The 56,486-nt window shown below is 70.5% G+C and carries 50 protein-coding genes and 1 pseudogene (1 of these 51 running past the window's edge); 29 read left to right on the top strand and 22 right to left on the bottom strand.

Annotated elements, in window-relative coordinates; all coding sequences use genetic code 11:
* Positions 1-171, top strand: the 3' portion of a protein-coding gene (locus ABZ208_RS05225; RefSeq protein WP_356908222.1) for a hypothetical protein. Its footprint begins 1,227 nt before the window's first position; 171 of the gene's 1,398 nt are visible here — the last part of the coding sequence; the start codon falls outside the window, past its left edge; it ends in the stop codon at positions 169-171.
* Positions 172-185: 14 nt separating this feature from the next.
* Here the strand turns inward: ABZ208_RS05225 and ABZ208_RS05220 are convergent, their stop codons facing one another.
* The 6 genes from ABZ208_RS05220 to ABZ208_RS05195 all read right to left on the bottom strand — a co-directional run bounded on the left by ABZ208_RS05220 (position 186) and on the right by ABZ208_RS05195 (position 6,190).
* A complete protein-coding gene (locus ABZ208_RS05220; RefSeq protein WP_356908221.1) occupies positions 186-1,214 on the bottom strand; it encodes an RNA ligase family protein in 1,029 nt (342 codons plus the stop codon).
* A complete protein-coding gene (locus ABZ208_RS05215; RefSeq protein ID WP_356908220.1) occupies positions 1,207-2,178 on the bottom strand; it encodes an MBL fold metallo-hydrolase in 972 nt (323 codons plus the stop codon). The genes ABZ208_RS05220 and ABZ208_RS05215 overlap by 8 nt, the downstream gene beginning before the upstream one ends.
* 277 nt (positions 2,179-2,455) lie before the next feature.
* A complete protein-coding gene (locus ABZ208_RS05210) occupies positions 2,456-3,007 on the bottom strand; it encodes a hypothetical protein (RefSeq protein WP_356908219.1) in 552 nt (183 codons plus the stop codon).
* Positions 3,008-3,205: 198 nt separating this feature from the next.
* On the bottom strand, positions 3,206-5,275 hold the full coding sequence (locus tag ABZ208_RS05205) for a SpoIIE family protein phosphatase (protein WP_356908218.1): 2,070 nt from the start codon (positions 5,273-5,275) through the stop codon (positions 3,206-3,208).
* 226 nt (positions 5,276-5,501) lie between these two features.
* Entirely contained in the window at positions 5,502-5,942 is a 441-nt protein-coding gene (locus tag ABZ208_RS05200; protein ID WP_356908217.1) for a CBS domain-containing protein, read from the bottom strand.
* A gap of 56 nt (positions 5,943-5,998) precedes the next feature.
* Complete coding sequence (locus tag ABZ208_RS05195; RefSeq protein WP_356908216.1) at positions 5,999-6,190, bottom strand: hypothetical protein; 192 nt, start codon at positions 6,188-6,190, stop codon at positions 5,999-6,001.
* Between the two features lie 321 nt (positions 6,191-6,511).
* Between ABZ208_RS05195 and ABZ208_RS05190 the strand changes: the two genes are divergently transcribed.
* From ABZ208_RS05190 to ABZ208_RS05175, 4 genes are read left to right on the top strand one after another with little or no spacing between them, the layout of a single operon-like run.
* Positions 6,512-6,850, top strand: coding sequence for an antibiotic biosynthesis monooxygenase family protein (locus ABZ208_RS05190; protein WP_328393040.1), 339 nt, complete (start codon positions 6,512-6,514; stop codon positions 6,848-6,850).
* Positions 6,847-7,731 carry an NAD(P)-dependent oxidoreductase gene (locus ABZ208_RS05185; RefSeq protein WP_356908215.1) on the top strand — a complete coding sequence of 295 codons (885 nt, stop codon included), beginning with the start codon at positions 6,847-6,849 and terminating at the stop codon, positions 7,729-7,731. Before ABZ208_RS05190 ends, ABZ208_RS05185 begins: the two co-directional genes overlap by 4 nt.
* On the top strand, positions 7,728-8,711 hold the full coding sequence (locus ABZ208_RS05180) for an amidohydrolase family protein (RefSeq protein ID WP_356908214.1): 984 nt from the start codon (positions 7,728-7,730) through the stop codon (positions 8,709-8,711). The genes ABZ208_RS05185 and ABZ208_RS05180 overlap by 4 nt, the downstream gene beginning before the upstream one ends.
* Complete coding sequence (locus ABZ208_RS05175) at positions 8,708-9,952, top strand: cytochrome P450 (RefSeq protein WP_356908213.1); 1,245 nt, start codon at positions 8,708-8,710, stop codon at positions 9,950-9,952. The genes ABZ208_RS05180 and ABZ208_RS05175 overlap by 4 nt, the downstream gene beginning before the upstream one ends.
* A gap of 113 nt (positions 9,953-10,065) precedes the next feature.
* On the opposite strand, the gene ABZ208_RS05170 is transcribed toward ABZ208_RS05175, so the two are convergent.
* Complete coding sequence (locus ABZ208_RS05170) at positions 10,066-10,644, bottom strand: ATP-binding protein (RefSeq protein ID WP_356908212.1); 579 nt, start codon at positions 10,642-10,644, stop codon at positions 10,066-10,068.
* A 471-nt stretch (positions 10,645-11,115) separates the two neighbouring features.
* Between ABZ208_RS05170 and ABZ208_RS05165 the strand changes: the two are divergent.
* Positions 11,116-12,111: pseudogene (locus ABZ208_RS05165) on the top strand (mechanosensitive ion channel family protein); the annotation flags it as partial.
* A gap of 42 nt (positions 12,112-12,153) precedes the next feature.
* Here ABZ208_RS05165 and ABZ208_RS05160 read toward each other — a convergent pair.
* Positions 12,154-13,653, bottom strand: coding sequence for an oligopeptide:H+ symporter (locus tag ABZ208_RS05160; RefSeq protein WP_356908211.1), 1,500 nt, complete (start codon positions 13,651-13,653; stop codon positions 12,154-12,156).
* A 474-nt stretch (positions 13,654-14,127) separates the two neighbouring features.
* Between ABZ208_RS05160 and ABZ208_RS05155 the strand changes: the two genes are divergently transcribed.
* Both ABZ208_RS05155 and ABZ208_RS05150 read left to right on the top strand, forming a co-directional pair.
* Positions 14,128-14,805 (top strand): response regulator transcription factor, encoded by a 678-nt coding sequence (locus ABZ208_RS05155; protein WP_356908210.1) that lies wholly within the window; start codon positions 14,128-14,130, stop codon positions 14,803-14,805.
* 50 nt (positions 14,806-14,855) lie between these two features.
* Positions 14,856-16,124, top strand: a complete 1,269-nt coding sequence (locus tag ABZ208_RS05150; RefSeq protein WP_356908209.1) for an ATP-binding protein — start codon at positions 14,856-14,858, stop codon at positions 16,122-16,124.
* 21 nt (positions 16,125-16,145) lie between these two features.
* Here ABZ208_RS05150 and ABZ208_RS05145 read toward each other — a convergent pair whose 3' ends face one another.
* Positions 16,146-16,682 carry a GtrA family protein gene (locus ABZ208_RS05145; protein ID WP_356908208.1) on the bottom strand — a complete coding sequence of 179 codons (537 nt, stop codon included), beginning with the start codon at positions 16,680-16,682 and terminating at the stop codon, positions 16,146-16,148.
* 279 nt (positions 16,683-16,961) lie between these two features.
* On the opposite strand from ABZ208_RS05145, the gene ABZ208_RS05140 reads away from it, so the two are divergent.
* From ABZ208_RS05140 to ABZ208_RS05130, 3 genes are read left to right on the top strand one after another with little or no spacing between them, the layout of a single operon-like run.
* A complete protein-coding gene (locus ABZ208_RS05140; protein ID WP_356908333.1) occupies positions 16,962-18,080 on the top strand; it encodes a 5-(carboxyamino)imidazole ribonucleotide synthase in 1,119 nt (372 codons plus the stop codon).
* Positions 18,077-18,598: a 5-(carboxyamino)imidazole ribonucleotide mutase gene (gene purE / locus ABZ208_RS05135; RefSeq protein WP_328399881.1), complete on the top strand. Its 522-nt coding sequence runs from the start codon at positions 18,077-18,079 to the stop codon at positions 18,596-18,598. The genes ABZ208_RS05140 and purE overlap by 4 nt, the downstream gene beginning before the upstream one ends.
* Before the next feature lie 32 nt (positions 18,599-18,630).
* The gene (locus tag ABZ208_RS05130) at positions 18,631-19,836 is read left to right on the top strand and encodes a dipeptidase (protein ID WP_356908207.1); all 1,206 of its coding nucleotides are present in this window, start codon (positions 18,631-18,633) and stop codon (positions 19,834-19,836) included.
* Positions 19,837-19,995: 159 nt separating this feature from the next.
* On the opposite strand, the gene ABZ208_RS05125 is transcribed toward ABZ208_RS05130, so the two are convergent.
* Positions 19,996-20,358, bottom strand: coding sequence for a VOC family protein (locus tag ABZ208_RS05125; RefSeq protein WP_356908206.1), 363 nt, complete (start codon positions 20,356-20,358; stop codon positions 19,996-19,998).
* Positions 20,359-20,447: 89 nt separating this feature from the next.
* Between ABZ208_RS05125 and ABZ208_RS05120 the strand changes: the two genes are divergently transcribed.
* Positions 20,448-20,951, top strand: coding sequence for a CGNR zinc finger domain-containing protein (locus tag ABZ208_RS05120; RefSeq protein ID WP_356908205.1), 504 nt, complete (start codon positions 20,448-20,450; stop codon positions 20,949-20,951).
* Between the two features lie 69 nt (positions 20,952-21,020).
* Here ABZ208_RS05120 and ABZ208_RS05115 read toward each other — a convergent pair whose 3' ends face one another.
* Entirely contained in the window at positions 21,021-21,563 is a 543-nt protein-coding gene (locus tag ABZ208_RS05115; protein WP_356908204.1) for a hypothetical protein, read from the bottom strand.
* Positions 21,564-21,706: 143 nt separating this feature from the next.
* The gene (locus ABZ208_RS05110) at positions 21,707-23,044 is read right to left on the bottom strand and encodes a UDP-glucose/GDP-mannose dehydrogenase family protein (protein WP_356908203.1); all 1,338 of its coding nucleotides are present in this window, start codon (positions 23,042-23,044) and stop codon (positions 21,707-21,709) included.
* A 169-nt stretch (positions 23,045-23,213) separates the two neighbouring features.
* On the opposite strand from ABZ208_RS05110, the gene ABZ208_RS05105 reads away from it, so the two are divergent.
* Positions 23,214-24,371, top strand: coding sequence for an acyl-CoA dehydrogenase (locus ABZ208_RS05105; RefSeq protein WP_356908202.1), 1,158 nt, complete (start codon positions 23,214-23,216; stop codon positions 24,369-24,371).
* A 161-nt stretch (positions 24,372-24,532) separates the two neighbouring features.
* Positions 24,533-25,177 carry a hypothetical protein gene (locus ABZ208_RS05100; protein WP_356908201.1) on the top strand — a complete coding sequence of 215 codons (645 nt, stop codon included), beginning with the start codon at positions 24,533-24,535 and terminating at the stop codon, positions 25,175-25,177.
* 63 nt (positions 25,178-25,240) lie between these two features.
* Here ABZ208_RS05100 and ABZ208_RS05095 read toward each other — a convergent pair whose 3' ends face one another.
* Complete coding sequence (locus ABZ208_RS05095; RefSeq protein ID WP_356908200.1) at positions 25,241-26,524, bottom strand: LCP family protein; 1,284 nt, start codon at positions 26,522-26,524, stop codon at positions 25,241-25,243.
* Positions 26,525-26,662: 138 nt separating this feature from the next.
* On the opposite strand from ABZ208_RS05095, the gene ABZ208_RS05090 reads away from it, so the two are divergent.
* Positions 26,663-27,211, top strand: coding sequence for an acyl-CoA thioesterase (locus ABZ208_RS05090; RefSeq protein WP_328399899.1), 549 nt, complete (start codon positions 26,663-26,665; stop codon positions 27,209-27,211).
* 52 nt (positions 27,212-27,263) lie between these two features.
* Here ABZ208_RS05090 and ABZ208_RS05085 read toward each other — a convergent pair whose 3' ends face one another.
* Positions 27,264-28,637: an LCP family protein gene (locus ABZ208_RS05085; protein WP_356908199.1), complete on the bottom strand. Its 1,374-nt coding sequence runs from the start codon at positions 28,635-28,637 to the stop codon at positions 27,264-27,266.
* Positions 28,638-28,902: 265 nt separating this feature from the next.
* On the opposite strand from ABZ208_RS05085, the gene ABZ208_RS05080 reads away from it, so the two are divergent.
* Entirely contained in the window at positions 28,903-29,934 is a 1,032-nt protein-coding gene (locus ABZ208_RS05080; protein WP_356908198.1) for a glycosyltransferase family 2 protein, read from the top strand.
* A gap of 69 nt (positions 29,935-30,003) precedes the next feature.
* On the opposite strand, the gene ABZ208_RS05075 is transcribed toward ABZ208_RS05080, so the two are convergent.
* The 4 genes from ABZ208_RS05075 to ABZ208_RS05060 form a co-directional block, all read right to left on the bottom strand.
* Complete coding sequence (locus ABZ208_RS05075) at positions 30,004-31,710, bottom strand: LCP family protein (protein WP_356908197.1); 1,707 nt, start codon at positions 31,708-31,710, stop codon at positions 30,004-30,006.
* Between the two features lie 50 nt (positions 31,711-31,760).
* Positions 31,761-33,506 carry an LCP family protein gene (locus ABZ208_RS05070; protein ID WP_356908196.1) on the bottom strand — a complete coding sequence of 582 codons (1,746 nt, stop codon included), beginning with the start codon at positions 33,504-33,506 and terminating at the stop codon, positions 31,761-31,763.
* A 221-nt stretch (positions 33,507-33,727) separates the two neighbouring features.
* Positions 33,728-35,089 carry an LCP family protein gene (locus ABZ208_RS05065; RefSeq protein ID WP_356908195.1) on the bottom strand — a complete coding sequence of 454 codons (1,362 nt, stop codon included), beginning with the start codon at positions 35,087-35,089 and terminating at the stop codon, positions 33,728-33,730.
* 172 nt (positions 35,090-35,261) lie between these two features.
* Positions 35,262-36,014 carry a TIGR03089 family protein gene (locus ABZ208_RS05060; RefSeq protein WP_356908194.1) on the bottom strand — a complete coding sequence of 251 codons (753 nt, stop codon included), beginning with the start codon at positions 36,012-36,014 and terminating at the stop codon, positions 35,262-35,264.
* A 128-nt stretch (positions 36,015-36,142) separates the two neighbouring features.
* On the opposite strand from ABZ208_RS05060, the gene ABZ208_RS05055 reads away from it, so the two are divergent.
* The 3 genes from ABZ208_RS05055 to ABZ208_RS05045 all read left to right on the top strand — a co-directional run bounded on the left by ABZ208_RS05055 (position 36,143) and on the right by ABZ208_RS05045 (position 39,676).
* On the top strand, positions 36,143-37,462 hold the full coding sequence (locus tag ABZ208_RS05055; protein ID WP_356908193.1) for a peptidoglycan recognition protein: 1,320 nt from the start codon (positions 36,143-36,145) through the stop codon (positions 37,460-37,462).
* A 117-nt stretch (positions 37,463-37,579) separates the two neighbouring features.
* Complete coding sequence (locus ABZ208_RS05050; protein ID WP_356908192.1) at positions 37,580-38,671, top strand: NDP-sugar synthase; 1,092 nt, start codon at positions 37,580-37,582, stop codon at positions 38,669-38,671.
* 9 nt (positions 38,672-38,680) lie between these two features.
* Complete coding sequence (locus ABZ208_RS05045) at positions 38,681-39,676, top strand: DNA-3-methyladenine glycosylase 2 family protein (RefSeq protein WP_356908191.1); 996 nt, start codon at positions 38,681-38,683, stop codon at positions 39,674-39,676.
* 60 nt (positions 39,677-39,736) lie between these two features.
* Here ABZ208_RS05045 and ABZ208_RS05040 read toward each other — a convergent pair whose 3' ends face one another.
* The 3 genes from ABZ208_RS05040 to ABZ208_RS05030 all read right to left on the bottom strand — a co-directional run bounded on the left by ABZ208_RS05040 (position 39,737) and on the right by ABZ208_RS05030 (position 42,609).
* Positions 39,737-41,035, bottom strand: coding sequence for a coenzyme F420-0:L-glutamate ligase (locus tag ABZ208_RS05040; protein WP_356908190.1), 1,299 nt, complete (start codon positions 41,033-41,035; stop codon positions 39,737-39,739).
* Complete coding sequence (gene cofD / locus ABZ208_RS05035) at positions 41,032-41,988, bottom strand: 2-phospho-L-lactate transferase (protein ID WP_356908189.1); 957 nt, start codon at positions 41,986-41,988, stop codon at positions 41,032-41,034. The genes ABZ208_RS05040 and cofD overlap by 4 nt, the downstream gene beginning before the upstream one ends.
* Positions 41,989-42,099: 111 nt before the next feature.
* Entirely contained in the window at positions 42,100-42,609 is a 510-nt protein-coding gene (locus ABZ208_RS05030; protein WP_356908188.1) for a cysteine dioxygenase family protein, read from the bottom strand.
* 662 nt (positions 42,610-43,271) lie between these two features.
* Here ABZ208_RS05030 and ABZ208_RS05025 point away from each other — a divergent pair.
* The 3 genes from ABZ208_RS05025 (at position 43,272) to ABZ208_RS05015 (ending at position 48,986) form a co-directional block, all read left to right on the top strand.
* Positions 43,272-43,535, top strand: coding sequence for a WhiB family transcriptional regulator (locus ABZ208_RS05025; protein ID WP_256525783.1), 264 nt, complete (start codon positions 43,272-43,274; stop codon positions 43,533-43,535).
* Positions 43,536-43,743: 208 nt separating this feature from the next.
* Entirely contained in the window at positions 43,744-47,427 is a 3,684-nt protein-coding gene (locus ABZ208_RS05020) for a glycosyltransferase family 2 protein (RefSeq protein ID WP_356908187.1), read from the top strand.
* Positions 47,424-48,986, top strand: coding sequence for a DUF5719 family protein (locus ABZ208_RS05015; RefSeq protein WP_356908186.1), 1,563 nt, complete (start codon positions 47,424-47,426; stop codon positions 48,984-48,986). Before ABZ208_RS05020 ends, ABZ208_RS05015 begins: the two co-directional genes overlap by 4 nt.
* A gap of 100 nt (positions 48,987-49,086) precedes the next feature.
* Here ABZ208_RS05015 and ABZ208_RS05010 read toward each other — a convergent pair whose 3' ends face one another.
* Positions 49,087-49,515, bottom strand: coding sequence for a metallopeptidase family protein (locus tag ABZ208_RS05010; RefSeq protein WP_328405840.1), 429 nt, complete (start codon positions 49,513-49,515; stop codon positions 49,087-49,089).
* 274 nt (positions 49,516-49,789) lie between these two features.
* Between ABZ208_RS05010 and ABZ208_RS05005 the strand changes: the two genes are divergently transcribed.
* The 7 genes from ABZ208_RS05005 to ABZ208_RS04975 all read left to right on the top strand — a co-directional run.
* On the top strand, positions 49,790-50,218 hold the full coding sequence (locus ABZ208_RS05005; RefSeq protein ID WP_356908185.1) for a DUF3499 domain-containing protein: 429 nt from the start codon (positions 49,790-49,792) through the stop codon (positions 50,216-50,218).
* Positions 50,219-50,383: 165 nt separating this feature from the next.
* On the top strand, positions 50,384-51,748 hold the full coding sequence (locus tag ABZ208_RS05000) for a phosphomannomutase/phosphoglucomutase (RefSeq protein WP_356908184.1): 1,365 nt from the start codon (positions 50,384-50,386) through the stop codon (positions 51,746-51,748).
* Between the two features lie 142 nt (positions 51,749-51,890).
* Positions 51,891-52,073, top strand: a complete 183-nt coding sequence (locus ABZ208_RS04995) for a Trm112 family protein (RefSeq protein WP_328399934.1) — start codon at positions 51,891-51,893, stop codon at positions 52,071-52,073.
* Positions 52,074-52,329: 256 nt separating this feature from the next.
* The gene (locus tag ABZ208_RS04990; protein ID WP_356908183.1) at positions 52,330-53,469 is read left to right on the top strand and encodes an SIS domain-containing protein; all 1,140 of its coding nucleotides are present in this window, start codon (positions 52,330-52,332) and stop codon (positions 53,467-53,469) included.
* Positions 53,470-53,562: 93 nt separating this feature from the next.
* Complete coding sequence (manA, locus tag ABZ208_RS04985; protein ID WP_356908182.1) at positions 53,563-54,726, top strand: mannose-6-phosphate isomerase, class I; 1,164 nt, start codon at positions 53,563-53,565, stop codon at positions 54,724-54,726.
* A gap of 99 nt (positions 54,727-54,825) precedes the next feature.
* On the top strand, positions 54,826-55,809 hold the full coding sequence (locus tag ABZ208_RS04980) for a cation diffusion facilitator family transporter (RefSeq protein ID WP_356908181.1): 984 nt from the start codon (positions 54,826-54,828) through the stop codon (positions 55,807-55,809).
* A 559-nt stretch (positions 55,810-56,368) separates the two neighbouring features.
* Positions 56,369-56,486, top strand: a 118-nt coding sequence (locus ABZ208_RS04975; RefSeq protein WP_356908332.1) for an adenosylhomocysteinase, incomplete at its 3' end; no start/stop codon positions are given.

Here is a 56,486-nt window from a genome sequence, read left to right as displayed (position 1 = left end):
TGTACCCGCCCCCAACTGCACGGGGCGCTGCTCGCCATCGCCGCCGACTGTGCGCAGCAGTCGGGTGCGCGCGGTGGGCTGCCGGAGGTGACCGCACTTGCGGGGCGGCCGGGCTCGTCCCAACTGGTCAAGCAGGCCCGGCGGTTGCGGGACGTGCTGGCCGGCCGCTGATCCGGCGAGGAGGACTATGCCGTGGCCCTGCGGTCGGCGGCGTCGAAGCGCGCGAGTGCGAGGGCTCCGGGCCGCAGCGCCTCCTGCAGCGCCCGGCAGAGACCGTCCTCCAGGCCGCCGAGTGCGTCGGCGGCCTCGTCCACCACGTCTTGGGCGATCTCCCGTGCCACGGCATCCGGTGGTGTGCGCGGTCCCAGCTTGCTGACGGCGGCTGCCGCACGTGCCGGGGTGAGCAGTGCGGTGACCTGGCCGACGAGCCAGCCGGGGACACCGGCCGCGCCCTCGGCCGGTGGCCGGTACGGGCGGGAGCCGTCGAAGCGCTCGTCCTCGGCGAAAGCCGGCTGCTTGAGCTTGGCGACGGGGCGCGGCGTACTGCGGCCGCTGTCCGCGTCCGTGACCCACCATTCCCCGGCCGGCTTGACGACCAGCCCTTCGGCGAGGTTGTCGGGCAGTTCGGGCAGGCCCAGCAGACCGGGCAGCCGGGTCGGGAACACCGGGGACTGTTCCTGGACCTGGGCGAGCGTCCCCTGCGCGAGCAGCGGGGCGCAGTGCAGACCGGCGGTTCCGGCAGCCTCGCGCAGCGCCCCGTCGGAGACCCAGCACGTGCCCCGGTCGGTTTCGACGGCGGCGTCGAACGGCAGCCAGAGCAGCCCCGGCGCGTACCAGACCCCGGTCTGCACGGGTTCCGCGCCCGGTGAAGGTGCCACGTCCGGATGCGGGTATCGCCCGCCCGCCAGTTCGCCGTAGACGGTCACCGATGTCGAGGCGTCTGTGCCGTGGCGATGGCGCAGGGCCGCGGCGCAGCGACTGGCCGCCACGGCCAGCGCGGGCCAGATGCGGCCCACGCCGAAGAACTCGTCGAGGCCGCTCTCGCCGAGCAGTTCACGGCGTTTGGCGGGACGGGCGGCCTCCGCGCCGTCGCAGACGACGGCGAAGTTCGCCCCGTGGACCTTCTCCAGCGCGACCCAGTCACGGGCTCGTGCTCCGCCGAGCCGGGCCTTGGCCGGGATCTTCGGATACGGCGACCAGCGGTTCTCAGGCATCGGAGCCGCCGTGCTGGTGCTGCTCGGGCAGACGGCTCTCGGGGTGCACCCACAGCAGTACGTTGTCCAACGGCTCGTTCCTGAAGAAGGCGAGGACATCCTGGTCCGAGTGGCGCAGGCTGAAGTGCGTGAGGACGAAGAGCGTCTGCGGGTGGGCCTCGACCACTGGTCGCAGCCTGCTCCAGACCGTGTGCCCGACCCGGTCCGCCCGTTCCCGTTCGGAGTCGTCGAGATAGGTGCACTCGGTGATGACGACCGGGTACTCGAAGAGCCAGGGATTGCGCTCGAACACGCTCACATGTGTGTCGCCGAGGAAGGCGAACAGCGGTCTGCGGACCTCCTGTTCGACCTCGGCACCGTCCTTGCGCCGCTGCGCCACGATCCGCCCGAACTCCGCGCCCCGGCCCTCCGCGGCGAGGGAGCGCCGCAGCTCCTCGTACTCCGGCAACAGCGCCTTGCGGCGCTCGGAGAAGGCGTAGCCCACGCACGGCACCTTGTGCTCGCACTCGACCACCCGCACATGGTGTCCGCGGCGTCCGAAGGTGAACTCGTCGCCGTCCCGCACACCGTGCAGGCGGTAGGTCCCGGCGAGGGCCGGATCGTATGCCGCGCCGTGGTTCAGTTCGGCCGACGCCCGCAGAAAGGTCTCGACGTACGGCACAGCCGCGGCGGGCAGATGGATGTCGGCCCCGGACGCCTTCGCGGCCAGGTGGTCGAGGTCCTTGGAGTGGTCGTGGTGGGTGTGGGTGAGGAAGACGGTGTCCACCTGCCGGCCTTCGCACAGTCCGGCGTCGAGGCTGCAGCGCAGTTCGGGGATGTGGAAGAACGTCTTGTCGTTGGCTCGCGAGTAACCGGTGAGGGTCAGCTCGGTGCCGGGTATCCGCCAGGTCTTCCACTGCCGGAACGGGTGCCCCTGCTCCAGCCGCTCGGGGTGGCCGGGCAGCCGCCCGGGGGCCTGCGTCATCGGTGCCTCCGTCGACAACCGTTGGTTCAGCGGTTGTCAGACCGCCGTGATCAGATGGGGCTTGATCGTAGCGGGCACCGCCCGGCCGCGGCCTGTGGATTTCCTGGCGCCGACCGGTCCACGGCGCGCGGCCCGAGAGCCGCCGTCACCGGGCGCCGGCAGGGGTGAACCAGCCGTGCTTGGTGCACCCTCCCGAAGACGGGGCCCGCACGACGACGCAGCGAGCGGGTCGGCTCACGAGATGCGGTACCGCCGCTGTGCAGCGGACCGCCCCGGCTCAGTGACCCCCGAGAAGCTTCACGGCCACGACCCCAACACCGATCACCGTGTCGAGAAGGCCCGAGATCATCGCGCTCACCGGCCCGTTGCCCAGCCGCAGGCCGGTCCGCCAGCCCCACAGGAACAGGGTGGCCACTTCCACCCCGGCGCCGATGAGCAGTGCGGTGACCAGATCCATCGCCCCGAGCGCCGACATGCCGATCAGTACAAGGGGCCCCACCGCACCCAGCAGCAGCGGGCTGGAGACGTGCAACGCGGTTCGGATCTCGGCGCGGTTGGCGCTGCGCCGGGTCAGCGCGCGGTGCGACTGCTCGTCGGCGACCAGCGTCGCCAGCCACACCCCGAGCGCCGCCACAGCCACGGTGAGAGCGGCTTCGCCGTGATCGACCGAATCTCCCTCGGCGAGTGCCACCACGACAGCGGTCAGGGTGATGGTCGCGTAGATCCGTTCCTTGAGACGTGCGGCCGCCGTGTCGCCGGCGCGGGCGGCGGTGGCGGGCGCGCTCGCTGCGGAGGCGACCGGATGCGGCTGCGGGTCCGGCGCCGTCATGCCGACCGGGGCGCGGAGCGGCGTGCCTCGGCGGCGGCCAGGATCAAAGTCATGCGTGTGCCCTTCCCGCGAAGCCTCGCGTACCCGGTACGCGTTTCGATGGCACACCGTAACCGAACGATCATGGCAATCGGTTGCGGTGTGTTGCGTGCCGTCGGATCCGGCCCCGGGGGGCAGCCCGCAGACCGGAGGCGCCGGCTACGGTGCGCGGCGGACGCGGGCGAGGACGAGGACCGTGTCGTCCCCCGGCGGATCGGGCAGCAGGTTCGCGAGGATACGGTCGGCTGTCGCCTCCAGCGGGCCGTCGGCCGTTCTGCGGAGTTCGGCGCGCAGCGCCTCCAGCCCGTCGTCGATGTCCTGGCCCCGCGCTTCGATGAGGCCGTCGGTGTAGAGGGCGAGGGTGGCGTTCTCGGGGAGGACGATCTCGGTCGCCAGGAAGGGGGAGCCGCCGACGCCGAGCGGGATGCCCAGCACGTCATCGACGGTTTCGACCCTGCCGTCCGGGTGCAGCACCAGCGGCGGGGGGTGCCCGGCACTGGCCAGGCGGGCGTTTCCGGTCGTGGGGTCGTAGAGGACGTACAGACAGGTCGCGAGATCGATACCGGCGTCCAGGGCGCAGGCGTCGAGTTCGGTGAGCAGGTCCTGCGGTTCCTGGATGTGCCTGGCCAGCGCCTTTGCAGTGATACGCAGCCTTCCCATGGCTGCCGCGGCAGGCACCCCATGGCCCATGACGTCGCCGACGACGAGCGCCAGCCGGTCGCCGGGCAGGCTGATCACGTCGTACCAGTCGCCGCCGACCTCGGTGATGTGACTGCCGGGGACGTAGCGGTGGGCGACCTGTACGTAGGGACTGGTGGCCAAGGCGGTGGGGAGCAGCGCGCGTTGGAGGGTGAGCGCGATGTCCTGGACCCGGCTGTAGAGGCGCGCGTTGTCCAGACACAGGGCGGCGCGGGAGGCGAGTTCACCGGCGAGGCTGAGGTCCTGCTCGGTGAAGGCCGGCCGGGCGGCGGAGCGGCCGAACATGGTGAGCCCCTGCACCGTTCCCCGGGCGATGAGCGGGGCGAGGAGGATGCCGGTCAGGCCGCTGTCGATGAGCAGCTGGGCGCGGGCCTGGTGCACGACGGTCCGCGTCACGAACTCCTCGTTCACGGGGACGGAGACCGGGCGGCCCGTTCGCAGCATCTCGTGGATGCTGGAGCCGGGCGGGTAGGTCACGATCTCCAGTCCGCGGACGAGTTCGCCGGCCGGTGGCGGCAGGACGGTACCGGCGGCGATCCTGCGGGTGACCAGCGGCAGTTCCGGGTTGAACACCTCGGGCTCGTCCGTCCACTCCACCAGTTCGACGACGGAAGCGTCGGAGAAGTCGGGAACCGCGGCGGCGACCAGCTCGCCGGCGGTGACGTTCACGTCCAAGGTGGTGCCGATCTTGGCGGTGGCCCGGTCCAGCAGGGCCAGACGCCGGCGGCCGGCGGTCGCCTCCACGATCGCCTGCTCCCGGTCGGTGACGTCGACCATCAGGCCGCCCAGTCCGGGGCGCGTGCCGACCGCCTGGCTCAAGGGGAAGAAGCTCACCGACCGTACCTGGTCACTGTCGGGGTGCCCGAGCGTGCGCATGCCGACCAGCGTTCCCGCCACGGTTCGGCCCTCGGTGGCGACGGCCCTCAGCATGCGCAGGTACGCGCCGTCGTCGGACGTCACCATGATCTCCCCCATACGCCGTCCGAGGTGCGCCTCGATGGAGAGGCCGTCCATGTCGGCGAGCGCCTGGTTGAGGTGCACGTAGCGCAGGTCCTCGTCGAGCATGACCAGGCCGATGGGGCAGGTCTCGAAGAGGGCGTCGAGGAATGCGAGGTTGGTCTTCACTCGGTCGAGTTCCTCGCTGCGGCTCGCCAGGGCCATGACCACCGACCGCCCAGCGGCCCCCGAGACGGAGAAGACCCGGAAGCCGCAGTCGAAGACCGTGCCGTCCCGGTGCCGGGCCGGCACCCGCCCGCGCCAGTACCCCTCGTTGCGGCCACGCTCCGCGAGGCGTGCAGCCGCGCCGGGGGCGCCGCCGTCGGCCGGGCCGGGGAAGAGGACGGCGCCGGGGTTCGACAGCACGGCCTCGGAGCCGTAGCCGAACAGAGTCTCGGCGCCCGGTCCCCAGTAGCAGATCCGGTCATGCTCGTCGAAGCCGAAGACGGCAATGGCGACGCGCTCCAGAAGCGTTCCGGGCTCGGACTGGAGCTGCCTTGCGGCCTGCTCGTCTCTCGACCGATCTGATGGCACTGCACCGTTCCCTTCGACCCGCGCACGCGCAGGCAGAGCCGGTCGGCGTCGCCACCTCGACGATCGGCGCGACGGCGCCGCCCCGTCCCGTCACGGAACGGAAGAGGGCGGCTGCACGGCGGGGGCGGCTGCGCCCGCAGGAGACCCGGCGCCCGCACCTGGCCCGACAGGCGTCAGGTGCCGACAGCCGTGCCTCCTCGGCGGCCGCACCGCGGCCCGGCAGCGTTCACGCGTTCGCGTACACCTTGGTCGCGAACTCCGCGATCTGCGCGTCCGAGAGATTCCTCGCCAGATTGGCCTCCGTGATCATGCCGACGAGCTGGTGGCCCTGCTGGACGTCGATCACCGGCAGGCGCTTGATCTGGTGCTCCTCCATCAGCGACAGAGCTTCGTCGGCACCCGAGCCCGCGTCGATCCAGTGGAGCTCCCCGGCGAGGGAACCGGCCTGGACCGTTGCCGGGTCGATGCCTTCGGCGCAGCACTGGACGACGATGTCGCGGTCGGTGATCAGGCCCGTGAGCCTGTTGTTGTCGCCGCATATCGGCAGACAGCCCACGTTGAGGTCGCGCATCATCTTGGCCGCGTCGAGCAGTGACTGGTGGGCGCCGATGCACTGCACTCCGCCGGTCATGATGTCGCGGGCGGTGAGCTTGGTTTTCCGGGTCATGTTCCACTTCCGTTCCGTCAGGGCTGCGGCGGCCGTCCTGGCCCTGGCCGCCCTGGTCACCCCCGCTCCTCCAGGGTCACCTCACCTCGCTCTGTTCGCATCTGCGAGCAGTTCATCTGTTCGATGCGGTGCGACGCGACCGGTCGATACGGCGCGGCGCGAACGATGCTGAACGCGTTCAAAGCATGGGTGGGCGGGCCGAAGGCGCTTTCTTCCCGCGGCGTCGATCCGCCGACGCCGCCGCCCACGCGGGGACGCCCCCGGCGTCGGCGCCGAGGCACGACGCGCCCCGGGGGCGCCGGCCCCGTACCCGCCGCACCGCTTCCCGCCATGAGCGGTGCCGGTCCGAGGGACGACGCATCGTCCAACAGCAAGGGGATTCACTCTCATCGGGCACAAGGCCGTCGGCGGCTTCCGGAAAGGGCCTTCTTCAGTCACCCGGACGGACCATCCGCGAAGCGACCGCCCTTACCCCCATTGGGCTCTCGCCACACCGGAGTTGCGTGGCCAGGCGGGCCATGAGTCGGTGGGAGTCGTGTCCTGCCGGATCTCAACCACCAGGAGGAGACATGGACGCACTGCAGAACGGCCAATCGGCCCAAAGGCTGTCCGTGGTGTTCGCGGTTCAGGTCATCGAGAACGGCGAACAAGGGTTTCTGGAGATGTACGAGCGAATACGCAAGTCCGTCGCTCAAGTCCCCGGGCACATCATCGACAGGCTGGGTGAGCCCGTCGACGGCTCCCGGCAGTGGGTGATCACCAGCGAGTGGGAGACCCCCGAGCACTTCTTCGCCTGGCAGCAGGGAGAAGACCACCAGACGCTGGTGGCTCCGCTGCGCCAGTGGGTCGACCACACCCAGTCGCTGCGCTTCCGGGTCATCAAGGAGACCGTGGGGAGGAAGTCATGACGCGTCCCAACGGCCCCGTGGCCGTCCTCGGTCTCGGCACCATGGGCACCGGCCTGGCCACCCGCCTTCTTGAGCAGGGTGTTCCGGTACGGGTCTGGAACCGCACCCCGGAGCGGACCGAACCTCTCGCGAAGGCCGGCGCCTTCGCCGCAGCCCACCCGGCCGATGCCGTCGAGGGCACGAGCGCCGCCATCTGCACCGTGGCCGACGGCGACGCCCTCGGCGCCGTGCTGCGGGGACCGGACGGGGTGCTGACCGCAGGCCAGTACCGCGGCTCCCTGGTCTGCGCCAGCACCGTCGCTCCGGACGAGGTCGTCCGTATCGCCGGGGACGTGCCCTCCGTTCTGGACGTGGGCATGCTGGGCAACCGCGAGCACGCCCGCAGCGGTGATCTGCGGCTGTTCGTGGGCGGCGAGGAGCGGGTCTTCACCGCGGGGCGGCCGCTGCTCGAGCTGCTGGGCAAGCAGGTCGTGCACCTCGGCGCGCTCGGTTCCGGCATGCGCATGAAGCTGCTCCTCAACCTGCTGATGGGCATCGAGGTCCAAGCCATGGCCGAGGCCGTGGAGTTGGCGACCGCGACCGGGCTCGACCGCAAGCTCGTACTGAGCACCATCGCGGGCAGCGGCTTCGCCTCCCCGGTCATGGCGTTCAAGTCGAAACGCCTGGCTTCCGGGCGATTCGACAAGCCCGACTTCAGGCTGTGCCTGATGGCCAAGGACCTCAAGCTCGTAGCGGACCAGGCCGCGGCGGCGGGAATGCGCCTTCCGCTCGTCGACGCGGCCGCGGAGACCCACCTCCGCGCCACCGAGCAGGGACACGGCGACGAGGACTGTGTCGCGGTCGCCCACGCCATCGCACCGAACCCGGGGACCAGGACATGATCATCGACATCCACGGGCACCTGTCCCCACCGGAGGCCGCCCAGCGCTTCCCCATGCCTCCCAGCCTGACGGACGTCGACGGAATGCTCGCCGCCCGCGCTCAGGCCGGGATCGACCTCACCATCATCGGCAGTCCGGTCGGCGCCGGCGCGATGGCCCGAGTCCCCGGCGTCGACAACTACGCGCAGCCCCGGGACCGTCTGAGACGGTTCCACGACTGGATGTCCGGCCTGTTCGCCTCCTTCCCGGACCAGTTGCGCGGGTACGTGTACGCCAACCCCTTCGGCGACGACGATCATCTGGAAGGGGTCCGGGAGACGCTGGCAGATCCCGGCTTCGTGGGTCTGATCACCACGTCCAGCGTCCACGGCGAGTTGCTCGGCTCTCCGCGCGCGGACTCCTTCTTCGCGCTGGCCGCCGAGACAGGGGTGCCGGTCCTGGTGCACGCCCCGGCCGAACCGATCGGCACGGAGCGGGTCGACAACGTCGGCTTCGTCGAGCAGATCGGCCGGTTCGGCGACGTCACCATGGGCATGGCCATGATCGCGTTCGCGGGATGGCTGGAGAAGTACCCCGGCCTGCGGCTGATCGGTGCCACCGGCGGCGGCGCGATCGCGCTGCTGCCGGAGCGCCTGCAGACGGCGGCGCGTCCGCGGCACTGGGGCGGGGGCGCGCCGGCGGCGGCGTCCTCCACCCCGGCGGCGGCCCCGCCGTCCTCCACCCCGCAGGCGGCCGACCCGGCCGCCGCACTGCGGCGCATGTATGTCGACACCAGTCCGTTCAGCCCGGCGCACCTCGGCCTCAACGCGGAGGTGCTGGGGCCCGAGCGGATGCTCTTCGGCACCGACTCGCCGCCGATGTCCGCGCCGCTGGAGGATTCCATCCGCATGATCGAGAAGCTGCCTGTCGACAAGGCGTCCCAGCAGCTCATTCTCGGCGGCAACGCCGAGGCCATCTTCGACCTCAGGAGCCGTCCGTGACCACTGTGGAAAGTCCGGCCACCGCAGCCGAGCGGTGCACCCCGGAGTTCAGGCGCAACCCGCATCCGGTGTACGCCGACCTCCGGGAGACGGCACCCGTCTGTCCCATGCGACCGCCTCACGGCATCGACACGTACCTGATCACGCGGTACGAGGACGCACGGGCTGCCCTGGCGGACCCTCGGCTGAGCAAGGACATGTACGGGGCCATGGACGCGTACCGGAGGATCTTCGGTGACTCGTCGGTGGCTCTGGACGATCACATGCTCAACGCCGACCCGCCCAAGCACACCCGGCTGCGCAAGCTGGTGAACACCGCCTTCACCCCACGCCGCGTGGAGTCGCTGCGGCCGCAGATCCAGGACCTCGTCGAGACACTGCTCGACGCATGCCCGACCGGGCAACCGGTCGACCTGCTGCCGACGTTCGCGTTCCCGCTGCCGATCATCGTGATCTGCGAGCTGCTCGGCGTACCGCCGGACGAGCGGGCGCAGGTGCAGCAGTGGTCCACCACGGTGGCGCAGACCGGGTTCAGCAAGGAATCCAGGCACGCCCAGCAGAAGGCGGAGCAGAGCCTGCACGCGTACTTCACGGATCTCCTGGCGCGCAAGCGCAGCCGCCCGGGCGAGGACCTGCTCAGCGCCCTGATCGCAGCGCGGGACAGCGACGGCGGGCTCAGCGAGAACGAGCTGGTCTCGACAGCGTTTCTGCTGATGTTCGCGGGTCACAAGACGACCGCGTACCTCATCGGCAACGCCGTCTACCACCTCATCACCCACCCTGCACAGCTCCGCGCGGTGCAGCAGAACCCGGACCTGGTCGGACCGGCGGTGGAGGAGGTGCTGCGGTACGACGGCTCGGTGGAGAGCGCGACGTTCCGTCATGCGACCGAGGCTGTGGAGATCGCCGGGACGCGGATTCCGAAGGGCGCTCTGGTTCAGATCGCGCTCACTTCGGCCAACCGTGACCCGCGCAAGTTCGAATCCCCGGATCAGCTGGACGTGACACGGCAGGGGAACGCCCAGAATGCCCATCTGGGTTTCGGCCACGGCATTCACTACTGCCTGGGAGCGCCGCTCGCCAGGCTGGAGATGCAGCTCGCGCTCACCGGTCTGTTCGGCCGGTTCCCGAGGACGGCTCTGGCCGACCCGATGCGGGAGGCGCCCTGGATGGAAGTGCCGTTCCCGGCCTTCCGCGGTCTCTCGGAGCTGTCCGTCGTGCTCGAGCCGGCCACGCCGTGACGGGCACCGGGGGCTGACAGCACCCTCATGCTGTCGTCGGGCGGGCCGGGCCTCAGGCCCCGGCCCGCCCGATCTGCTTCACGGCCCCTCGCACCGGCCGGCGGCCGGCGGGTTCACCAGCGACCGGTCATGTGGGGCAGGAAGTGCATCACCGGGCAGGCGTCGGCCAGGCATGTGGCGAGGTCAGCGCTGTCCGCGGCGTCGGCGGCGGGGAAGACCGCCCGGACCTCCTTGCCCCGTACGGGCGCCCGGCGCACCTGCAGGGTGCCCCCCGCCTCGCGGGCGAGGCTGTCGACGATCATCAGGCCCCGTCCGCAGTCCTGTCCGGGGTCGGCCGCGAGCGGCGGCTGCGGCAGGAAGGGGTGCTCGTCGTGCACGGCCAGTACGAGCGTCGTCCCGGTTCTGGTGAGCGTCACCGTGGTCCTGGCCGAATACGGAACGGCGTGCCGTGCGGCATTGCCGACCAGCTCGGAGATCACGAGTGAGGCCGTGTGCAGCCCGTCGTCGTGCAGTCCCCATTCCCGCAGCACGCGAGCCACCCGCCGCCGGGCCACGGGGACCTCTGCGGCTGCCGCGGACACGGTGAAGGCATGGACACACACGGCGTCGCCCGGCCCGCGGCGGGAGGTGAGGACACGGTGTGCGACGGTGCCGCGCCGCGCCGCGGATGGATTCGAGACGGTGGTTCGCATAGCGATTCCCGGTGGTTTGCTCTGCAGGTTTACGGCGGGCTGTTGGACCGCTCATGCGAGGGGCGAGCCCTCTGACCGGTGACGCGTCACGCTGCGTCGCCTGCCGCCCACGGCCGGTTCCCCGGACCCGGAGGGGAATTCCACCCGACCTACGTTCGACATTGCCGAACTCTAATCAGACTTTCACCGGTCGACAAGGGGCCGTATCGATGCATATGCCTCCGCCGATCATCCCGCGCATCGACAACGGAAGATCACTCCCGGAAACTGATCTTGATCGGTTTCCGGCCGTACGCGGTGACACGCAGTCAGGCGATGTGGAAACGCCGCCTCCTGGACGTACGGCAGGATGACAGGTCGCACAACGGCACTCCATGAACACGCAGGTGACTAGGTGACGACACACCACACACGGCTCATAGCGGCAAGCTCCGCCGCACGCACCCTTCCCCGTGCCACGGGAGGCGAGAGGTGAACCGGGCTCTCGCGCTGCACGACCTGATCGTCGCCGGAATCGCTCTGGCCGCGGGCATCGCGGCCGCCGCGCTGTCGCGTGTGATCCTGAAATGGCTCGGCGTACGGGCCGACAGAACCCGCTGGAGCGGCGACGACATCATCGTCGCCGCCCTGCGGGCACTGCTTCCCTGGGCCGCGATCACCGGCGGCGCGGCGGTCGCGGCCTCGGCGCTCCCCCTGACTGCCAGGGTCGAGCGCAACGTCACCATGGCGCTGACCGCCGTTCTCATCGTGGCCGCGACGCTCACCGTCGGGAGGATCGTCGCCGGCCTGGTGCAGGCCCTGGCCAACTCCAGGACCGGTGTCGCCGGGTCGGCCACCATTTTCGTGAACATCACGCGCGTCGTGGTGCTGGCCATCGGCTTCCTCGTCGTACTGGAGACCCTCGGCATCTCCATCGCGCCGCTGCTCACCGCGCTGGGCGTGGGCGGTCTGGCGGTGGCCCTGGCCCTGCAGGACACCCTGGCCAACCTCTTCGCGGGTGTGCACATCCTGGCTTCCAGAACGGTGCAGCCCGGTGACTACATCAGGCTCAGCAGCGGAGAGGAGGGCTATGTCGTCGACATCAACTGGCGCAACACCGTGGTGCGCACGCTCTCCGAGAACCTGGTGATCATCCCCAACACCAAGCTGTCCGGCACGAACATGACCAACTACCACCAGCCCGAGCAGCACATGACGCTCAACGTCCAGGTGGGGGTCGGCTACGACAGCGACCTGGATCATGTCGAGAAGGTCACCACCGAGGTCGTCGACAGCGTGATGGCCGATGTCGCCGGCGGCATCCCCGACCATGAACCACTCATCCGTTTCCACACCTTCGGCGACTCCAGGATCGGCTTCACGGTGATCCTTGGGGTCGGGGAATTCAGCGACCAGTACCGGATCAAGCACGAGTTCATCAAGCGTCTGCACCGGCGCTATCGGGCCGAGGGCATCAGCATTCCCGCCACCGGATCCGGTGCAGCGGCCCTCACGACCGTACGGACGTGCTCAGTGCACGCCGCCCATGAGCGGCTGGACCTTCTTGCGGTACATGAAGATCGCGATACCGGCGACGGCGGCGAGCCCACCCAGGCTGGCGAACCAGCCCTGCGTGTCGGTCGGGGCGCCGAGCAACTGCAGCAGCGCGACGACCGAGTTGCCCGCGGTCACGGCGAGGAACCAGACACCCATCATCTGGGAGGCGTACTTCTGCGGCGCCAGCTTGGTGGTCAGCGACAGGCCGACCGGGGAGAGCGTCAGCTCACCGATGGTCTGCATGAAGTACACCGTGACCAGCCACATCGGGGTCACCTTGGCGTCGCCCGCGGCCACGCCCTGCGCCAGCATCATCACGCCGAAGGAGGCGCCGATGAGCACCAGGCCGAAGGCGAACTTGCTGAGCGTGCTGGGCTCCTTGGAGCGCTTCGCCAGTGCCACCCACGCCCAGGCGAAGACCGGGGCGAGAGCCATCACGAACAGCGGGTTCAGCGACTGGTACCAGCTCTCCGGGAAGGAGAAGCCGAACAGCGTGGACTGGGTGTCGTTCTTGGCGAACAGCGACAGGGTCGAGCCGGACTGGTCGTAGATCGCCCAGAACGCGGCGGCGGCCACGAAGAACCACACGTACGCGGACATGCGGCTGCGCTCGACGTCCTCGAGGTCCTTGTCCCGCTTCACGCGGATCAGGTACCAGGCCGGCAGCGCCAGACCCAGGATGGTCAGCGGCCACAGCACCCAGTCGATGGTGAAGACGCCGGCCATGCCGATGACGCCGTACGCGCCCGCGGCGACGGCCAGCCAGACCAGGGCCTTCTTGATCATGGCCGCACGCCCGGCGGCGTCCAGCGGGGCCGGGACGCGGTTCGACTCGGGGGACAGGTTGCGGAAGCCGAGGAAGTAGAAGAGCAGACCGATGGCCATGCCGACACCGGCCATGGCGAAGCCGAGGTGCCAGCTCACCCACTGGCCGACCGCGCCGATGGTCAGCGGAGCGACGAAGGCACCGAGGTTGATGCCCATGTAGAAGATCGTGAAGCCACCGTCACGGCGGGGGTCGTTCTTGTCCGGGTACAGGTGGCCGACCATCGTGGAGATGTTGGCCTTGAGGACACCGGAACCGACCGCGATGAACGCCAGGCCGATGAAGAACGAGATCTGCGCCGGGACGGCCAGCAGGAAGTGGCCGGCCATGATGATGACGCCGGCCACCGCGACGGCCTTGCGGGCGCCCCAGACGCGGTCGCCGAGCCAGCCGCCGGGAAGGGCGAGCAGGTAGACCATCGCGTTGTAGACGGAGTAGATCGCGACCGCGGTCGCGTCGTTCATACCGAGCCCACCGTCGGCCACTTCGGCGGACAGGTAGAGCACGAGCAGGGCGCGCATGCCGTAGAAGCTGTACCGCTCCCACATCTCGGTCATGAAGAGGTTGGCCAGGCCGCGGGGGTGGCCGAGGAACGTCTTCTCGTAGCCGGGGGTACCGGCCGAGACGCTCGTCAGGCTGGACGCCATGTCGATCCTTGCTTGCTCGGGACGCGGCGCTTCGTGAGCGGTACGCGCCCGGTGGGGGGAGGCCGGCACCGGCGTGGAACCGCCCCGACCTCACGCCCAGAGGCTTTGCTCCGCTCGTGGCAGAGACAGGGGGCAGTCCGCACCGGGATCCACGCCCCGTACGCACCTTCGCGTTCGGGGCCCGGCCCACAGGTCATTCACTACTCGCCGGCGACAGGGATGGTGGCCCAACCTTGCGCAGGAATAGGGACCTTTGATGCGCAGGGCGCGCCAAAGGTCCCGGAAAACTACATCAGGCGTCTCGCCACCATACGACACGACACAGTGGCATATGGAAGGGTTTGAGAGATGGATCACAGGTGATCATGGAACCAGGATCGCTGATTCGAAGGTCTCCATCAGGATCGCATCACATACCCGCAGGGCTTGTCGATCACGCTCCGACCGCTGCGTCATGCGGACTACCATCACCCCATGACCCGTGTACTGCTCGCCGAGGACGACGCTTCCATCTCGGAGCCGCTGGCCCGCGCACTGCGTCGGGAGGGCTACGAGGTCGAGGTGCGCGAGGACGGCCCGACCGCGCTGGACGCCGGACTCGCGGGCGGCGTCGATCTCGTCGTACTCGACCTCGGGCTGCCCGGTATGGACGGTCTCGAGGTCGCCCGGCGGCTGCGTGCCGAAGGCCACACGATCCCGATCCTGGTGCTGACCGCACGCGCCGACGAGGTGGACACGGTGGTCGGCCTGGACGCCGGCGCCGACGACTACGTCACCAAGCCGTTCCGGCTCGCCGAGCTGCTCGCCCGGGTCCGGGCGCTGCTGCGCCGCGGCGCCGCCGAGCCGGCGCCCCCACCCGCCACGCACGGCGTGCGCATCGACGTCGAGTCGCACCGCGCCTGGATGGGCGACGAGGAGCTGCAACTGACGGCGAAGGAGTTCGATCTGCTGCGCGTCCTGGTCCGGGACGCGGGGCGGGTCGTCACCCGCGACCAGCTGATGCGCGAGGTCTGGGACACCACATGGTGGTCGTCCACGAAGACCCTCGACATGCACATCTCCTGGCTGCGCAAGAAGCTCGGCGACGATGCTGCGAACCCCCGCTTCATCGCGACGGTGCGCGGCGTCGGCTTCCGCTTCGAGAAGAGCTGAGGGGACACGGGGAGTTCCCCGCCCCCTGCTGAACCCGCCCGGAGGGCACCGTGCGCCGCCGCCTGATCAATTCCACGCTGGCCGTGGTGCTCGTCGTCATCGCCGTGTTCGGGGTCTCCCTCGTGCTCGTCGAGACCCGCACCATCAGCAACAGCGCCCAAGAGAGCGTCGACTCCGAGGCCCTGCGCCTGGTCAGCATCGTCGACGGCAGGCTGATCGGCCGTGAGCCGGTCAACCCGGGCATCCTTGCCGAGCAGAGCGGCGCCAAGCGCCACGCCCTGGTCCGCATCCCCGGACGCGGTCCCATCGAGATCGGTGAACGGCCCACCGGCAGCGTCATCCGCGGCCACGCCGAGAGCCGGCGCGGCACTGCGGTCACGGTCGAGGAGTCCCGTTCCGTGGTGACCAGCGAGGTCGGCCGGAGCCTGCTGATCATCGGCGCGGTCGCGCTGCTCGCGGTGATCGCCGCGGTGCTGCTCGCCGTACGCCAGGCCAACCGGCTCGCCTCCCCGCTCACCGACCTCGCCGAGACCGCCGAACGTCTCGGCTCGGGCGATCCCCGCCCGCGCCACCGCCGCTACGGCGTCCCCGAGCTGGACCGGGTGGCGGACGTGCTGGACGCCAGCGCCGAGCGGATCGCCCGGATGCTCACCGCCGAGCGCAGGCTCGCCGCGGACGCCTCCCATCAGCTGCGTACGCCGCTGACCGCGCTGTCCATGCGGCTGGAGGAGATCACCGTCGCCGGCGAACTGTCGACGGTGAAGGAGGAGGCGAGCATCGCGCTGACCCAGGTGGAGAGGCTCACGGACGTGGTGCAGCGCCTGCTCACCAATGCGCGGGACCCGCGCACCGGCTCGGCCGTCGTCTTCGACCTCGACGAGGTGGTCAAGCAGCAGCTGGAGGAGTGGCGCCCCGCCTACCGCAGCGCGGGCCGGGCCATCGTCCACTCGGGCCGCCGGGGCATGCAGGCGGTCGGCACCCCCGGCGCGGTCGCCCAGGTGCTGGCGGCCCTGATCGAGAACTCGCTGATGCACGGTGGCGGCACCGTCGCCGTACGGACCCGGGTCACCGGGAACCAGGCCGTCGTCGAGGTGACCGACGAAGGGCCCGGCGTACCGGCGGACCTGGGGGCGCGGATCTTCGAGCGGGCCATCAGCGGGCGCAACTCCACAGGCATCGGGCTCGCCGTGGCGCGTGATCTCTCGGAGGCGGACGGCGGCCGGCTGGAACTGCTCCAGCAGCACCCGCCGGTCTTCGCGCTCTTCCTCAGCAGTGTGGCACGCAAGCCCAAGGACCCCCCGCGGCCAACGGTCAGATGACCGGAGCGGCCGGGGCCGGGGTCAGCGGCCGACCCGGTCGCGCCGTGCCTGAGGGCGTATCTCCGGCGCCTCGGACTCTGCGTTCTCCAGGAACGATTCGGCGGTCTGCACCGCCTCCCGGGCGGGCAGCGCCCGGAACACCCAGGTGCGGTAGGACCAGAACCGGAACAGTGTGGCGATCCCGATGCCGAGGAACTTGAAGACGTTGCTCTGCAGCCGGCTGTCCCAGCCGAAGCCGTAGGTCGCCGCGTACAGGATGCCGTTCTCGATCACCAGACCGACCACGCTGAACAGCAGGAAGAGCGTCAGCTCCCGGGTGCGCCCGGACTTGTCGCGGTCACGGTAGGTGAAGTACCGGAACCCCACGTAGTTGAACGCGATCGCGACGACGGTGGCCAGGATGGACGCCCGGACGACCGGGATCTCGGTGGTGTGCCGTACGAGGTTGAAGACCCCGAGGTTCACCAGCAGCCCCGCGCCGCCGACCGCCCCGAACTTGGCGACCTCGCGCATGAGCTGCCGCAGCTGCTGCCGCAGGCCTCCGCCTCGTCCACTCATCGTGAGAGTCCAGCCCATTCAGTTCGGCATCGCCGACGCGGGCGCGCCAACGCGGATGGTTTCGACGCAGTCATGCTAACCAGCAGTCTCCGGCACTGCCTGTGGGTCTTGGGAACGCTGTGGCGAGAGAGACACGACTGTGAAGGCTCGGCGACGCAGGGGCGTCGGACTCCGGAGACGGAGGCGGAGGCGGCGGGTGTCGTCACGCTCCGCAGCAGGGGCGGCGGGGCCCCGCACGGCGGCGGATACCCTAGGACCGTGACGTTCCCGGTAGTCGGCATGGTCGGCGGCGGTCAGCTTGCCCGCATGACCCACGAGGCGGGCATCCCCCTCGGCCTGAAATTCAAGCTCCTCAGTGACACCCCCCAGGACTCGGCGGCCCAGGTGGTGAGCGATGTCGTCATCGGCGACTACCGCGATCTGGACACGCTGCGTGAGTTCGCGCGCGGCTGTGACGTGATCACTTTCGATCATGAGCATGTCCCCTACGAGCACCTGCGGGCCCTCGAGGCGGACGGCATCGCCGTCCGGCCGGGGCCCGAGGCGCTGGTGCACGCCCAGAACAAGGGCGTGATGCGCGCCAAGCTCATGGAGATCGGGGTGCCCTGCCCGCGCCACCGCATCGTGGCCGACCCGGCCGACGTCTCGGCGTTCGCCGCGGAGGTGGGGGGCTTCCCCGTCATCCTCAAGACGGTGCAGGGCGGCTACGACGGCAAGGGTGTCTGGTTCGTGCGCACCGAAGCCGATGCAGAGGCCCCCTTCAAGGCCGGGGTGCCCGTGCTCGCCGAGGAGAAGGTCGACTTCACCCGCGAGCTGGCGGCGAACATCGTCCGCTCCCCGCACGGCCAGGCCGTCGCCTACCCGGTCGTCGAGTCGCAGCAGGTCGACGGTGTCTGCGACACGGTGATCGCGCCCGCGCCCGGCCTGGACGCGGAGCTGGCCGGCCGGGCCCAGGAGCTCGCCCTGCGGATCGCCAAGGAGCTCGGCGTCGTCGGCCATCTCGCGGTCGAGCTCTTCGAGACGGCCGACGGCCGCATCCTGGTCAACGAACTTGCCATGCGCCCGCACAACTCCGGGCACTGGACCCAGGACGGCGCGGTCACCTCGCAGTTCGCCAACCATGTCCGTGCCGTGCTCGACCTGCCGCTGGGCGATCCGCGCCCGCGTGCCAGGTGGACCGTCATGTGCAATGTGCTGGGCGGCGACTACCCCGACATGTACGGGGCCTACCTGCACTGCATGGCCCGCGACCCGCAGCTCAAGATCCATATGTATGGCAAGGACGTGAAGCCCGGCCGCAAGGTGGGCCATGTCAACACCTACGGCGACGACCTGGACGACGTGCTCGAGCGAGCCCGCCACGCCGCCGGCTATCTGCGAGGAACGATCACAGAATGAGCCCTGTCGTTGGCATTGTCATGGGGTCCGACTCCGACTGGCCGGTCATGGAGGCCGCGGCCCAGGCGCTCGACGAGTTCGAGATCGCCTACGAGGTCGACGTCGTCTCCGCGCACCGCATGCCGCGCGAGATGGTCGCGTACGGCGAGGAGGCCGCCGGCCGCGGGCTCAAGGCGATCATTGCCGGCGCCGGGGGAGCGGCCCATCTCCCGGGCATGCTCGCCTCCGTCACCCCGCTCCCGGTCATCGGCGTCCCGGTGCCGCTGAAGTACCTGGACGGCATGGACTCGCTGCTGTCCATCGTGCAGATGCCGGCGGGTGTGCCCGTCGCCACGGTCTCGGTCGGCGGCGCCCGCAACGCCGGTCTGCTCGCCGCCCGCATCCTCGCCACGCAGGACGCGGAACTCCTCGGCCGGATGCGGGAGTTCCAGCAGGAGCTGAACGACCAGGCGACCGAGAAGGGCAAGCGGCTGCGGGCCAAGGTCGCCGGTGCGGAGTCCTTCGGCTTCGCGAAGTGACTTCCGGAAAGCTTTTCGGGAAGAACCTGCCAATGGAATCCCCCACGGACCACCTCAGCCGTGCGCGCGAGCTCCTCGCCGCGTACCCCGTCGTCGACGGCCACAACGACCTGCCCTGGGCCCTGCGCGAGCGTGTCCGCTACGACCTGGACCGGATGGACATCGCGGGTGACCAGACCGGCCGGCTGCACACCGACATCCCGCGGCTGCGCGCCGGCGGCGTCGGCGCCCAGTTCTGGTCGGTGTACGTCCGCAGCGACATGGCGGGCGACGAAGCGGTCAGCGCGACCCTCGAGCAGATCGACGTCGTCCGGCAGCTGATCACCCGCCACCCCGGGGACCTCGCCGGTGCGCTGACCGCCGACGACATGGAGAAGGCCCGTTCCGAGGGCCGGATCGCCTCACTGATGGGCGCCGAGGGCGGCCACTCCATCAACAACTCGCTGGGCACCCTGCGCGCCCTGTATGCCCTGGGCGTGCGCTACATGACGCTCACGCACAACGACAACATCGCCTGGGCCGATTCGGCGACCGACGAGCCGGGCGTCGGTGGTCTGTCGGCGTTCGGCCACGAGGTCGTACGCGAGATGAACCGCACCGGCATGCTCGTCGATCTCTCGCACGTCGCGACAACGACGATGCGCGACGCGCTCGCGACCTCGGTCGCACCGGTCGTCTTCTCGCACTCCTCGTCCCGGGCGATCTGCGACCACCCGCGCAACATCCCCGACGACGTGCTGGCGCAGCTTCCGGCCAACGGCGGCGTCGCGATGGCCACATTCGTACCGAAGTTCATCCTGCCCGCGGCGGTCGAGTGGACGCGGGCGGCGGACGAGAACATGCGCGCGCACGGACTGCACCACCTGGACACCACACCGCAGGCGATGAGGATCCACGAGGCGTTCGAGGCGGCGCATCCGCGTCCGGTCGCGACGGCGGCGACGGTCGCCGACCACCTGGACCACATGCGCGAGGTCGCCGGTATCGACCACATCGGCATCGGCGGCGACTTCGACGGCACGGCGTTCACCCCGTCGGGCCTCGACGACGTCGCGGGCTACCCGAACCTGATCGCGGAACTCCTCGCCCGTGGCTGGTCGAACGCCGACCTCGCGAAGCTGACGTGGCAGAACGCGGTCCGGGTACTGGGCGCGGCCGAGGACGTCGCGGCGGACCTGCGCACGCGCCGGGGCCCGTCGAACGCGACGATCGACCAGCTGGACGGCGCGGGCGCCTGACAGGCGGCGGCGCGCGACGCCGCCGTGCCGCGATCGTGTACGCCACCCGCGCCACGCCCACGCCCCCTCGGCCCCGCCGGTCGCGGGCCGAGGGGGCGTGGCGCGAAGCTGCCGCTCCGGCGATGCAGCGGCGGCAGTCCCCCGAGTGCGCCCGGGGGATCAGTCCGCGCAGAGGCAGAAGGGATGCCCCGCGGGGTCCGCGTACACCCGCCAGCTGCGGGACGTGTCCGCCGCGTCCAGCGCCGTCGCGCCGAGCGCCAGCACCTGCGCCTCCGCGGCGTCCAGGTCCTCCACCGTCAGATCCAGATGGAACTGTTGCGAGTCCTGTGCCGACGGCCACTTCGGCGGTACGTGACCGGGCGAGACCTGGAAGGCGAGCGGGGCTCCCGGGACGCCGGTCAGGTCGACCCAGCCGTCGCCGTCGTCCTCGATCTGCCCGCCCAGCACCTCGGCATAGAAGCGCCCGAGCGCGACGGGGTCGGGACAGTCCAGTACGACGCTGCCCAGCGTGGCGATGCCCATGATGTCCTCCTCGGATGTACGTTACCCCTAGAAGCTGTCATCAGGTAACGGTTACCTCATACTCCCCCTTAGGAGGTAACGTCGCAAGCATGAATGACAGGCCGCCCGCACCCGGCGGCCTCGCACTGGTCGAGGCCCTGGTGAACACGCTGGACATCGAGACGGGCGCGGACCGGCTCGACACGGCGGACGGCCGCGCCCCGTTCGGCCTCACCGAGGACGATGTGCCCGCCGCCCGCGAACTCCGCGAGGCGCTGCGCGGCGCATGCCTGGCCCACGCGGGGCACGGCTCGGCCGCCTCGCTGGACGGCCTCCTCGCCGGCGCGCCCCTGCGCGTCGCGATCACAGTGGACGGCGGGGCCGCGTTGCGCCCCCTGGGTCGGCCCACCCTCGTCTCCCGCGTCGCCGAGGCCATCGCGGCGGCGACGGCCGACGGCACCTGGACCCGCCTGAAGGCGTGCGAGGAACCGACCTGCCGGTGGGCGTACTACGACCGCAGCCCGGCCGCGCGGAGCCGCTGGTGCTCGATGTCGGTCTGCGGCGCCCGCGCCAAGATGCGCACCTACCGCGCGCGCCGGTCGCGGACCTCCTGACCGGACACGGCCGTGCCCCCGGCGCAGGTGCGGCCGGGGGCACGGAGAAACGGCGGGATCGCGGTGGGATCAGACCGTCGGAGAAGCGGTGAACAGGTACGTCTTGTAGCCGGCCCCGTCGTTCGCCCACTCGAGCTTCAGCTCGGCGTCGCCCAGTCCCCTGGCCGACCCGACCCGGTAGCTGATCGTCCCGGTCGTGTACGAGCCGTTGTAGTTGGCGTTGCCGTCGCTGTTCTCCAGCTTGCCCTCGATGCCGTAGAAGTCGGTCTTCTTGAGCACGGGGTCCGTGCCGGAGACCGACTTCTTCACCTGCTGCCGCAGGTAGGCGGCGTTGAATATCGAGGTGTCGTCGACCTGGCCGTACAGCGGTCCGTCCCAGGAGACCTTCGAGTAGCTGTAGACGGTCGACCCCGAACGGGCCGCGCAGACCGTCACCTTGACGTCCCAGTTGTCGGCCCACGGGCCGTCGTACGCCGGGTCGTCGATGCTCTTCGAGCTGGTGTTGCACTTGTAGCTGAGCGCCGATGCGGGGCCGGCGGTCGCCAGAACGGTGCCCGCGACAGCGGTCGCGGTGAGCAGTGCGGTGACGGCCGTACGGTTGAGCTTGGTCACGCAGGAACCTCCGTTTAGTGGCGCGTGATCTTTCTGTCCTGCTTAGGACAGCAGCTCAACCCGTTCCGGTTGCGGGAATTGACGTCCCATCATGTGATCACTGCCACGCCGGCGCGGCGGCGTGGCAGCCGCGCCGACCGGCGTCAGGCCCGCGGGCGCCCCATCGCCCGGTATGTCCAGCCCGCCTCGCGCCACGCCTCCGCGTCCAGCGCATTGCGGCCGTCCAGGATGATCCGCGACGACGTCACCGCGCCCAGCTCCGCCGGGTCCAGCTCGCGGAACTCGCGCCACTCCGTCAGGTGCAGCACCACGTCCGCGCCGCGCACCGCCTCCAGCGCCGAGTCCGCGTAGCCCAGCGTCGGGAAGAGCCGGCGCGCGTTGGTCATGCCCTTGGGGTCGTACACGGTCACCTGGCCGCCCTGCAGATGGATCTGCCCGGCCACGTTCAGAGCCGGCGAGTCCCGCACATCGTCCGAGTCCGGCTTGAAGGTCGCACCCAGCACGGCCACCCGCTTGCCCAGGAAGGAATCGCCGCCGACCGCGTCGCGCGCCAGCTCCACCATGTGCCCGCGGCGGCGCATGTTGATCGAGTCGACCTCACGCAGGAAGGTCAGCGCCTGGTCCGCGCCGAGCTCGCCCGCCCGCGCCATGAAGGCCCGGATGTCCTTAGGCAGACAGCCGCCGCCGAAGCCGATCCCGGCGCGCAGGAACTTCTTCCCGATGCGCTCGTCGTGGCCGATCGCCTCCGCCAGCTTCACGACGTCGCCGCCGGCCGCCTCGCACACCTCCGCCATCGCATTGATGAAGGAAATCTTGGTCGCGAGGAAAGAATTCGCGGAGGTCTTCACCAGTTCCGCCGTCGGGAAGTCCGTCACCACGAAGGGCGACCCTTCGGCGACCGGCGTCGCATAGACCTCGCGCATCAGCTTCTCGGCGCGCTCGCTCTCCAGTCCCACCACGATCCGGTCCGGGTGCAGGGTGTCCTGCACGGCGAAGCCCTCACGCAGGAATTCCGGGTTCCAGGCCAGCTCGACCCCGACGGGCGCCTGCTCGGCCAGCAGCCGGGCCAGCCGGTCCGCCGATCCCACCGGCACCGTCGACTTGCCGACCACCAGCGCGCCGCCCTTGAGTTGCGGTGCGAGCGAGGCGAACGCGGCGTCGACGTACGACATGTCGCACGCGTACTCGCCGTGCTTCTGCGGAGTGTTCACACACACGAAGTGGACGTCGCCGAATTCCCCGATCTCCTCCCAGGAGGTCGTGAACCGCAGCCGCCCGCTGGACCCCTCGATCCCGGCGACATGCTTCGCGAGCAGCTCCTCGAGCCCGGGCTCGTACATCGGCACCCGCCCCGCCGCGAGCATCTCGATCTTCTCGGGCACGACATCGAGGCCGAGCACCTCGAACCCGAGCTCCGCCATGGCCGCGGCATGTGTGGCGCCGAGATAGCCGGTGCCGATCACGGTGATCTTGAGGGCCATGGAAATGCTCCTGGGGGTACGGATGGGGACAGCGGGCCTGAGCATAGTCGGGCCGGGGCGCGGGCAATTTTCCGCTGTCAGCAAGCTCACGTATGCCTTGTTGCGGCGAGCGGACTAAAATTTGAGTTACTTAACGGTAGTTAGCAGCAGCTCAGGGGAGTGAAAGATCTTGGCGGGAACGCCTGACTTCGACCTGTACCGCCCGTCCGAGGAGCACGACATGCTCCGCGAGACCGTTCGCTCTCTCGCCGAGGCGAAGATCGCACCCTTTGCCACGCAGGTGGACGAGGAGGCCCGCTTCCCGCAGGAGGCCCTGGACGCCCTGGTCGCAGCCGACCTGCAGGCCGTCCACGTCCCGGAGGAGTACGGCGGCGCCGGCGCCGACGCACTCGCCACGGTCATCGTGATCGAGGAAGTGGCCCGCGTCTGCGCGTCCTCGTCCCTGATCCCGGCCGTGAACAAGCTGGGCTCGCTGCCGGTGATCCTGTCCGGCTCCGAGGAGCTGAAGAAGAAGTACCTGGGCCCGCTGGCCAAGGGTGACGCCATGTTCTCGTACTGCCTCTCCGAGCCGGACGCCGGTTCGGACGCGGCGGGCATGAAGACCAAGGCCGTCCGCGACGGCGACTTCTGGGTGCTCAACGGCGTGAAGCGTTGGATCACCAACGCCGGCGTCTCCGAGTTCTACACGGTGATGGCCGTGACCGACCCTTCGAAGCGCTCCAAGGGCATCTCGGCCTTCGTCGTCGAGAAGGACGACGAGGGTGTCTCCTTCGGCGCCCCGGAGAAGAAGCTCGGCATCAAGGGCTCCCCGACCCGCGAGGTCTACCTCGACAACGTCCGCATCCCCGCCGACCGCATGATCGGCGAGGAGGGCACCGGCTTCGCCACGGCGATGAAGACCCTGGACCACACCCGCATCACGATCGCGGCCCAGGCCCTCGGCATCGCCCAGGGCGCCCTCGACTACGCCAAGGGCTATGTCCAGGAGCGCAAGCAGTTCGGCAAGCCGATCGCGGACTTCCAGGGCATCCAGTTCATGCTGGCCGACATGGCGATGAAGCTGGAGGCAGCCCGCCAGCTGACCTACGCGGCCGCCGCCAAGTCCGAGCGCGTCGACGCCGACCTCACCTTCTTCGGTGCCGCGGCCAAGTGCTATGCCTCGGACGTCGCGATGGACGTCACCACGGACGCGGTCCAGCTGCTCGGCGGCTACGGCTACACCCGCGACTACCCGGTCGAGCGCATGATGCGCGATGCCAAGATCACGCAGATCTACGAGGGCACGAACCAGGTCCAGCGCATCGTCATGGCGAGGAACCTGCCGTAACGACGGCTCACCAGAGCCCCCTTGCCGGCCCCCGGCGCCCGTGTGGGCGCCGGGGGCCGGCGTATGTGCGGGGGCAAGCGGAATACCCTCCACCGGTGAGGTTAGGCTGCGCTGCCGCATGGCGGCAGTCATCATCAGCACGCAGGTGGGGTGGAAACACGATGCTCGAGAACCGTCAGATATCAGGGATGCTCCGGCAGATCGCACGGCAGGACGTGATCGAACTCGGACCTGAGATGTCCCGCGCACGGATCGCCGCCCTGGCCCATGTCGCCGAGCACTACGGCTTCGAGTACGCGGACGCGCACCGGACCGGGCAGAACAAGAACCTCATCGAGGTCCAGATGTACCGCGACCCGCGGCCGGAGGCCCGTGCGCGCGAGGCCGCCACCATCGCGGCGTACACGCAGGCCGGCAGCGGCGGTGCGGTGCCCGGCATGCGGCAGGGAACCCTGAAGCCCCTCCCCGAGGCTCAGGAGGCCGTGACGCAGCTGGGGGACCGGATCGCGTTCGACCTCATGGGGAACGCTGCGAGCAAGCGCCAGATGCTGCTCCCCTGGATCTGCGTCGCGGCCCTGGTGATCACGCTGCTCGTGTGCGGCATGTACATCGGTGCCGTGGCCGGCGGCGCCGCACTCGCGGCCTTCCTGATCGGCGGAGTCAAGATCGGTGAGATCCGCAGGCAGCGGATCGCGCAGCGGCTGACGGACGCCGGATTCGTCGCCGTACAGGACGAGCACGGCAGGCAGCGCCTCCTGCGCCCCGGGCAGCAACTGCCTGGTCACGCCAATCCGTTCGCGGGCTGAGCCCGGCAGCGCGAAGGCCCCGCCGGACGGATCCGGCGGGGCCCTTCGCTGCTGCGAGCAGTGTCAGCGGTCGGAGGTGACCGTGACCTTCTCGTCGTTCTTCAGCTGCTCCACGAGCTGCTTCACCTTGGCCTGGTCCCAGACCAGGTTGCCGCCCCGGCTGCCGGATATCGGCATGTTCATCGACTTGCCGTCGCCGCCGGTGACGCCCTTCATCGCGAAGAACATCCGGCCCAGGTCCCACAGGCCCATGTCCTTGTCGACGACGACCGTGTCCAGGCCCGCGCCCATGGTCGGGTAGAGCTTGAACGGGTTGAGAACCGTGCTCGGCGTAGCGGTCTGGTTCGCCAGGGCCGCGAGGAACTTCTGCTGGTTCTTCGTGCGGTCCAGGTCGCCACCGTCCAGGCCGTAGCGCTGGCGCACGAAGGCCAGGGCCTGTTCGCCGTTCATGGTGTGCGTGCCCGGCTCGAAGTCGGCTCCGGACTTCTTGTCCTTCATGGTCTTCTCGACCTTGATCTCGACACCGCCGACCGAATCCACGATCTTCGCGAAGCCGCCGAAGCCGATCTCCGCGTAGTGGTCGATCCTCAGGCCGGTGTTGTGCTCGACGGTACGCACCAGGAGCTCGGGACCGTCCTCGGCGTACGCGGCGTTCAGCTTCACGCGCCGGCCGGTGTTCGGGAAGAGCTTGCCGGACTCGGAGCCCTTGAACGACGGGATCTCCACGTCCGAGTCGCGCGGCAACGAGATCATCGTGTTGCCGTTGGAGCCGACGTGCAGAATCATCATCGAGTCGGTCCGCTTGCCCTCGGCCGAGCCGGTGTGGAGCTTCTTCTTCTCCTCCGTCGACATGCCTTCACGGCTGTCCGAGCCCACGATCAGGTAGTTCGTGCCCTCGCCCTCGCCCGGCCGCTCGATGACCTTGGAGAGATCGACCTCTCGCTTGAGCTTGGAGTCGGCCCAGAAGTATGTGCCGATGGTCACAGCGAGCAGCACCACGACCAGGGTCAGCGAACCGACCTTGAGCCGACGCCGCCAGTCCGGGGCCGGCCGGCCCTGCGGCGGGTAGCCACCCTGCCGGGGGATGGTGCCGTTGCCGCCGCCACCGCCCTGTCCGTAGACATGGCCCGTGTTGTAGCCGCTGTCGTAACCGGGCTCGGCATAGCCCTCGTCGTAGCCGCGCGACTGCTGCGGGGGAACGCCGCTGTGCTGCGGCGCGCCCGGTCGCTGGACATGGCGCATCACGCGGGCGCCCTCAGGGCCGCCGGCGCTGCCACGACCGTAGCCGCGTCCGCGTCCGTTGCCGTTGCCGTTGTCGCCGGTCCATCCATCGGGCCAATCGTTCATGTCGAACAGTGTGCAGGGACTGCCGCGAGCGAGACAGGGCGGGTAGTAAATCGGACCGGTGCTGTTGCCAAGCTGATGCATTGCATGCGACGGGTCACCGAATCTGCACACCGTCCGACCAGGCATATGGTGGGGCGCATGACAGTTCAGGCCCAGCGCCCGGAGGCTGAAATTCCGGGCAAGCCCACTTCGGCGTCCCGTACCACCCTCAGCCACATCATGACCGGCAGTGACACAAATCTCCTCGGCACGGTGCACGGCGGCGTGATCATGAAGCTGGTGGACGACGCGGCGGGCGCCGTCGCCGGCCGGCACTCGGGCGGGCCCGCTGTCACCGCGTCCATGGACGAGATGGTGTTCCTGGAGCCGGTCAGGGTCGGCGATCTGGTGCATGTGAAGGCCCAGGTCAACTGGACCGGCCGGTCCTCGATGGAGGTCGGGGTACGGGTGCTGGCGGAGCGCTGGAACGAGTCGACGCCCGCCCAGCAGGTCGGCAGCGCGTATCTGGTGTTCGCCGCCGTCGACGCGGACGGCAAGCCGCGCCGCGTACCGGCGGTGATCCCCGAGACGGAGCGCGATCAGCGCCGCTACCAAGAGGCACAGATCAGACGTACGCACCGGCTGGCCAGGCGTCAGGCGATCAAGGAGCTCCGGGAGAAGCGCGCCGCGGAGGGCATGGAGGACTGACCCGGTACCGGGGCGGGCCGCTCGGAGCTCAAGGGCTCAGGGGCTCAGGGGCTCAGGGGCAGATCACCTGGTCGCCCGTCACCGCGCCGAACTCGCCCTGGTACTGGTCCTCGGCGCGTACCGGGTGGACCGCCTTGAAGTCCGTCCCCGCCGTCACGTTCAGCGTCGGCCCCTGCCCCTTGGCCGCGCGGAGTTCACATCCGGGCAGCGCGGCCTGCAGCGACTTCGCCGAGCGGTCCCAGCGTGGGTCGTACGTCACAAAGGTGCGCAGCACCTTGCCGTTGCCGCTGCTCAGCGGCCGTCGCGTGGTGTTGAAGCCGGTGGCGCGCAGCGCCCGGTCGACCCGCTCGCCGAGGCCGTCGGCGGTGGTGCCGTTGTAGACCTGCACCCGGATCTGCTGGGGCGACACATCGACCGGCGTGGGGCGCAGCTGCCCGGCAGGGCGCTTCGGGCGGTGCGGGGCCAGCGGCTTGTCGTCGCGCAGCAGCTGGAAGAGCTTCTTCGACTTCCGCTCGTCCCACTTCACCGTGGAGCCGATGCCCTTGACCGGACCGATCTTTCCGACCGGTACGGAGGTGAACTCCGACGATGCGGGCGTGAAGCTCCGCATGGCCCTGCCGAGGGCGAGCATCTGCTCGGTGCCGAGGCCCTTGTCGGCGCGCACCGCCTTCAGCATCGTCGAGGAGACCTCCTTGAACTTCACCGGGTTGAGCAGCACGCCGCTGCTGGTCGCCTGGTGGAGGAGGCCGGCGAGGAACCGCTGCTGGCGCTGCATCCGCCCCAGGTCGGCCGCCCCGTCGATATGGCGTGAGCGCACGTACTGCAGCGCCTGGCCGCCGTTGAGCTTGTGTGTGCCGACGGTGAGGTTCAGGCCCGTGTAGGTGTCGCGCATCGGCCGGGCCGTACACACCTCGACCCCGCCCAGCGCATCCACGGTCTTCATGAAGCTGCTGAAGTCGATCTCGAGATAGTGGTCGATCTTCACCTTCGTCATGTGCTCGACGGTCCGTACGGTCAGGGCCGGACCGCCCTCCGAGTAGGCGGCGTTGAGCTTCACCGGGTGGGTTTTGTACTTTTTGCCGGTGGTTTCATCGGTATGTGCGGGGACTTCGGCGTAGCTGTCCCGGGGCAGGCTGACCACGCTGGCGCGCCGCCGGTCCTCGGAGAGATGGACGAGCATGATCGTGTCGGTGCAGCGGCAGCCGGCGCCGCCGAGCCGGTACGTCCTCTTCTGCTCCTTGGTGATCCTGTCGCGGCCGTCGGTGCCGACGACCAGGAAGTTGATTCCATGGGTGTCCTCGGGCCGGTTCTTCATGTCCCGGAACGGGTCGACCCGCCCGATCCCCTCGTCCAGGCCGTTGACCAGGGCATGCCCGATCCCGCCCACGCCCAGCACAAGAACCGAGAGTGTTGTCACCATCCGCATGCCCCACTGCGGCCGCTCCGCCTTCCGCTGGGCCGGCCGCCCGACGGGCCGGGCGGGCCCTCTGCCCGAGGACCGCGCGGCGGGTCGGGCGGCAGGGCGTCCGGTCCGGGCCTGCGCCGTGGGACGCGGTCGGCGGGAGCGGGGCGGCGTGGGCAAGAGGGCACCTCCGCGGGTGACAGCAGACCCTCAGCACGGTAGGTCCATACGATCAGCGACGACGGCCGCCGCGCGTCGGTGTCGCCCGTTCGCGGTAACGTGGCGACCGATGAACGCCATGCCCCCTGTCTCCGTGATCATGCCGGTCCTCAACGAGGAGCGGCATCTGCGCAACTCGGTCCGTCACATCCTCGAGCAGGAATACGACGGCGAGATGGAGGTGGTGATCGCGCTCGGGCCGTCCACGGACCGCACCGACGAGATCGCCGCCGAACTCGTCCGGGAGACCGCATCCCATGAACGAGCGCGTGTCCACACCGTTCCCAACCCGACCGGCCGCACCCCGGCCGCGCTGAACGCGGCCATCAAGGCCTCGCGGCACCCGATCGTCGTACGCGTCGACGGCCACGGCATGCTGTCGCCGAACTACATCGCGACCGCGGTCCGCCTGCTGCAGGAGACCGGTGCGCAGAACGTCGGCGGCATCATGCACGCCGAGGGCGAGAACGACTGGGAGCACGCCGTCGCCGCCGCGATGACGTCGAAGATCGGCGTCGGCAACGCGGCCTTCCACACCGGTGGCCAGGCCGGCCCGGCGGAGACCGTGTATCTCGGCGTCTTCCGGCGCGAGGCCCTGGAGCAGCAGGGCGGCTACAACGAGGAGTTCATCCGGGCCCAGGACTGGGAGCTGAACTTCCGGATCCGTGAGGCCGGCGGTCTGATCTTCTTCTCGCCGGAGCTGCGGGTGCAGTACCGCCCGCGACCGTCGGTGCGCGCGCTCGCCAAGCAGTACAAGGACTACGGGCGCTGGCGCCATGTGGTTGCCCGCTATCACCAGGGCTCCATCAACCTGCGCTACCTCGCCCCGCCGACCGCGGTCTGCGCGATCGCTGCGGGCGTCGTGGTGGGCGCGGTGCTCACCCCGTGGGGCTTCCTCGTCCCCGGCGGCTATCTCGCGGCGATCGCGGCCGGCTCCGTCCCGGCGGGCAAGGGCCTGCCGCTCAAGGCCCGGCTGCAGATCCCCCTCGCGCTGGCGACGATGCACATGTCGTGGGGCTTCGGCTTCCTGACCAGCCCTCGCTCGCTGGCCAGGAAGGTCATCGCGAGCCGGCGGCCCGCGGTGAAGGCCGCGACCGCCTGACATACGCGCGCACACGACGAAGCCGGTCCGTCCCCGTCGGGGGCGGACCGGCTTCTCATGCGGCGGCCGTCAGGACCAGCGGTACGGCTCGTAGACGTCCATGCAGCCCAGCTCGTCGCCCATGACCGTCTCGGTGTTCTTCGGCGGAGCCGTCGACGGCTCCGCCTTCGGGTAGGCGTCACCGCTCCGCCAGTCCGCGCCGACCACCAGGGTGACGCCCGACACGTCGGTGGACTTCTTCAACGCGCTCGCCGGGATGCCGAGTGCCTTGGCCGCCGCGTACGCGTCGCCCTCCAGATCCGTGCTGGGGAAGAGGATCTGCGTCTTCTCCTGCGGGTTGAGCGTGGAGTCCGACTTGGCTCCGGCGAAGCCCTTCTGCACGAGGACGTCGGCCACGGTTCGGGCACGGCCCTGGGTGGGCAGCTGCCCGCCGGCCCCGGTGCCGTTGCGCACCATGATGCCGATGTCCGCCGGGTCGGCCGCCGGGTCCTTGGGGGCCGCGGGCTTCTTCGGCTTCGAGGTCTGCCCCTTGCCGTCCACCGGGAGGTCGTCGCGCAGCAACCCCCAGAGCCGGTCGGCCTCGCCGGGCGCCGGCAGCACGTGGTTGTCGTCCTCCGGATCCGGGATGCGCGGCATGGTGAGCATGGCGATCCGCCCGGTCGGCACATCCTTGAGCGTCATGCCCAGGTCGAAGAGCTTCTTGACCGTGCCGATCTCCTCGGAGACCTGGAGCGACTTGGTCGCGGTCTCGGCCAGGTCCATCAGCTGTCCGGTGTCGGTGAACGCGTTCTGCTCCTTGAGCTTGCGGATCACCGAGTTCATGTACATGTGCTGGGCCTTGGAGCGGCCGAAGTCGCTCTCGAAGGCATGACGGGTACGCAGCCACTGCAGCGCCTGCTTGCCCTGGATCTCGTGTGTCCCGCGGGTCAGCTTGAGCCCGGAGCCGCCCGGCACCCGAGTTGTGGGCCTGTCATGGATGTTCTGCCTCACGCAGACCTTGGCGCCGCCGATCGCGTCGGCCATGTCCACCACACCCGCGAAGTCGACCATCATCCAGTGGTCGATGTAGATGCCGGTCAGCTGCTCCCAGGTGGCGAGCGTGCAGCCGGGCCCGCCGCGCCCGAGGCTCGCGTTGATGAGGTCCCTGGTCGCGGCGAACTCCTTGCCGTCCTTCGGGTCCGTGCACGCCGGTATCTCCACCGTGGTGTCACGCGGAATGGAGACCACCGAGGCGTTCTTCCGGTCGGCCGACACATGCAGCAGCATCTGCACGTCGGCCAGCGGCGGCGATCCGACGCTCTTCTTGGAGCCGCCGAGCTTCAGGTTCTCGTCCGTGTTACGGCTGTCGGAGCCGATCAGCAGCACGTTCAGGGGCGTCTGACCTGCCGCGTTCGGGGCTGACTTCTCCGCCCCGCCCTTGGCGGAGGTGCGCTCGCCCTTGCGGATGTTGCTGTTGAGGTGCTCGTAGTAGAGGTAACCGGCTCCGGCCGTGCCGAGGATGAGCACCGAAACCGCGCCTGCGATCCAGCGCAGTATTCGGCGTTTGCCCCGTTTCCTCCCGCGGCGTGGTCCGCCACGGCGGTGGCCGCCGGTCTCGGCGGCGGCATCCCCCGATTCCGTGCCGCCACCGGGCTCGTCCTGCTCGATGTCCGGTGCCGTACGGCTGCCGGGGATGCGCGCACCCTCGCTGCCGTACAGGCTGTCGTCCCAGCCCAGATCACCAGCTTGCGGAACGCGCTGCCGCGTTCCCTCCCCTCGCAGGCTGTTCTGTCGCACCCCTGGACCCCCCTGTCGTCAGGTGCGCCGCATGAGCCGGTGTACCGGCGTCACTTGGCGCAGACCTGTTTGTCCGCTTCGACCTTCTGAACACCCTCCGGCGCCTTCGCCGGACCGGTGATGGGCACCCCTGCGCCCTTGAAATCGGAGCCGAGGGTCAGCGTCATCGCTTCCAGCCCCTCGGCGTCCTTGGTGCCGGGCTTCAGCGCCGAGGCAGGCAGGCCCATCAGATCCGCGAGCTTGCGGGCCTGATCGGCCTGGTTCGGCGCGTACTCCAGCTGTGTCTTGCTCACATCGGCCGGGGCGTTGCCCTTGTTGGTGGACTTGAGTACGCCCTCGTCGATCTGCAGCCATTCCAGAGTCTTCTGGGCGGAGCCCTGCGGGCCGCCGCCGTTGAACACATCCACCCGGACGTCCGAGGCCTTGGCCCTCGATCCCTTGAGGAGCGCGGCCTGCTTGTCCTTGGCCGCCTTCTTCTGCTTCTCGACCTCGGTGAGCGAGATGTCGTCGCGAAGCATCGCGAAGAGCGGATCGGCCCTGGGCGTGTCCAGGACGACCGTGGCCTTGATCTTCTCCGCCGGGTTGTCGAGCACGGGCACGGTGGCGAACGTCAGGTTCTTCATGTCGAACTTGCCGAGCTCCAGACCGAGGTCACGGAGCTTGCCTATGTCGTTGATCTTGGAGTCGACGGTCAGAGCCTTGGTTCCGGCCTCCGCCAGCTTCACCAGCTTCGTCGGGTCGGTGAGCGTGTCGTTCGACTTCAGCTTGCGCATCAGGGAGCTGAGGAACTGCTGCTGGATCTTGATGCGGTCGAGGTCGCCGCCGAAGCCCACAGCATGCCGGGTGCGTACGAACGCCAGGGCTTCCTCGCCCTGGATCGTGTGCTCGCCCGCCGGCAGATCGAGCTTGGAGTCCTTGTCCTTGACGTCCTTGGCGAGACAGATCTTCACTCCGTCGACCGCCGTGGTGAGCGTCTTGACGGCATTGAAGTCGGCCACCATGAAGTGGTCCGGCTTGATGCCGGTTATCTCGGTGACCGTCCGCATGGTGCAGCTCGGGGTACGGCCGGACTGGCCGAGGCTCACGTTGAACCGGGTGCTCTTCGTCCCCGGGATGAGCTTGGTGGTGCCGTCCTCCTGCGTGGTCGGACAGTCCGGGATATCGGTGATCAGGTCACGGGGAATGCTCAGGGCCGTCGCGTTCGTACGGTCCTTGGAGACATGCAGCAGCACCGTGGTGTCGGCGTGGCCGGGACTGTTCCTGTCGCCGTACTTCTCGTTGCCCTCGCCCGTGCGCTTGTCCGTGCCGATCAGCAGGACGTTGATCGCCCGGTCCTTGCTGAAGCCGCCGGTGCCCGCGTTGTCGTCCGAGAGGTACTTGATGTTCGAGTTGAGGTGCTCGTAGTAGAGGTAGCCGCCGCAGGCGGTCGCGACCATCAGCAGCGCGAGCGTGCCGCCCGTCCACAGCAGCGCCTTCTTCTTGCCCGACCTGGGCGGCTTGCGCTTGCGACGGCCGGCCTGCGGGGGAACCCTGCCGCCCGAGGCGTCGCCCGCGCGGCGGCTGCGCTGACCGGGAACCTCAGGTGTGGCCGTCCTGCGCCGGGGGGCGGCATCGGGAGCCGATCCCTCGGGTGCCGGGCGCCGGCCACCTGCCCTCCTGGCTCCGGTGGCTCTGGAGGCAGCGGATGACTGCGGTGCGGATTGCTCCAGTCGCAGTTCGTAGTTGCCGGTCTGCGGGTTGAGTACCCACTGGTCTGCGGGGTCGATTTCGTCCCGCCCACGGCTTTGCGCATCCACGGTTGCTTGAGTCCTCCGTCGGTGCCACGCGAGGCGCCTCCCCCCAAGGCGCTCGGTCGATCGATCCATTGGTGCGCGACACAGGGGTCGGATGCACCGGATCGCGTCACACTATCCGCCCAGTTCAACCCCGAGCGACGTCCGTGACAAAGTCCACGCGCCTTACAACCGGACAATTCGTGCAATTCGCCTGGTCTGCGGTCGTGGGTTTGGCCATTGCTTTACTCACACATCCCCTCGGCGGCATTGGTGCCGGGGAACGTCGCCGTGGGCGTCGGGCCGTCCGTACCCGTGCCGTCCGCGTCCCCGTCGTCCTGTTCCTGCTGCTTCTGCCTGGCCTTCTCGTTCTCGTCGGCTGTGACGACAGTCACCGGAGCGTCCTCGCGCAGCCGCTTGAAGAGGTCGCCCGCATCCGGTTCGACCAGTTCGTCACGGTTCGGATTGGCCGAGTAGGGCTGGCGGGGAACCGTCAGGAATTGCACCTTTTCGGTAGGAATGCTGCGAACTGCCCTTGTCAGGTCGTACAGATCCCTGAGCGAGTCGAGGCCGGAGTCCGTCGTGATCGACTTGGTGGCCGCGTCCAGCAGCGGGTAGAGCCGGGTCGGATTGAGCAGCACGCCGTTGCTCTGCACCTTCTTGACCAGCGCGCCGAGAAACTGCTGCTGGCGCTCCATGCGTTCCGTGTCGCTGCCGTTGCCGAGCGACTTCCGGGCCCGTACGTACCCGAGGGCCTCCTCGCCGTCGAGCGTCTGCTTGCCGGCCGAGAGCTTGAGGTGCGCCGCCCTGTCGTCGATCGGCTCCGCCAGGCAGACCTCGACCCCGTGCACCGCGTCGACCATGTCCTTGAAGCCACGGAAGTCGATCACCATGTGGTGGTCGATGCGGACGCCGGTGAACCGCTCGACGGTACGGATCGTGCAGGCGGCGCCGCCGAACTGGAACGCCCAGTTGAACTGGGCGAACTGCTCCTGGGTGCGACTGCCGTCCGGTTTGCCGCAGCTCGGGATGGTGACCATCAGGTCGCGAGGGATGGACATGGCGGTCGCGCTCTGCCGGTCCGCGGCGATGTGCAGCAGGATCGTGGTGTCGGAGCGCTGGCTGCCGCCGTCGTGGCCGTACTTGTCGTTGCCCTCGCCGGTCCGGGTGTCGGAGCCGAGCAGCAGGATGTTCTGTGCGTCGACGGCGACGGGCGTGGGCCGTTCCTTCTCGTACGCCTCCAGTTCCGCGGCGGCGCCGGTGTCCGTGGTGATGTTGGCGTCGAGCTTGCGGTAGAACCACCAGCCGGCACCGGCCGCTGCGAGGACGATGACGGAGGTGCCGAGCGCGGCCCAACGCAGCAGATGGCGCTTCCGGTTGGGCTGCCTCACCGGGCCCGCGACGGTGTGCGCGCCCGCGCTGGAGTCCGTGCCGGTGTGCGCGCCGCCGTTGCCTTTGCCGCCGCCCGTGCCGGCGTCCCCTGCTGCGCGCGCGTCCGCGTCGTCGACCGCCCCGGCATCGGCACCCACCTCTTCGGCGGCACCGGCGTCGGCCGGTCCGTCCGGTTCCGCGGGCGTGCCAGCACTGTCCGTCACGTGTCCGTCCATCCTTCATGGCGTCGGCGGCGCGCTGGGTCGCCGATCGCTGGACTAGACGGCTGAACCCGGCGCTTGGTTGTGCGTTGAAGCACGCGTTGTCGCCGATCATCCACCGCTGTTGAGCCTCAGCCTCGGGGGCTCGGCCCGGATGTGCGCCACATGAGTGGACCGCACACGCTTGTCATACCGCGCTGTTGGTGACCCGCTCGCTCTCGATCCGCTTCCGCAGGTCTTCCTGGGACAATGCGTCCAGGTGCCGGCACAGCACGACGGAAGCCCCGGTGGCGAGCGGAGCGAACAGCCCCGCAGACAGCCCCTCCCAAGTGTCGTACGACCGTCCGGTCAGCAGCCGCGACCCAGGCGCGAGATCGAGCGTCGCGGCGTCCGCGCGCGCCCGCTCCACCAGTTCGGCACCGGTCAGCTCCATGGCGCCGACCATGAGCGCGGGCGCGTCAGGATCCACCGGCGCGTACGGTGCGAACCGGTCGCCCTGGCTCGGCACCTCCACTGCGTAGTCGCCGAACCCCGCCGGCGGCTGTGGGAAACGGCCGCCCAGCGGACGCAGCGCCAGCGCCATCCGCTCCCCGGAGCAGGCGCGCGCCTGCTCCAGCGTGTCCGGTCCGCTGACGACGAGGTCCGCCTCGGCCGGAACCCCTCCGACGTCCGCCACCACCCCGACCGAGGAGCAGGCCAGCAGCCACACCGCGCTCTGCCAGTGCGCGGGCAGCAGCAGCGCGAGCCGGTCGCCCGGCTCGGCGGCAAGATCGCCCTGGAGCAGATTGGCCGTCTTGGCCACCCAATTGGCGAAGGTGGCGACGGACAATTCGACGCGTTCACCGGTGGCGTCGTCATAGAAGGTGACCAAAGGGCGCGACGGGTCCGCGGCGAGCGCGGATCGCAGCAGGTCGGCAGGGGTACGGTCGGTCGCGTTCACCCGCGCAAGATTACGCCGCCCCCCGGGCCTCCCGCCGCCGTACCGGTGACCGCGTCCACCGGACGGACCGATCGGCTTCCGGTTTCTTGGGCGGGCGGGCGACGTGGGCCGAGGCCACGATCAATTGCATGCGTGGACACCTTGCTTCGTCGACAGGAGTGGCGTGCGCGGCCGCGCTCGCTCTCCCGCTGTTGTTCGCCCCCTCTGGGGCCGCCGTGCCGCCGGGACCGGATGTGGCCGGCTCGACCCAGTCGCTGCCGCTGCGGACCATGGGGCGGGCACCCACCGATCGCGCCGCCGGTGCGGTCGAACAGGGGCTGCCCCAGCGGGAGGTGAAACCGTTCTCCCTGGTCGGCGTCGTCTGGGACGACATACATGCCGAACTGCTCGGCTCGGTACAGATCCGGACCCGGGCGGTCGCGACCGGGGCCTGGTCCGATTGGCAGGAGATCGAGACCCACAACCTGGAGCACGCGGCCGACCCCGGTACCGCTGAGAGCGAGTCGGGCAAGGTACGCGGCTCCACCGCCCCTCTGTGGGTGGGCAATTCGGATGCCGTGGAGGCGCGCGTCCGGGCGGAGACCGCCGGCGACCTGTCCGCACTGCCGCACGGGCTGCGCCTCGAACTCGTCGACCCCGGCGACGATCCGTGGGCCGACGAGGCCGACGTCACGAGGTTCGCGGACGACACGGGGGAGGGGGACGGCGATGCGGGCAGCCCGCAGGAGGAAGGCCGTGCACCGTTCGGCGCGCTCGAGATCCCGGCTCTCACCCGTGCCGAGACGGAGGCCGAGGCCGCCGCGACCGGTGAACTCGAGCCAGGAGCAAAGCCGTACATCGGACCACGCCCGCGCATCGTCACCCGCAGGGGATGGGGCGCGGACGAGTCCCTGCGGGAACCGGGCTTCGTCTACACGGACACGGTGAAGGCCGCGTTCGTGCACCACACCGCCACCGGCAACAACTACACCTGCGACGAGGCTCCCTCCGTCCTGCGCAGTATCTACCGCTACCACGTCGTGAGCAGTGGCTGGCGTGACTTCGGCTACAACTTCGCCGTCGACAAGTGCGGAAACATCTACGAAGGGCGGGCCGGCGGGGTGGCCAAACCGGTGCGGGGCGCACACACCCTGGGGTTCAACACCGACAGCACGGGCATCGCGGCACTGGGAAGCTACAGCCAGACCGCGCCACCGGAGGCGACGGTGACCGCCATTGCCAAGCTGACGGCGTGGAAGCTCGGCCTGCACGGTGCCGACCCGAGCGCCAAGACGACTCTGACGTCGGGAGGCAGCGGCAAGTACGCGACAGGCGTGAAGGTCAAGCTCAATGTCATCTCCGGGCACCGGGACGGGTTCGCCACCGACTGCCCGGGAAACCGTCTCTACGACGAACTCGGCACGGCCCGCAGTGCATCGGCCAAGTACCAGGGGCGCTCGCAGGAGTGACAAGGGGCCGGATATCCGGAACGTGCCGTTCGCACGGTACGCGCCGAACGCACTGCCTACACTGGCCGGTCTCCAACAGGCGACCGCGCCCGGCCCCGGCAGGAAGCAGAGAAGGCATTGAACCTGGCCCCAGAAGCGATCCTCCTGGTCGGAGGAAAGGGAACCCGGCTCCGTCCGCTCACGGTCAACACGCCCAAACCGATGGTTCCGGCCGCGGGCGTCCCCTTTCTCACCCACCAGCTGGCCCGGGCCCGGGCGGCGGGCGTCGAGCACATCGTGCTCGCCACCTCGTACCTGGCCGAGGTCTTCGAGCCGCACTTCGGCGACGGCTCGTCGCTGGGGCTGCACCTCGAATACGTCACCGAGGACGAACCGCTCGGCACCGGTGGCGCCATCCGCAATGTGGCCTCCCTGCTGCGGTCCGGTCCCGACGACCCGGTGCTGATCTTCAACGGGGACATCCTGACCGGCCTGGACATCAAGGCTCTGGTCGCCACCCACCGCTCGACCGGCGCGGATGTCTCGCTCCATCTGACCAGGGTCGAGGACCCGCGTGCGTACGGACTCGTGCCCACGGACGCGACGGGACGGGTCACGGCGTTCCTGGAGAAGCCGCAGACCCCCGAGGAGATCGTCACCGACCAGATCAACGCGGGCGCGTATGTCTTTCGCCGCTCGGTCATCGACACCGTCCCGGCCGGGCGGCCCGTCTCCGTGGAACGCGAGACCTTCCCGGGCATGCTCGACTCCGGAGCCCATCTCCAGGGCATGGTCGACTCCACGTACTGGCTGGACCTCGGCACTCCGCACGCTTTCGTCCGCGGCTCCGCGGACCTGGTACTGGGACGCGCCCCGTCCCCTGCGGTGCCGGGTCGGTGCGGCGACCGGCTGGTGCTGCCGTCGGCGCGGGTGGCGCCCGACGCGAAGCTCACCGGCGGCACGGTGATCGGCGAAGGGGCACTGGTCGGCGAGGGCGCCCGGATCGACGGCAGCACCGTGCTCGCGGGCGCGGTGGTGGAGGCGGGCGCGGTGATCGCGGACTCGATGATCGGGGAGGGGGCGCGGATCGGGGCGCGTACGGTGCTGTCCGGCGCGGTCATAGGCGACGGCGCGACGGTCGGCGCGGACAACGAGCTCCGTGACGGCGTCCGTGTGTGGTGCGGGGCCGTGCTTCCCGACGCCGCGATCCGGTTCTCCCCCGACCAGTAGCCTGACCGTATGGCAGGACGCTTCGAGCCGGGTACGAGCCGGACCACTGTGCGCGGCGGCCACACCCGCGTACCCGCGGGCATACCGCGTCAGGCCCGGGGCGGCCGCACCCGCCGCTGGACCCCGCCGTGGCCGCTCGACCTCGGCCTGGTTCTGGGCCCGCTGCGGCGAGGCCCCGCCGACCCGACCTTCCGTACGACGCCGGACGGATCGGTCTGGCGGGCCACCCGTACGCCCGCCGGGCCCGGCACACTCCGGGTGGCCGTGCGGGACGGGGACGTGGAGGCCGAGGCATGGGGTCCGGGTGCCGAGTGGCTGCTGGAGCAGCTCCCGGCATTTCTCGGCGCACTCGACGACCCCTCGCTCTTCGTCCCGCGCCACCGTCTGGTCGCCCACGCCCAGCACCGCCGCCCCGGCCTGCGGCTCACGTCCACCGGGCTCGTCATGGAGTCCCTGATCCCGTCGGTCCTCGAACAGAAGGTGACGACGGACGAGGCGTACCGGGCGTGGCGGCTGCTTGTGCGGGGGCACGGTGAGCCCGCTCCCGGTCCGGACGAGCGCCTCCATGTGATGCCGGAGCCGCGCGCCTGGGCGCTCATCCCCTCCTGGGACTGGCATCGCGCGGGCGTCGACAACAAGCGTGCATCAACGATCCTGCGCGCGGTGCGAGTGGCCGGCCGGCTGGAGGAGGCGGCTGCCATGGAGCCCGACCAGGCCATGGCACGCCTGGAGTTGATCCCCGGCATCGGCCCCTGGACCTCGGCCGAAACGATCCAGCGCAGCAACGGTGCCCCGGACGCGGTCACGATCGGCGACCTGCATCTGCCGCGCATCGTGGGCTATGCGCTGGCGGGCGAGCGCAACACGGACGACGAGGCGATGCTGAAGCTGCTGGAGCCCTACGCAGGCCAGCGCCATCGCGCGGCCCGCCTGCTCCTCCTCTCGGGCCGCACCCCGCCGCGCCGCGAGCCGAAGATGCGCCGGGTGGACATCGGGGCGTGGTGACGCGGGCGGGGCGACGCCCGACGGACCTGGACCGGCCGGGCCCGCGAACCGGGTCCGCGGTCACCGCACCTCGATGAACGCCGATGCCTCCCGCGCTGGGCGTTCCTTCGGCGGGGCCGCCGCGTGGCCCACTGCCACCGCGCCCATCGGGTCCCACGAGGCGGGCAGGTCCAGGACCTCTCGTACCACCTCGCGGCAGAACATCGTCGAGGACACCCATGCCGACCCCAGCCGCTCGCCCGCCAGCGCCACCAGGAAGTTCTGCACACCGGCACCTGCCGCGACCACGAACATCTCGCGCTCGGCCGCGTCCCTGCGCTCGTCGCCGTAGTGGTGCGAGCCCTCCATCACCAGGCACGGGACCACCAGGTACGGGGCGTTGCGCAGCACGTCGCCGCGCCGGACGCGCTTGGCGACGGACTCCTCCGACTTGCCGTCGCGCCGCAGGTCGGCGATCCAGGCGTCGCGCATCGCGTCGAGCAGCCGCTGCCGTGACGTTGCCGACTCCAGCAGCACGAAGCGCCACGGCGTCGTGTGGTGCGGCGCCGGAGCGGTCACCGCCGCCGCGACCGCGCGGCGCACCGCGCCCCCGTCCACCGACTCGTCGGTGAATTCCCGCACCGTCCGGCGCTGGGCCACCGCCTCCCGGATCGCCTCCGAGGTCCCGAGCCGGAACATGTCGTCGGCCCCGGACCGCACCAGTGTGCGGGCGTTCTCGTCGACGTCCGCCACCACATGCGGCAGACCGCGGACCACCGCGACGGGCAGTCCGTTCGCCTTGCCCTTCACCAGGTCACCGGCGGCGGCGAGTTCGTCGGCCGTGGCGACGACCGTCGCGCTGAGCGGGTTGCCGTAGGTGTCGGTGCCGCCGCGCAGATCGTCCAGAACCCGCACCCCCGCCGCGCCGATCGCGACATCGGTGAGCCCGGTGCGCCACGGCCGCCCGGAGGTGTCGGTGACGATCACGCCGACGGTCACACCCAGTTCGTCCCGCAGCCCGTCGCGGAGGGCGCGGGCCGAGGCATCCGGGTCCTCGGGCAGCAACAGCACCGTCCCGGCAGGGGTGTTGGACGCATCGACACCGGCTGCGGCCATCACCAGGCCCTGCCGGTTCTCGACGATACGCAGCGTGCCGCGCCGCGCCACGACCCGTACGGTCTCGGCGTCGATGGCCGCTTCCCGGTCCGCCGCCTCGACGACGCGGCCCTCGGCCTTGCTCACGATCTTCGACGTGACGAGGAGGACATCCCCGTCGACGAGCCCGGGCGTGGTCGCGGCGATCAGCTTGGCGAGGTTGTCGCCGGGCCGTACCTCACCGAGTCCGGGCAGCGCCCACACCGTGTACGACGGCGAGGTCACCCCTGCACCTCCTCGGCGAGCGCCAGCGCCGCCCGTGCCATCTCGGCGGTCGCGTCCGCGTCCGTCATCAGCAGGGGCACGGCCCGGCACCGGATGCCGGCCGCCTCGACCGTCTCGACGGTGGCCGCGTCGACGGTGTCGACCAGCCAGCCGTCGAGCAGCCCGGAGCCGTAGTGCTGGGCCACGGCCGCTGCCGTGGCCTCCACGCCCACCGCGGCCAGCATCTTGTCGGCCATGCCGCGCACGGGTGCGTCGCCGACGATCGGGGACAGCCCCACGACCGGGACGCCCGCCTCGGCGATCGCCTCGCGGATCCCCGGCACCGCCAGGATCGTGCCGATGCTGACCACGGGGTTGGACGGCGGGAAGAGGATGACGTCGGCCTCGGCGATGGCCTCCAGCACTCCGGGCGCCGGCTTCGCCTGGTCCGCGCCGACCGGCACGACCGCGTCGGCGTCGACCGAGGCGCGCAGCCTCACCCAGTACTCCTGGAAGTGGATCACCCGGCGTTCGCCGTCGAGCTGCACGGCGACATGCGTCTCCACGCGGTCGTCGGACATCGGCAGCAGCCGTACGCCCGGGTTCCAGCGCGCGCACAGTGCCTCGGTGACGGCGCTGAGGGGATAGCCCGCACCGATCATCTGAGTGCGGACGATGTGCGTGGCGAAGTCGCGGTCGCCGAGTCCGAACCACTCCGGTCCGACGCCGTACGCGGCGAGTTCGGTCTTGACCTGGAAGGTCTCCTCCGCACGCCCCCAGCCCTGCTCTTCGTTGATGCCACCGCCGAGGGTGTACATCACGGTGTCGAGGTCGGGACAGACCTTCAGCCCGAACAGATGGATGTCGTCACCGGTGTTGCCGATGACGGTGATCTCGGCGTCCGGGACCGCAGCTTTGAGGCCGCGAAGGAAACGGGCGCCGCCGATGCCGCCGGCCAGAACCACAATGCGCATGCAGACAGTCTGTCAGGCGAAGCCTGATCGGCCGGGGGGTGGTGGTCGGCCCGGTGCACCTGGCGGCGGTAGCCGGCGGAGGGCGGGCCTGTCAGGCGAAGTGCAGTGGCTTCAGACGGGAACGACGTCCTGGGCGCAGCGGGCCGCGTGCATCGGCATCTCGGTCAGGCCCGGGTAGTACACGTGCAGGCTCACGGCCGGCTCGAGGGAGTCGTTGACCACCTCGTGCACATAGCCGGGAGCGAAGACCCGCTGCGCCCCCGCCGTGAGCGAGCGCTCGCCGCGTCCGCCGCGGTCGGTTTGCTCGGTGCGCTCGGTCAGCTCGCCGTCGAGGACGGTGAGGACCCCGGAGGAGCGGCCGTGGTCGTGCAGCCCGCTGCCCTGGCCGGGGACCCAGCTGAGCAGCCAGATCTCGTACCCGGGGCCGGTCCGCAGCCGGTGGTACCAGCGCGAGGTGGCGTCGTACCGGACGAGGTGCTCCCACTGCGCACGGTCAGCGGCGATGGAGCGGGCCAGGCCGGCGAACTCGGCCACGGTGGCCGGGTGCTCGCGGGCGGGCTGGAGGAGGTGCTGTACGGCGAGGATGTCGCCGGCGATCTGGAGGTCGCTGTCGCTGTTCATGGGTGCGGTGGTTCCTCGGCAGAAACAGAAGAGGTCAGTGCTGGGGTGTCGCGGTCTCGCGCAGATGCGGAGAGGGGAAGCTGGAGCGCTACGGCATCAACAGCTGGAACAGCAACAGCGCGCCTGGACAGCGCTGCGGAACCCACGGACGGGGTTCGCGAGGGGCGCTGAGGTCGCTGGCATGGAACCAAAGGTGCCGGGTCCCCTCTCCGACTGTCAACCCAATGACCGGTTTGGCGGCAATGTTTCACCTTTTCCGGTTACTCCAGTCGGAGAAAGGTTTGTGCAGCCGCAGGCTCGGAGACATGGCGCAGCAACCGTGCGCGCAAACGCCGTTGAGATTCCGTGACCGGACTGTGATCCGGATCGCTTCGTTGGCTGGATTGAAACAAGATCGATGTTTGCGGCGTCCTCCGTGGCGAGGGGGGCGTTCCCCCGGTGACGGGAGGGGTGCGGGGGCAGGCCGCTGGCATGTGTCACTTTTTTGGTGATTTGAACACTTTCCGCATAGCCTTGGTTCCGCAGAGTGAATACCGGGCCCAATAGCAGATCTCGGCTTGACTGGCCCGGAGCCACACACTTGTAATTTCACTCGTGTCGTTCGGCCGAAATCGATCGCGGCGGCAACATCACGGGGACGCAAAGACAGACGAGGGGCGCACATGACCGAGCTGTTCCAGCAACTGCTGGTCGAGGACGCGGACGATGAACTCGGCTGGCAGGAGCGCGCGTTGTGCGCCCAGACCGACCCCGAGTCCTTCTTCCCCGAGAAGGGTGGATCGACCCGCGAGGCGAAGAAGGTCTGCCTTGCCTGCGAAGTCCGCTCGGAATGCCTCGAGTACGCCCTCAACAATGACGAGCGATTCGGAATCTGGGGCGGTCTGTCCGAACGGGAGCGCCGCCGCCTGAAGAAGGCGGCCGTCTGACCGCCCTCCGGCCGCCGTCGCGCCGGTCCCTCCCCGACTCCCTCGTCGACCGGACGAAATCGCACAAATGCATACATGTCAATCGGTCCGCCGCCTGCGTCTTGTCCACAGGCGGCGGACCGTCTACATGCCAGCCGTTAGTGTGGGGCCCCGTCCGTGACGCACCAACGCCCCTACGGGGTCACCCGGCCGGAGGGCCCGTACCTCAATGTCCGCCACCACCGCCGCGTTTGTCCCGGCGCAGCCGCCCGAGTTCCCGCGGCATGTCGTCACCGCCGTGCTCGTCGCCCACGACGGCGCACGCTGGCTTCCCGATGCCCTCGCCGGGCTCCTGGGCCAGGAACGTCCCGTGCAGAACGTCATGGCAGCCGACACCGGCAGTGCCGACGACTCGGCGCAGCTGCTGACCGACGCCCTCGGACCCGACCGCGTCCTGCATCTCGCCCGCCGCACCGGCTTCGGCGCCGCCGTCGACGAGGCCGCCCGCACCGCCGCCGTGCTCACCCCGGACGACCTGCCGTACCTGAAGCGGCCCAGCGGCTGGGACCCGGTCAGCAGGACCTGGCGCGACGACGCGTACGACATGCCGGAGCTGCCCCACGGCGAGCCCGTCCAGTGGCTGTGGCTGCTCCACGACGACTGCGCACCGGAACCCGGCGCCCTCGCCGAGCTGCTGCGCGTCGCCGACTCCGACGAGTACGCGGCCGTGATCGGACCCAAGCTGCGCGGCTGGTACGACCGCAAGCAGCTTCTCGAAGCCGGCGTCTCCATCGCCAACAGCGGCCGCCGCTGGACCGGGCTCGACCGGCGCGAACAGGACCAGGGACAGCACGACCAGATCCGGACCGTGCTCTCCGTCTCCTCCGCCGGCATGCTCGTCCGCCGCGACGTCTTCGAAGAGCTCGGCGGCTTCGACCGGCGGCTGCCGCTGATGCGCGACGACGTGGACCTGTGCTGGCGGGCGCACTCCGCGGGCCACCGCGTCCTCGTCGCCCCCGGCGCCGTCCTGCGGCATGCCGAGGCCTCGGCCCGCGAGCGCCGCACCGTCGACTGCGCCGGCCGCTCGGTCACCAGCCCGCACCGCGTCGACAAGGCCGGCGCCGTCTACACCCTGCTCACCAACGCACGCGGCGTCGCGCTGCCGTACGTACTGCTGCGCGTCGTCCTCGGCACCCTGCTGCGCACCCTCGCCTACCTGGTCGGCAAGGTGCCGGGCCAGGCCGTCGACGAGGTCATGGGACTCTTCCAGGTCCTGCTGCGGCCCGAACGGATCATCGCCGGACGCCGCAGACGATCGCGGCGTGCGGTCGAGGCGGGCGAACTGCGCCCGCTGTTCCCGCCCCCCGGCGCCACGGTACGCGCCACCTTCGAACAGATCGCGTCCAACTTCGGCGGCTCGGACGCCGACTCCGGCGGCTCCCGCCACGGCGCCGTCGAAACGGGCCCCGGCGGGGACGACGCCGACTATCTCGAGATCGAGCAGTTCGCCAGGCTGAAGAAGATCGCGCGCAAGCCCGGGCCGGTCCTGTTCGCCATGCTGCTCGTGGTCTCCCTCGTCGCCTGCCGTGCGCTGTTCGGCGGCGGCTCCCTGGCCGGCGGCGCCCTGCTGCCCGCTCCCGCCGATGTGTCCGACCTCTGGAGCCGTTACGCCGACAGCTGGCACCCCGTCGGCACCGGCGGCACCCAGACCGCACCCCCCTACCTCGCGGTGCTGGCGGCCCTGTCGGCGCTGTTCCTCGGGTCCACCGGCCTTGCCCTGACCGTGCTGCTGGTCTGCTCGGTTCCGCTCGCCGGACTCACCGCGTACTTCGCCTCACGCCCCGTCGTCGAATCCCGGCTGCTGCGCGCCTGGGCGAGCATCGCCTACGCCTTCCTGCCGGCCGCCACCGGCGCCCTGGCCACCGGCCGCCTCGGCACGGCGGTCCTCGCGATCATGCTGCCGCTGCTCGCCCGCGCCGCCGTCGCCGCCCACGGGCTGCGCGCCCAGGGCGGCGCCCGCGGCAGCTGGCGGGCCACCTGGGCCTACGCCCTGCTGCTCACCTTCACGATGGCCTTCACGCCGGTCGTATGGCCGCTGGCCGTTGTTCTCGGCATCGCCGTCCTCGTGCTGCGCCGCGACGACATCGCCGCCTACGCGCTGCGCTTCCTCGCCGCCGTCGGCACCCCGGTCCTCGTCCTCGCCCCGTGGTCGCTGTCGCTGCTGACCGGTCCCTCGGGCTTCCTCCGCGAGGCGGGCCTGGCCTACGGAACCGCCCCGGCCGGTGCGCTCGACCTGCTCGGCGTCAGTCCCGGCGGGCCCAAGGCCCTCGGCGGCCTCGTGATGATCGGCATCGTGCTGGCCGCGCTCGCCGCGCTGCTGCGCGAGGAGCGAAGCTTCGCGATCCGGACGGCCTGGGCCGTCGCCCTGGTCGCGCTGATCTTCGCGGTGCTCGTCAACGGCTCCGGCGACGACGCGACCGGCTGGGCGGGCCCCGCCACCCTGGTCTACGGCACTGCGCTGCTCACGGCCGCCGTCCTCGGGGCGGAGGGCGCCCGCGCCCGGGTCGCCGCCCAGAGCTTCGGCTGGCGCCAGCCGCTCGCCGCGCTTGTCGCGCTGGCCGCCGGCCTCGCCCCGCTGCTGGCCGCGGCCAACTGGATGCTCAGCGGGGCGGCGGACCCTCTCAAGCGCCGCGACCCGGTCCAGGTGCCCGCGTTCGTGGCCGCGGAGAGCGACACCCGCGACCAGCCACGCACACTCGTACTCGGCGGCACCTCGCCCGCCGAGGTCTCGTACACCCTGGTCCGCGGCTCCGGCGGGCGCCTCGGCGACTCCGAGCTCGCCGAAGCGGGCGGCAGCGACGCCCGGCTGGACAAGATCGTCGCCAATCTGGTCGCGGGTTCCGGCGCCGACCAGACCAGCCAGCTCAGCGGCTTCGCGATCCGTTACGTCCTTGTGCGCGACGGAGCGCCGCGCCAGATGAGCCGCGTGCTCGACGCCACCCCGGGCCTGAGCCGGCTCAGCCAGCTCGACGGCAGTGCCCTGTGGGCCGTCGACAGCCAGGTCGCCCGGGCCACCATCGTCAGCGGCAAGGCCGACCCGCTGCCGGTCGCCTCCGGGCCCGTCGAGGCGCACGCCGACATCCCGGCCGGCGAGTCCGGACGGATCCTGCGCATCGCCGACCGCGCCGCTGTGGGCTGGCAGGCCACCCTGGACGGCCGGGTGCTGACGAAGACCACCGTCGACGGCTGGGCGCAAGGCTTCGAGCTGCCTGCCGAGGGCGGCCGGCTCGCCCTCACGTACAAGGATCCGGCGGCCCACACCGCGTGGATCTGGACACAGGCCTTCCTCGCGGTGGTGCTGCTGGTGCTGGCGCTGCCCGGCCGGCGGCGCGAGGTCGACGACGACCTGCCGGACGAGGAACTCGCCGTACCCGCGCAGCCGGTGGACGGCGAAGGACGCAGGGCGCGCAGGCTGCGCGCGATGGCCGAGGCGGAAGCGGCCGGGGCCGCCGTCCAGGAAGACGCCCCCGACCCTGACCCGTACCGCCAACACGCCTCCGACCAGGACGCGTTCGCCGCGTACGACGACCGCTCCGGGCAGTACGCTGCGGTGCCCCAACAGCAGTACGGCGAGTGGGACACCACGCAGGCGTACACCGACTCCGGGTACACCGCCGAGCAGTACACAGGCGGCCAGTACGCCGCCGAGCAGCACTACGGCGCCGAACAGCCCTACGGCGACGGCCAGTACCAGCAGCAGTACCAGGCCGATCCGTACCAGGCACCGTCCTACGGCGGCGACCAGTACCAGCAGGAGGGGGCGTACGACCCCTACGGCTACGGCGACCCGAACGGCGGCTACCCCGAACCCCCGGCCCAGGCCCCCGGCACGACGCGAGGCGATTCAGAGTGAACCGCACGACCATCTCCCTGATCGCGGCCGCCACCGCCCTCGCTGCGGTCACCGGATTCGCCTCGCTCACCGCACCGGACGGCACGGCATCGGCCGGGGACAGGACCCCGGCAAGGCTGCCCGTCGAACGCACCAGTCTGCTCTGCCCTGCGCCGAGCAACTCCGAACTCGCGGAGACCCGGTACACGTCCTTCACGCCGCCTGCGGCGAAGGACAGCGGCGCCCAGAGCGGCGAGACGGAGGCCGACTCGGCCGAACTGAAGCCGTCGGCGGCCGCGTTGGCCGTCCCCGACGCCTCCGAGAAGGAGGACGGGAAGAAGGCGGACAAGGCCGGCAAGGGCGGCGCGAAGCAGCCCGCGGACAAGGCTGTGGTCGCCCTGAAGGAGCCCGGCAAACCCGTCTCCGCAGAGGCGAACGGCGGCGAGGCCCCCGCGCTCGTCGGCACCGCCACCGGTCGCCTGGCTCCCGGCTGGACCGCGCAGCAGACCACCACCGTGGGCGCGGGCGGCGCCCGCGGCGTGCTCGGCGTCAACTGCACCGCGCCCGACACCGACTTCTGGCTGCCCGGCGCCTCCCTCGCCGAGAGCCGCCAGGACTATGTGCACCTGACCAACCCGGACGACTCCGGAGCCGTCGCCGACATCGAGCTGTACGGCAAGGACGGCGCGCTCAAGACCACCCTGACCGACGGCATCCCGGTCCCGGCGGGATCCAGCGTCCCGGTCCTGCTGTCGACGCTGACCGCCGACAAGGCCGAGGACGTCACCGTCCATGTGACCACCAGCACCGGCCGCGTCGGCGCGGTGGTGCGGGCCGCCGAGGACGGGACCGGCAGCGACTGGCTGAGCGCGGCGGCCGACCCGTCCGGCAGCGCGGTGCTGCCCGGCATCCCGGCCGACGCCACATCAGTGCAGTTGGTGGCCTTCGCACCGGGGGACGCGGACGCCGACCTCAAGGTGCAGCTCGCGGGTGCCACCGGCACGATCACCCCGGCCGGACACGAGACCTTGCACGTCAAGTCCGGTATGACGGCGACGGTCGACCTGGCGGACGTCACCCGGGGCGAGGCCGGATCCCTGATCCTCAGCCCCGCCGAGAAGGGCCGTCGGACGCCCGTGGTGGCCGCGCTGCGCGTGGTGCGCGGCAAGGGCGCCAAGAAGGAGATCGCGTTCATCCCGGCGGCCGCGCCGGTGGGACCGCGTGCTTCGGTGGCCGACAACCGGGCCAAGGGCTCGGTCCTGTCGCTGACCGCGCCTGGCGCGGCCGCCGAGGTCAAGGTCACTGCCTCCGCGGGCACCGGGGGCGGCAGCCAGGTCGTCAAGACCTACAAGATCAAGGCGGGTACGACGCTGGCGGTCACCCCGCCGGTGCCGGCGGGGCTCAAGGGCTCGTACGCGCTCACGGTCGAGACGGTCTCGGGCGGCCCGGTGCATGCCTCGCGCACGCTGGAGCTGGCGAAGGACGGCATCCCGATGTTCACGGTCCAGACGCTGCCGGACGACAGGGGGATGGTCGCGGTCCCGGACGCGCGGCAGGACCTGTCGGTCCTCGACGACTGACGTACCTCACAGCGCCCGACGTCCGTGGGCGCCCGCCGTACCTGAGGACGGGGAACGGCCCGGGCTCGCCCGGTCGATGCGGGCCCGGTCGCAGGGCCGCTCAGTCCTGCCCGTACCGCGGGTCGACCGACTCCGGGGACAGGCCCAGCAGCTCCGCCACCTGCTCGACGACCACCTCGTGCACCAGCAGCGCGCGCTCGTCCCGATTCTTTGTCCGAATCTCGACGGGCCGGCGGTAGATCACGATCCGGGCAGGCAGGTCCTTGGTCGCCGGCACCGCACTGCCCAGCGGCACCGCTTCCTCCGGTGAGCCCGGCACCTCCGTCACGATGAAGTCGACATCGGCAAGCTGCGGCCAGCGCCGCTCCAGCCGCTCCACCGAGTCCTGCACGAGATCACGGAAGGTCTCGGCACGGCTGGCCGAGAGGGGCACCTGCGGCGGGGCGACGGGTCCGCGCATGCCTCGCCCGTGGCGGTCGCGGCGGCGCGGCCTGGGTTCGGTCGGGCGGGGCGGTACAGGACTCTCCATCACTGACGCAGGGTAACTCTCGCCGGGCGACAGGCGCCCGGTCGCCGTCGGCCGGCGAGATCATGTCGCTTATTGAACATTCCGGCCATGCTTGAGCTCGGTTGCGCGACATCCAGCGATCGCCGATCTCATCGTGATTGACCTTATTCCTCCCAAGTCGTGACCGGCTCGCGGGTTGTCGTGACCCGTATGCTTCTCTTTCCGTGCAGGTCAGGGCAGTTGCTCGGAGAAGCGCTCAAGGGCTCGTCGTATCACGACACGGGGGAGTGACCTGGTGGAGAGTCGTCGCAGCCCGCTCAAGAGTGCGGTACCGTCCAACGTCGTGAGCCCTGTACGTCGCTGTTCGCGCACTGCGTGCGGCCGCCCTGCCGTCGCGACACTGACGTACGTCTATGCCGACTCGACCGCGGTCCTCGGCCCGCTCGCCACCTATGCCGAGCCCCACTGCTACGACCTGTGCGCCGAGCACAGCGAGCGCCTGACCGCGCCGCGCGGCTGGGAAGTCGTGCGGCTCACGGACGGCTCCGCCCCGGCCCGCCCCAGCGGGGACGACCTCGAAGCACTGGCGAACGCGGTACGGGAAGCGGCCCGCCCCCAGGGGCGTACCGCCCAGGCCGGCGGCCAGGGCGGCCGGCGGTCGGCGGACCCGATGGAGGTCGCGCGCCGCGGCCATCTGCGGGTGCTGCGTTCCCCCGAGAACTGAGCATTCCGACATTTCCCGGCACCCCACGAAGCCGTACGGGTGCCTACCGGGCAGGTTGTGCACCTGATCGTCATGGCCTGGACACACGGAACCACGGACCGGATGCTGCCCTGGTTCGTGCGGGTAGTTTGATGTGACCGCACAGACTTTCAGAAGGGTTGGGCCGTGGCTGCTGATCTGTCGCAGATCGTGAAGGCGTACGACATCCGCGGGGTGGTGCCGGATCAATGGGACGAGTCACTGGCCGAACTGTTCGGTGCGGCATTCGTCCAGGTGACAGGCGCCGACGCGATCGTCGTCGGCCATGACATGCGGCCCTCGTCGCCCGGCCTGTCAGGCGCCTTCGCACATGGCGCCGCGGCCCGGGGAGCGGACGTCACGCTGATCGGCCTGTGCTCCACGGACCAGCTGTACTTCGCCTCGGGCACGTTCGGTCTGCCGGGCGCCATGTTCACCGCCTCGCACAACCCGGCGCAGTACAACGGCATCAAGATGTGCCGCGCGGGCGCCGCGCCGGTCGGCCAGGACACCGGCCTCGCCGACATCCGAGCACTGGTCGAGGCCTGGTCCGAGCAGGGCGCGCCCGAGCCGGTCGCGGCTCCCGGATCGGTGACCGAGCGGGACACGCTCGAGGACTACGCCGCGCATCTGCTCTCGCTCGTCGACCTGTCGGCGATGCGCCCCCTGAAGGTGGTCGTGGACGCCGGCAACGGCATGGGCGGGCACACCGTCCCCACGGTCTTCGGGTCGCTGCCCGTCACGCTCGTGCCGATGTACTTCGAGCTGGACGGCACCTTCCCCAACCACGAGGCCAACCCGCTGGACCCGGCGAACCTCGTCGACCTGCAGGCCCGCGTGCGGTCCGAGGGCGCGGACCTGGGCCTCGCCTTCGACGGCGACGCCGACCGCTGCTTCGTCGTCGACGAGCGGGGCGAGGGCGTCCCGCCGTCGGCGATCACCGCCCTGGTGGCGGCCCGCGAGCTGGCCAAGCACCCCGGCTCCACGGTGATCCACAACCTGATCACCTCGTGGTCGGTCCCGGAGGTCGTACGCGAGATAGGCGGCATCCCGGTCCGTACCCGGGTGGGGCACTCCTTCATCAAGGAGGAGATGGCCCGCACCGGAGCGGTCTTCGGCGGCGAGCACTCCGCGCACTACTACTTCCGCGACTTCTGGAACGCAGACACGGGCATGCTCGCCGCCCTCCATGTGCTCGCGGCGCTCGGCTCGCAGGACGGTCCGCTGTCGGGGCTGGTCGCCCAGTACGACCGCTACGCCGCCTCCGGTGAGATCAACTCCAGGGTCGACGACCAGGCCGGCCGTGCCGCCGCGGTCAAGGAGGCCTTCGCGTCCCGCAAGGACGTGACCACCGACGAGCTGGACGGCCTGACCGTGGCGGCCGAGGACTGGTGGTTCAACCTGCGCCCCTCGAACACCGAGCCCCTGCTGCGGCTGAACGTGGAGGCACGGGACGAGGCGACCATGGCCAAGATCCGTGACGAGGTCCTCGCGCTGGTCCGCGGCGCCTGACGCCGTACGCAGTGCGTCCCGGGGCGGCCGCGCCGCCCCGCGACGCACCCCAGAACGAGCCGCACCCCACCCCCCGGCGGTAGGCTGACGACGCTTGATCCGCTGGATTTCCCGATCCGCATCCCGAAGGGACACCGCTGTTATGCCGCTCGAAGCCGGCCTCCTGGAGATCCTCGCCTGCCCGGCCTGCCACGCACCGTTCGACGACCGCACGGCAGCCGACACACCCGAGCTGATCTGCACCGGCACGGACTGCGGCCTGGCCTACCCCGTACGGGACGGCATCCCCGTCCTCCTCGTCGACGAGGCGCGCCGCCCGGCGTAGGCAGGGCCTGTGCCTGCCGGCCGTACAGCGGCCTGTGTGCGCACCCGCCGGACGTACGCCCCACCGGCCGTACCCCGACTGGTCACCCACAGGACGGCTGGTCGTCGCCGGGAGGTACGCCTGAGGGCCGAGCGTCAGGTGGTACGCCGGACGCCTGGTCACAGCGACGGAGCGCGGTCGTACGCCGACCGTCCCTGTCACCACAACCGCACAGCCGCACCCCCCGCCCGCGTACGGCGATCGGAGGCCCAACCCCATGCTCGACGAGTCGCTCCTGGACACGCCGGACGCTCTCGCCCGTGCCGACCGCCGAGGTCTTCTGCGCGGCGCCGCCGAAGCCGGGGCGCGCGTACGCACCGCGGCCCGGCACGCCGCCGAGGCCGGTATCGCCGAGCTCACCCCCGAGGGCCGCCCGCGCGCCGTCCTCGTCGCGGGCTCCGGCACCGCCGCCTCCGCGGTCGCGGACCTGATCGGCGCCCTGGCCGGCGCCTCTGCCCCCGTCATCCGGCTGGCCCCCACGGGCGTGGCCCACGCCGCGGGCGCCCTGCGCTGGGCGCTGCCCGGCTGGGCCGGTTCGGTCGATCTGCTCCTCATCGTCACCACCGACGGCAGCGAGCCCGGCCTCGCCCAGCTGGCCGAGCAGGCCTACCGCCGCGGCTGCACCGTCGTCGGCGTGGCCCCGCAGCGCTCTCCGCTCTCCGAGGCGGTCGACGGCGTCCACGGCATGGTCGTGCCGCTGGCCGTCGCCCCCTACGAGCCGTATGACGAGACGCAGGCCTCGGCGGGTCCCGGCGCACTGTGGGCGCTGTTCACCCCGCTCCTCGCGCTCCTCGACCGTGTCGGCCTCATCGAGGCGTCCCCGGAGGCGCTCGCCAAGGTCGCCGACCGCCTCGACCACACCGCCGAACGCTGCGGACCCGCCATCGCCACGTACAGCAACCCGGCCAAGACGCTCGCCGCCGAGCTCGCCGACAGCCTCCCGCTGATCTGGACCGAGGGCGCGGGCGCAGGCCCCGCGGGGCGCCGGTTCGCCTCCGTACTGGCCGAGCTCGCCGGGCGCCCCGCCCTGGTCGCCGAGCTCCCCGAGGCACTGCCCGCCCACGGAGTCCTTCTTGTGGGCGACTTCGCGGCCGGAGCCGACCCCGAGGACTTCTTCCGCGACCGCGTCGACGAGCAGCAGGCGCTGCGCGCCCGCGTCGTCCTGCTGCGGGACCAGCCGGCGGGCGGCCTGACCGCGGCACCTGCCGCGCGGGAACTGGCGCTCGGCCATGACACGCCGATCAGCGAGCTCGAGCCGGAGGAAGGCACGCAGTTGGAGTCGATCGCCGAACTGCTGGCAGTGACCGACTTCGCCGCCGTGTATCTGGCGCTCGCGGATTCGAGCGACCAGCCGTAGCACGCAGGGCCCGTGCCGGTACCCGTGCACGTCCCTGTACTCGTACCCGTACCCCGTACCCGTACAAGTACCTGAGAAGGACTCGGAACGATCATGGATCGCCTTTCCAACACCGTGCGCCCCTACGCCTGGGGGTCCACGACCGCCATCCCGGAGCTGCTCGGCGTCGCCCCCACCGGCGAGCCGCAGGCCGAGATGTGGATGGGCGCCCACCCCGGAGCTCCCTCCGGCACCGACCGCGGCGCGCTCAGCGAGCTGATCGACGCCGATCCCGTGCGTGAACTGGGCGCGGCGGCCGTAGAGAAGTTCGGCCCGCGCCTGCCGTTCCTGCTCAAGCTCCTCGCCGCCGGCGCCCCGCTCTCGCTCCAGGTCCATCCCGATCTCGCACAGGCGAAAGAGGGATACGACGCCGAGGAGCGCGCAGGCATCCCCATGGACGCGCCGAGCCGCAACTACAAGGACGCCAACCACAAGCCCGAACTGATCTGCGCGCTCACGCCGTTCGACGGTCTGTGCGGCTTCCGCGAGCCCACCGAGGCCGCCGATCTGATCGCGGCTCTCGACGTCGACTCGCTCAAGCCCTACGTCGACCTGCTGCACGCCCACCCCGAAGAGGCCGCGCTGCGCGAAGTGCTGACCGCCGTGCTCAGCGCCGACCCGCAGGAGATGGCGGCCACGGTGACCGAAGCGGCCGCCGCCTGCGAACGTCTCGGCGGCGGCTACGCCACGTACGCGTCGATCGCACACCACTTCCCCGGCGACCCCGGCGTCATCGCCGCCATGCTGCTCAACCACGTCCAACTGCAGCCCGGCGAAGCCCTGTTCCTCGGCGCCGGTGTCCCGCACGCCTATCTCGACGGCCTTGGCGTCGAGATCATGGCCAACTCCGACAATGTGCTGCGCTGCGGACTGACACCCAAGCATGTCGACGTCCCCGAACTGCTGCGCATCGTCCGCCTCGAGGCCGCCGACCCGGGCGTGCTGCGCCCCGAGGCATCACCGACCGGTGAGGAGCTCTACGACACCCCGATCGACGAATTCCGGCTCTCCCGCTATGTCCTGGCACCCGGGGCCGAACCCCGTGACCTCAGCGCCCACACCCCGCAGATCCTGCTCTGCACGGCAGGCGGCGTGACGGTCGGCGAGCTGACCCTGACACCCGGGCAGTCGGCCTTCGTGCCGGCCGGGGAAAAGGCAGAGATCTCGGGCACGGGCGGCGGTCCCGGCACCGTCTTCCGCGCAACGGTGGTGGTCTGAGACAGTGCCGCCTTCCGGTGCTGCAACAATGGCGCACCGCAAAGACCGGGCAAAGGAACTGGACCGCCCGGACGACGTACGAAGGGACACCCGGCACACATGAGCGCGTCAGGCGGCACCAAAGCGATCGTGGCGGCCCTCGCCGCCAACCTCGCCATCGCGGCAGCGAAGTTCGTCGCGTTCCTGTTCAGCGGCTCGTCGTCGATGCTGGCGGAGAGCGTCCACTCGCTCGCGGACTCCGGCAATCAGGGACTGCTGCTTCTCGGCGGCAAGAAGGCCAAGCGCGAGGCGACCCCCCAGCACCCCTTCGGCTACGGGCGCGAGCGCTACATCTACGCCTTCCTCGTGTCCATCGTGCTCTTCTCGGTCGGTGGCATGTTCGCGATCTACGAGGGCTACGAGAAGATCAAGCACCCCCACGAGATCACGGACTGGTACTGGCCGATCGGCGTCCTCGTGTTCGCGATCATCGCCGAGTCGTTCTCCTTCCGGACCGCCATCAAGGAGTCCAACCCCCTGCGCGGCCAGCTGACCTGGACCCAGTTCGTCCGCCGCGCCAAGGCCCCCGAACTGCCGGTGGTCCTGCTGGAGGACCTGGGCGCGCTGGTCGGTCTGTTCCTCGCGCTCGGCGGCGTCGGCCTGGCGCTGCTCACCGGCAACGGCGTCTGGGACGGCATCGGCACCCTGTGCATCGGTGTGCTGCTCATCGTGATCGCGCTCGTCCTCGCGGCCGAGACGAAGTCCCTTCTGCTGGGCGAGGCGGCCGGCACGGACGACGTCGAGAAGATCAAGGCCGCGATGGTCGACGGTGACACGGTCACCCGCATCATCCACATGCGCACGCTCCACCTCGGGCCCGAGGAACTGCTGGTCGCCGCCAAGGTCGCGGTCCAGCACGACGACACGGCCGGTGAGGTGGCCGAGGCGATCAACGCCGCCGAGGACCGCATCCGGGCGGCCGTGCCGATCGCCCGGGTGATCTACCTGGAGCCGGACGTCTACAGCGAGGCGGCGGCTGCGGCGGGCACCAACCCGAGCAAGTCCCCGGGCGGCCCGGCGCCGACCCCGGACGCCGGCCACTGACACCGACCGCGCACCGGAAAAGGCCCTCTGCCCCCCGGCAGGGGGCCTTCTGCGTACTGCATACGAGGATGACGCTCGGCGTCACGCCCAGCCGTACGGCCCGCGGCACCGCCGTCGGGCGCCCCCTGCACCGGCACGCCCGTACCGGCACACATGCACCGGCCCGTGCCTCGGGCTCCGTGCAACTCCTGCGTGGGGCCCGCACCTTGCCCGGACATGAGCGGCGTCTGTCGGACCGGAGGCCAAGGTGCGAACCCTCCCGCGCAACCGGCCCGCTCCCCACTCGTTTCCTGAAGACGTCCGCCTCTCCCGCATGGGCGGGCTGGGGTCGACTGCTCCGATCGGTGTAGATTCGTGACCAGTCAGACGTCGCTGCTGATGGCGGTCGGGCGGTCCCGCGTGGACCGGCCGAGGGAGAGAGGGCCTCCGACGGACTGCACTGCGAGCACCCGGGCATCGGCATGCCGTCATGCCGTCGCATTGCGGAGCAGTCCAGGCCCCAGGTCATCGCAGAGCCAGCCGTACCCACCCTCGAACCACACCACGAGGAGCAGTTCGCATGTCGACTGTCGCCACCGGCCAGGACTTCAAGGTCGCGGACCTGTCCCTGGCCGAGTTCGGCCGCAAGGAGATCACGCTCGCCGAGCACGAGATGCCCGGCCTGATGTCGATCCGCA

Source organism: Streptomyces sp. NPDC006208, assembly GCF_040613775.1.
In the GTDB taxonomy this organism is placed as follows: Bacteria; Actinomycetota; Actinomycetes; order Streptomycetales; family Streptomycetaceae; genus Streptomyces.
The sequence above is the reverse complement of the archived record's forward strand: the minus strand, read 5'-3'. Positions and strand labels throughout refer to the sequence as shown.

Coding starts and splice junctions, on each gene's coding strand:
- ABZ208_RS05180 (WP_356908214.1), top strand. CDS start 7,728: ATGATCATCGACATCCACGGGCACCTGTCCCCACCGGAGGCCGCCCAG.
- ABZ208_RS05110 (WP_356908203.1), bottom strand. CDS start 23,044: ATGGCCCTCAAGATCACCGTGATCGGCACCGGCTATCTCGGCGCCACA.
- ABZ208_RS05215 (WP_356908220.1), bottom strand. CDS start 2,178: ATGACGCAGGCCCCCGGGCGGCTGCCCGGCCACCCCGAGCGGCTGGAG.
- ABZ208_RS04995 (WP_328399934.1), top strand. CDS start 51,891: ATGCCGCTCGAAGCCGGCCTCCTGGAGATCCTCGCCTGCCCGGCCTGC.
- ABZ208_RS05030 (WP_356908188.1), bottom strand. CDS start 42,609: ATGAACAGCGACAGCGACCTCCAGATCGCCGGCGACATCCTCGCCGTA.
- ABZ208_RS05120 (WP_356908205.1), top strand. CDS start 20,448: ATGAATGACAGGCCGCCCGCACCCGGCGGCCTCGCACTGGTCGAGGCC.
- ABZ208_RS05145 (WP_356908208.1), bottom strand. CDS start 16,682: ATGAGTGGACGAGGCGGAGGCCTGCGGCAGCAGCTGCGGCAGCTCATG.
- manA (WP_356908182.1), top strand. CDS start 53,563: ATGGATCGCCTTTCCAACACCGTGCGCCCCTACGCCTGGGGGTCCACG.
- ABZ208_RS05020 (WP_356908187.1), top strand. CDS start 43,744: ATGTCCGCCACCACCGCCGCGTTTGTCCCGGCGCAGCCGCCCGAGTTC.
- ABZ208_RS05200 (WP_356908217.1), bottom strand. CDS start 5,942: ATGACCCGGAAAACCAAGCTCACCGCCCGCGACATCATGACCGGCGGA.
- ABZ208_RS05155 (WP_356908210.1), top strand. CDS start 14,128: ATGACCCGTGTACTGCTCGCCGAGGACGACGCTTCCATCTCGGAGCCG.
- ABZ208_RS05095 (WP_356908200.1), bottom strand. CDS start 26,524: ATGAACGATTGGCCCGATGGATGGACCGGCGACAACGGCAACGGCAAC.
- ABZ208_RS05130 (WP_356908207.1), top strand. CDS start 18,631: ATGGAATCCCCCACGGACCACCTCAGCCGTGCGCGCGAGCTCCTCGCC.
- ABZ208_RS05125 (WP_356908206.1), bottom strand. CDS start 20,358: ATGGGCATCGCCACGCTGGGCAGCGTCGTACTGGACTGTCCCGACCCC.
- ABZ208_RS05065 (WP_356908195.1), bottom strand. CDS start 35,089: ATGGACGGACACGTGACGGACAGTGCTGGCACGCCCGCGGAACCGGAC.
- ABZ208_RS04990 (WP_356908183.1), top strand. CDS start 52,330: ATGCTCGACGAGTCGCTCCTGGACACGCCGGACGCTCTCGCCCGTGCC.
- ABZ208_RS05055 (WP_356908193.1), top strand. CDS start 36,143: ATGCGTGGACACCTTGCTTCGTCGACAGGAGTGGCGTGCGCGGCCGCG.
- purE (WP_328399881.1), top strand. CDS start 18,077: ATGAGCCCTGTCGTTGGCATTGTCATGGGGTCCGACTCCGACTGGCCG.
- ABZ208_RS05090 (WP_328399899.1), top strand. CDS start 26,663: ATGACAGTTCAGGCCCAGCGCCCGGAGGCTGAAATTCCGGGCAAGCCC.
- cofD (WP_356908189.1), bottom strand. CDS start 41,988: ATGCGCATTGTGGTTCTGGCCGGCGGCATCGGCGGCGCCCGTTTCCTT.
- ABZ208_RS05210 (WP_356908219.1), bottom strand. CDS start 3,007: ATGACGGCGCCGGACCCGCAGCCGCATCCGGTCGCCTCCGCAGCGAGC.
- ABZ208_RS05185 (WP_356908215.1), top strand. CDS start 6,847: ATGACGCGTCCCAACGGCCCCGTGGCCGTCCTCGGTCTCGGCACCATG.
- ABZ208_RS05045 (WP_356908191.1), top strand. CDS start 38,681: ATGGCAGGACGCTTCGAGCCGGGTACGAGCCGGACCACTGTGCGCGGC.
- ABZ208_RS05140 (WP_356908333.1), top strand. CDS start 16,962: ATGGTCGGCGGCGGTCAGCTTGCCCGCATGACCCACGAGGCGGGCATC.
- ABZ208_RS05010 (WP_328405840.1), bottom strand. CDS start 49,515: ATGGAGAGTCCTGTACCGCCCCGCCCGACCGAACCCAGGCCGCGCCGC.
- ABZ208_RS05025 (WP_256525783.1), top strand. CDS start 43,272: ATGACCGAGCTGTTCCAGCAACTGCTGGTCGAGGACGCGGACGATGAA.
- ABZ208_RS05170 (WP_356908212.1), bottom strand. CDS start 10,644: ATGCGAACCACCGTCTCGAATCCATCCGCGGCGCGGCGCGGCACCGTC.
- ABZ208_RS05100 (WP_356908201.1), top strand. CDS start 24,533: ATGCTCGAGAACCGTCAGATATCAGGGATGCTCCGGCAGATCGCACGG.
- ABZ208_RS05220 (WP_356908221.1), bottom strand. CDS start 1,214: ATGCCTGAGAACCGCTGGTCGCCGTATCCGAAGATCCCGGCCAAGGCC.
- ABZ208_RS05190 (WP_328393040.1), top strand. CDS start 6,512: ATGGACGCACTGCAGAACGGCCAATCGGCCCAAAGGCTGTCCGTGGTG.
- ABZ208_RS05085 (WP_356908199.1), bottom strand. CDS start 28,637: ATGCGGATGGTGACAACACTCTCGGTTCTTGTGCTGGGCGTGGGCGGG.
- ABZ208_RS04980 (WP_356908181.1), top strand. CDS start 54,826: ATGAGCGCGTCAGGCGGCACCAAAGCGATCGTGGCGGCCCTCGCCGCC.
- ABZ208_RS05160 (WP_356908211.1), bottom strand. CDS start 13,653: ATGGCGTCCAGCCTGACGAGCGTCTCGGCCGGTACCCCCGGCTACGAG.
- ABZ208_RS05080 (WP_356908198.1), top strand. CDS start 28,903: ATGAACGCCATGCCCCCTGTCTCCGTGATCATGCCGGTCCTCAACGAG.